Origin of the sequence: Peribacillus sp. B-H-3 (assembly GCF_048572925.1) — a bacterium.
GTDB lineage: Bacteria > Bacillota > Bacilli > Bacillales > DSM-1321 > Peribacillus.
Genome location: NZ_CP183879.1, coordinates 827,844 through 885,514 on the forward strand (window position 1 = coordinate 827,844; position 57,671 = coordinate 885,514).

Annotated in this window: 54 protein-coding genes and 6 pseudogenes (1 of these 60 only partly in view); 47 read left to right on the forward strand and 13 right to left on the reverse strand. The window is 41.3% G+C overall.

What is annotated here, in order from left to right; genetic code table 11:
- The first annotated feature begins 6 nt into the window (after positions 1-6).
- The 5 genes from purM (at position 7) to ACN6MY_RS04095 (ending at position 5,267) form a co-directional block, all read left to right on the forward strand.
- Entirely contained in the window at positions 7-1,032 is a 1,026-nt protein-coding gene (gene purM / locus ACN6MY_RS04075) for a phosphoribosylformylglycinamidine cyclo-ligase (RefSeq protein WP_419882850.1), read from the forward strand.
- Positions 1,033-1,136: 104 nt separating this feature from the next.
- Positions 1,137-1,703 (forward strand): phosphoribosylglycinamide formyltransferase, encoded by a 567-nt coding sequence (gene purN, locus ACN6MY_RS04080; protein ID WP_419882851.1) that lies wholly within the window; start codon positions 1,137-1,139, stop codon positions 1,701-1,703.
- Positions 1,704-1,722: 19 nt separating this feature from the next.
- On the forward strand, positions 1,723-3,261 hold the full coding sequence (gene purH, locus ACN6MY_RS04085; RefSeq protein WP_419882852.1) for a bifunctional phosphoribosylaminoimidazolecarboxamide formyltransferase/IMP cyclohydrolase: 1,539 nt from the start codon (positions 1,723-1,725) through the stop codon (positions 3,259-3,261).
- Between the two features lie 206 nt (positions 3,262-3,467).
- Positions 3,468-4,742, forward strand: a complete 1,275-nt coding sequence (gene purD / locus ACN6MY_RS04090) for a phosphoribosylamine--glycine ligase (protein WP_419882853.1) — start codon at positions 3,468-3,470, stop codon at positions 4,740-4,742.
- 255 nt (positions 4,743-4,997) lie between these two features.
- Complete coding sequence (locus ACN6MY_RS04095) at positions 4,998-5,267, forward strand: excalibur calcium-binding domain-containing protein (protein WP_419882854.1); 270 nt, start codon at positions 4,998-5,000, stop codon at positions 5,265-5,267.
- Between the two features lie 34 nt (positions 5,268-5,301).
- On the opposite strand, the gene ACN6MY_RS04100 is transcribed toward ACN6MY_RS04095, so the two are convergent.
- On the reverse strand, positions 5,302-5,922 hold the full coding sequence (locus ACN6MY_RS04100) for an NAD(P)-dependent oxidoreductase (protein ID WP_419882855.1): 621 nt from the start codon (positions 5,920-5,922) through the stop codon (positions 5,302-5,304).
- A gap of 280 nt (positions 5,923-6,202) precedes the next feature.
- Here ACN6MY_RS04100 and ACN6MY_RS04105 point away from each other — a divergent pair, with 280 nt between their 5' ends.
- Positions 6,203-7,045, forward strand: a complete 843-nt coding sequence (locus tag ACN6MY_RS04105) for an aldo/keto reductase (RefSeq protein WP_419882856.1) — start codon at positions 6,203-6,205, stop codon at positions 7,043-7,045.
- A gap of 129 nt (positions 7,046-7,174) precedes the next feature.
- Here ACN6MY_RS04105 and ACN6MY_RS04110 read toward each other — a convergent pair whose 3' ends face one another.
- On the reverse strand, positions 7,175-7,432 hold the full coding sequence (locus ACN6MY_RS04110; RefSeq protein WP_419882857.1) for a YgaP family membrane protein: 258 nt from the start codon (positions 7,430-7,432) through the stop codon (positions 7,175-7,177).
- Between the two features lie 179 nt (positions 7,433-7,611).
- Here ACN6MY_RS04110 and ACN6MY_RS04115 point away from each other — a divergent pair, with 179 nt between their 5' ends.
- From ACN6MY_RS04115 to ACN6MY_RS04205, 19 genes and pseudogenes are all read left to right on the forward strand, one after another.
- A complete protein-coding gene (locus ACN6MY_RS04115) occupies positions 7,612-9,354 on the forward strand; it encodes an adenine deaminase (RefSeq protein ID WP_419882858.1) in 1,743 nt (580 codons plus the stop codon).
- 72 nt (positions 9,355-9,426) lie between these two features.
- Positions 9,427-10,065 (forward strand): DUF3048 domain-containing protein, encoded by a 639-nt coding sequence (locus ACN6MY_RS04120; RefSeq protein ID WP_419882859.1) that lies wholly within the window; start codon positions 9,427-9,429, stop codon positions 10,063-10,065.
- Between the two features lie 81 nt (positions 10,066-10,146).
- Positions 10,147-10,464, forward strand: a pseudogene (locus tag ACN6MY_RS04125) (DUF3048 C-terminal domain-containing protein); the annotation flags it as partial.
- 31 nt (positions 10,465-10,495) lie between these two features.
- On the forward strand, positions 10,496-10,789 hold the full coding sequence (locus ACN6MY_RS04130; RefSeq protein WP_419882860.1) for a YerC/YecD family TrpR-related protein: 294 nt from the start codon (positions 10,496-10,498) through the stop codon (positions 10,787-10,789).
- A 302-nt stretch (positions 10,790-11,091) separates the two neighbouring features.
- A complete protein-coding gene (locus ACN6MY_RS04135) occupies positions 11,092-11,775 on the forward strand; it encodes a heptaprenylglyceryl phosphate synthase (RefSeq protein ID WP_419882861.1) in 684 nt (227 codons plus the stop codon).
- A 174-nt stretch (positions 11,776-11,949) separates the two neighbouring features.
- A complete protein-coding gene (gene pcrA / locus ACN6MY_RS04140; RefSeq protein WP_071352906.1) occupies positions 11,950-14,190 on the forward strand; it encodes a DNA helicase PcrA in 2,241 nt (746 codons plus the stop codon).
- A 103-nt stretch (positions 14,191-14,293) separates the two neighbouring features.
- On the forward strand, positions 14,294-16,300 hold the full coding sequence (ligA, locus tag ACN6MY_RS04145; protein WP_419882862.1) for an NAD-dependent DNA ligase LigA: 2,007 nt from the start codon (positions 14,294-14,296) through the stop codon (positions 16,298-16,300).
- A 13-nt stretch (positions 16,301-16,313) separates the two neighbouring features.
- Positions 16,314-17,483: a CamS family sex pheromone protein gene (locus ACN6MY_RS04150; protein WP_419882863.1), complete on the forward strand. Its 1,170-nt coding sequence runs from the start codon at positions 16,314-16,316 to the stop codon at positions 17,481-17,483.
- Positions 17,484-17,762: 279 nt separating this feature from the next.
- Positions 17,763-19,310, forward strand: a complete 1,548-nt coding sequence (gene pruA / locus ACN6MY_RS04155; protein ID WP_419882864.1) for an L-glutamate gamma-semialdehyde dehydrogenase — start codon at positions 17,763-17,765, stop codon at positions 19,308-19,310.
- Between the two features lie 905 nt (positions 19,311-20,215).
- Positions 20,216-20,506 (forward strand): Asp-tRNA(Asn)/Glu-tRNA(Gln) amidotransferase subunit GatC, encoded by a 291-nt coding sequence (gatC, locus tag ACN6MY_RS04160; protein WP_071352931.1) that lies wholly within the window; start codon positions 20,216-20,218, stop codon positions 20,504-20,506.
- A 14-nt stretch (positions 20,507-20,520) separates the two neighbouring features.
- Positions 20,521-21,978: an Asp-tRNA(Asn)/Glu-tRNA(Gln) amidotransferase subunit GatA gene (gene gatA / locus ACN6MY_RS04165; RefSeq protein WP_419882865.1), complete on the forward strand. Its 1,458-nt coding sequence runs from the start codon at positions 20,521-20,523 to the stop codon at positions 21,976-21,978.
- Between the two features lie 12 nt (positions 21,979-21,990).
- Entirely contained in the window at positions 21,991-23,421 is a 1,431-nt protein-coding gene (gene gatB, locus ACN6MY_RS04170; protein ID WP_419882866.1) for an Asp-tRNA(Asn)/Glu-tRNA(Gln) amidotransferase subunit GatB, read from the forward strand.
- Between the two features lie 544 nt (positions 23,422-23,965).
- Positions 23,966-24,880, forward strand: a complete 915-nt coding sequence (locus ACN6MY_RS04175; protein WP_071352899.1) for a diacylglycerol kinase — start codon at positions 23,966-23,968, stop codon at positions 24,878-24,880.
- 208 nt (positions 24,881-25,088) lie between these two features.
- The gene (locus tag ACN6MY_RS04180) at positions 25,089-25,412 is read left to right on the forward strand and encodes a PadR family transcriptional regulator (protein ID WP_419882867.1); all 324 of its coding nucleotides are present in this window, start codon (positions 25,089-25,091) and stop codon (positions 25,410-25,412) included.
- Positions 25,405-25,965 (forward strand): HAAS signaling domain-containing protein, encoded by a 561-nt coding sequence (locus tag ACN6MY_RS04185; protein WP_419882868.1) that lies wholly within the window; start codon positions 25,405-25,407, stop codon positions 25,963-25,965. Before ACN6MY_RS04180 ends, ACN6MY_RS04185 begins: the two co-directional genes overlap by 8 nt.
- Positions 25,958-26,758, forward strand: coding sequence for a DUF4097 family beta strand repeat-containing protein (locus ACN6MY_RS04190; protein ID WP_419882869.1), 801 nt, complete (start codon positions 25,958-25,960; stop codon positions 26,756-26,758). The genes ACN6MY_RS04185 and ACN6MY_RS04190 overlap by 8 nt, the downstream gene beginning before the upstream one ends.
- Positions 26,759-26,842: 84 nt before the next feature.
- Positions 26,843-27,400, forward strand: a complete 558-nt coding sequence (locus tag ACN6MY_RS04195) for a TVP38/TMEM64 family protein (RefSeq protein ID WP_419882870.1) — start codon at positions 26,843-26,845, stop codon at positions 27,398-27,400.
- Between the two features lie 170 nt (positions 27,401-27,570).
- Positions 27,571-28,128: a GNAT family N-acetyltransferase gene (locus ACN6MY_RS04200; RefSeq protein ID WP_419882871.1), complete on the forward strand. Its 558-nt coding sequence runs from the start codon at positions 27,571-27,573 to the stop codon at positions 28,126-28,128.
- 12 nt (positions 28,129-28,140) lie between these two features.
- Positions 28,141-28,854 (forward strand): alpha/beta fold hydrolase, encoded by a 714-nt coding sequence (locus tag ACN6MY_RS04205; RefSeq protein ID WP_419882872.1) that lies wholly within the window; start codon positions 28,141-28,143, stop codon positions 28,852-28,854.
- Between the two features lie 54 nt (positions 28,855-28,908).
- Here the strand turns inward: ACN6MY_RS04205 and ACN6MY_RS04210 are convergent, their stop codons facing one another.
- Positions 28,909-29,124, reverse strand: coding sequence for a hypothetical protein (locus ACN6MY_RS04210; protein WP_090990934.1), 216 nt, complete (start codon positions 29,122-29,124; stop codon positions 28,909-28,911).
- Between the two features lie 246 nt (positions 29,125-29,370).
- Between ACN6MY_RS04210 and rlmD the strand changes: the two genes are divergently transcribed.
- The 4 genes from rlmD to ACN6MY_RS04230 all read left to right on the forward strand — a co-directional run bounded on the left by rlmD (position 29,371) and on the right by ACN6MY_RS04230 (position 34,966).
- Positions 29,371-30,744, forward strand: a complete 1,374-nt coding sequence (rlmD, locus tag ACN6MY_RS04215; protein WP_419882873.1) for a 23S rRNA (uracil(1939)-C(5))-methyltransferase RlmD — start codon at positions 29,371-29,373, stop codon at positions 30,742-30,744.
- A gap of 1,070 nt (positions 30,745-31,814) precedes the next feature.
- Entirely contained in the window at positions 31,815-32,132 is a 318-nt protein-coding gene (locus ACN6MY_RS04220; protein WP_419882874.1) for a hypothetical protein, read from the forward strand.
- 666 nt (positions 32,133-32,798) lie between these two features.
- Positions 32,799-34,772, forward strand: coding sequence for an EAL domain-containing protein (locus tag ACN6MY_RS04225; RefSeq protein WP_419882875.1), 1,974 nt, complete (start codon positions 32,799-32,801; stop codon positions 34,770-34,772).
- Between the two features lie 5 nt (positions 34,773-34,777).
- A complete protein-coding gene (locus ACN6MY_RS04230) occupies positions 34,778-34,966 on the forward strand; it encodes a histidine kinase dimerization/phospho-acceptor domain-containing protein (RefSeq protein WP_419882876.1) in 189 nt (62 codons plus the stop codon).
- 71 nt (positions 34,967-35,037) lie between these two features.
- On the opposite strand, the pseudogene ACN6MY_RS04235 reads toward ACN6MY_RS04230, so the two are convergent.
- Together ACN6MY_RS04235 and ACN6MY_RS04240 are read right to left on the reverse strand one after the other, a co-directional pair.
- Positions 35,038-35,343 (reverse strand): annotated as a pseudogene (locus tag ACN6MY_RS04235) (hypothetical protein); the annotation flags it as partial.
- Positions 35,297-35,692: pseudogene (locus ACN6MY_RS04240) on the reverse strand (transposase). The pseudogenes ACN6MY_RS04235 and ACN6MY_RS04240, both read right to left, overlap by 47 nt.
- Before the next feature lie 284 nt (positions 35,693-35,976).
- On the opposite strand from ACN6MY_RS04240, the gene ACN6MY_RS04245 reads away from it, so the two are divergent.
- The 6 genes from ACN6MY_RS04245 (at position 35,977) to ACN6MY_RS04270 (ending at position 40,715) form a co-directional block, all read left to right on the forward strand.
- The gene (locus tag ACN6MY_RS04245) at positions 35,977-36,216 is read left to right on the forward strand and encodes a hypothetical protein (protein ID WP_419882877.1); all 240 of its coding nucleotides are present in this window, start codon (positions 35,977-35,979) and stop codon (positions 36,214-36,216) included.
- A 280-nt stretch (positions 36,217-36,496) separates the two neighbouring features.
- Positions 36,497-36,646: a hypothetical protein gene (locus ACN6MY_RS04250; RefSeq protein ID WP_419882878.1), complete on the forward strand. Its 150-nt coding sequence runs from the start codon at positions 36,497-36,499 to the stop codon at positions 36,644-36,646.
- A gap of 27 nt (positions 36,647-36,673) precedes the next feature.
- Entirely contained in the window at positions 36,674-37,657 is a 984-nt protein-coding gene (locus tag ACN6MY_RS04255; RefSeq protein ID WP_419882879.1) for an aliphatic sulfonate ABC transporter substrate-binding protein, read from the forward strand.
- A gap of 120 nt (positions 37,658-37,777) precedes the next feature.
- Positions 37,778-38,575: an ABC transporter permease gene (locus ACN6MY_RS04260; RefSeq protein ID WP_419882880.1), complete on the forward strand. Its 798-nt coding sequence runs from the start codon at positions 37,778-37,780 to the stop codon at positions 38,573-38,575.
- Between the two features lies 1 nt (position 38,576).
- On the forward strand, positions 38,577-39,398 hold the full coding sequence (locus ACN6MY_RS04265; RefSeq protein WP_419884068.1) for an ABC transporter ATP-binding protein: 822 nt from the start codon (positions 38,577-38,579) through the stop codon (positions 39,396-39,398).
- Positions 39,399-39,521: 123 nt separating this feature from the next.
- Positions 39,522-40,715: a PLP-dependent aminotransferase family protein gene (locus ACN6MY_RS04270; protein WP_419882881.1), complete on the forward strand. Its 1,194-nt coding sequence runs from the start codon at positions 39,522-39,524 to the stop codon at positions 40,713-40,715.
- A gap of 372 nt (positions 40,716-41,087) precedes the next feature.
- Here ACN6MY_RS04270 and ACN6MY_RS04275 read toward each other — a convergent pair.
- A pseudogene (locus tag ACN6MY_RS04275) lies at positions 41,088-41,251 on the reverse strand (3-hydroxyacyl-CoA dehydrogenase); the annotation flags it as partial.
- 275 nt (positions 41,252-41,526) lie between these two features.
- Here ACN6MY_RS04275 and ACN6MY_RS04280 point away from each other — a divergent pair.
- Positions 41,527-42,621 carry an L-dopachrome tautomerase-related protein gene (locus ACN6MY_RS04280; RefSeq protein ID WP_419882882.1) on the forward strand — a complete coding sequence of 365 codons (1,095 nt, stop codon included), beginning with the start codon at positions 41,527-41,529 and terminating at the stop codon, positions 42,619-42,621.
- A 238-nt stretch (positions 42,622-42,859) separates the two neighbouring features.
- Here ACN6MY_RS04280 and ACN6MY_RS04285 read toward each other — a convergent pair.
- The 3 genes and pseudogenes from ACN6MY_RS04285 to ACN6MY_RS04295 form a co-directional block, all read right to left on the reverse strand.
- A pseudogene (locus tag ACN6MY_RS04285) lies at positions 42,860-43,297 on the reverse strand (zinc-binding dehydrogenase); the annotation flags it as partial.
- An 85-nt stretch (positions 43,298-43,382) separates the two neighbouring features.
- Positions 43,383-43,820 carry a VOC family protein gene (locus ACN6MY_RS04290; RefSeq protein ID WP_419882883.1) on the reverse strand — a complete coding sequence of 146 codons (438 nt, stop codon included), beginning with the start codon at positions 43,818-43,820 and terminating at the stop codon, positions 43,383-43,385.
- Positions 43,821-44,213: 393 nt separating this feature from the next.
- Positions 44,214-45,176 carry a helix-turn-helix transcriptional regulator gene (locus ACN6MY_RS04295; protein WP_419882884.1) on the reverse strand — a complete coding sequence of 321 codons (963 nt, stop codon included), beginning with the start codon at positions 45,174-45,176 and terminating at the stop codon, positions 44,214-44,216.
- A gap of 102 nt (positions 45,177-45,278) precedes the next feature.
- Between ACN6MY_RS04295 and ACN6MY_RS04300 the strand changes: the two genes are divergently transcribed.
- The 3 genes and pseudogenes from ACN6MY_RS04300 to ACN6MY_RS04310 all read left to right on the forward strand — a co-directional run bounded on the left by ACN6MY_RS04300 (position 45,279) and on the right by ACN6MY_RS04310 (position 47,581).
- Positions 45,279-45,761: a GyrI-like domain-containing protein gene (locus ACN6MY_RS04300; protein WP_419882885.1), complete on the forward strand. Its 483-nt coding sequence runs from the start codon at positions 45,279-45,281 to the stop codon at positions 45,759-45,761.
- Between the two features lie 15 nt (positions 45,762-45,776).
- Positions 45,777-46,241 carry a phage tail protein gene (locus ACN6MY_RS04305; protein WP_071351839.1) on the forward strand — a complete coding sequence of 155 codons (465 nt, stop codon included), beginning with the start codon at positions 45,777-45,779 and terminating at the stop codon, positions 46,239-46,241.
- 489 nt (positions 46,242-46,730) lie between these two features.
- Positions 46,731-47,581, forward strand: a pseudogene (locus ACN6MY_RS04310) (Cof-type HAD-IIB family hydrolase).
- Positions 47,582-47,930: 349 nt separating this feature from the next.
- Here ACN6MY_RS04310 and ACN6MY_RS04315 read toward each other — a convergent pair.
- Positions 47,931-48,764 (reverse strand): DUF4037 domain-containing protein, encoded by an 834-nt coding sequence (locus ACN6MY_RS04315; protein ID WP_419882886.1) that lies wholly within the window; start codon positions 48,762-48,764, stop codon positions 47,931-47,933.
- Between the two features lie 428 nt (positions 48,765-49,192).
- On the opposite strand from ACN6MY_RS04315, the gene ACN6MY_RS04320 reads away from it, so the two are divergent.
- Positions 49,193-49,609 carry a GGDEF domain-containing protein gene (locus tag ACN6MY_RS04320; protein WP_419882887.1) on the forward strand — a complete coding sequence of 139 codons (417 nt, stop codon included), beginning with the start codon at positions 49,193-49,195 and terminating at the stop codon, positions 49,607-49,609.
- Positions 49,610-49,877: 268 nt separating this feature from the next.
- Here ACN6MY_RS04320 and ACN6MY_RS04325 read toward each other — a convergent pair whose 3' ends face one another.
- Positions 49,878-50,534, reverse strand: a complete 657-nt coding sequence (locus ACN6MY_RS04325; RefSeq protein WP_419882888.1) for an alpha/beta fold hydrolase — start codon at positions 50,532-50,534, stop codon at positions 49,878-49,880.
- 443 nt (positions 50,535-50,977) lie between these two features.
- On the opposite strand from ACN6MY_RS04325, the gene ACN6MY_RS04330 reads away from it, so the two are divergent.
- From ACN6MY_RS04330 to ACN6MY_RS04345, 4 genes are all read left to right on the forward strand, one after another.
- Positions 50,978-52,219: a DUF1643 domain-containing protein gene (locus tag ACN6MY_RS04330; RefSeq protein WP_419882889.1), complete on the forward strand. Its 1,242-nt coding sequence runs from the start codon at positions 50,978-50,980 to the stop codon at positions 52,217-52,219.
- A gap of 278 nt (positions 52,220-52,497) precedes the next feature.
- A complete protein-coding gene (locus tag ACN6MY_RS04335) occupies positions 52,498-53,037 on the forward strand; it encodes a sigma-70 family RNA polymerase sigma factor (protein WP_419882890.1) in 540 nt (179 codons plus the stop codon).
- A complete protein-coding gene (locus ACN6MY_RS04340) occupies positions 53,030-53,998 on the forward strand; it encodes a DUF4179 domain-containing protein (protein WP_419882891.1) in 969 nt (322 codons plus the stop codon). Before ACN6MY_RS04335 ends, ACN6MY_RS04340 begins: the two co-directional genes overlap by 8 nt.
- A gap of 8 nt (positions 53,999-54,006) precedes the next feature.
- Positions 54,007-54,429 carry a hypothetical protein gene (locus ACN6MY_RS04345; protein ID WP_419882892.1) on the forward strand — a complete coding sequence of 141 codons (423 nt, stop codon included), beginning with the start codon at positions 54,007-54,009 and terminating at the stop codon, positions 54,427-54,429.
- Between the two features lie 296 nt (positions 54,430-54,725).
- On the opposite strand, the gene ACN6MY_RS04350 is transcribed toward ACN6MY_RS04345, so the two are convergent.
- Both ACN6MY_RS04350 and ACN6MY_RS04355 read right to left on the reverse strand, forming a co-directional pair.
- A complete protein-coding gene (locus ACN6MY_RS04350) occupies positions 54,726-54,932 on the reverse strand; it encodes a hypothetical protein (protein ID WP_419882893.1) in 207 nt (68 codons plus the stop codon).
- 8 nt (positions 54,933-54,940) lie between these two features.
- Entirely contained in the window at positions 54,941-55,303 is a 363-nt protein-coding gene (locus ACN6MY_RS04355; protein WP_419882894.1) for a hypothetical protein, read from the reverse strand.
- Positions 55,304-55,496: 193 nt separating this feature from the next.
- Here ACN6MY_RS04355 and ACN6MY_RS04360 point away from each other — a divergent pair, with 193 nt between their 5' ends.
- From ACN6MY_RS04360 to ACN6MY_RS04370, 3 genes are all read left to right on the forward strand, one after another.
- Positions 55,497-55,949 (forward strand): MarR family winged helix-turn-helix transcriptional regulator, encoded by a 453-nt coding sequence (locus ACN6MY_RS04360; RefSeq protein ID WP_419884069.1) that lies wholly within the window; start codon positions 55,497-55,499, stop codon positions 55,947-55,949.
- Between the two features lie 26 nt (positions 55,950-55,975).
- On the forward strand, positions 55,976-56,494 hold the full coding sequence (locus ACN6MY_RS04365; protein WP_419882895.1) for a GNAT family N-acetyltransferase: 519 nt from the start codon (positions 55,976-55,978) through the stop codon (positions 56,492-56,494).
- Between the two features lie 168 nt (positions 56,495-56,662).
- A protein-coding gene (locus ACN6MY_RS04370; RefSeq protein WP_419882896.1) for an MFS transporter crosses the window boundary here: on the forward strand, positions 56,663-57,671 show its 5' portion. It continues 254 nt past the right edge of the window; only the first 1,009 of its 1,263 coding nucleotides appear in the window; its start codon is at positions 56,663-56,665; its stop codon lies beyond the right edge, outside the window.

The following is a 57,671-nucleotide window of genomic DNA, read 5'->3' on the forward strand; positions in this document are numbered from 1 at the left end:
ATATAAATGGCCAATGCGTACAAAGATGCAGGAGTGGATATTGAAGCGGGCTACGAGGCTGTGGACCGCATGAAAAAGCACGTTCAGCGAACGCTGCGCCCTGAGGTTCTGAACGGCTTGGGCGGTTTTGGCGGAATGTTTGACCTATCGGCTCTAGGCTTAAAGGAGCCGGTTCTTGTTTCAGGAACGGACGGTGTCGGTACGAAGCTTAAGCTGGCATTTATGCTTGATAAGCATGATTCAATTGGTATCGACTGTGTGGCAATGTGTGTGAATGACATTGTTGTACAGGGTGCAGAACCCCTTTATTTCATGGATTATATTGCGTGCGGAAAAGCGAAGCCAGAAGTAATTGAAAGCATTGTTGAAGGCGTGGCAGAGGGCTGCCGGGATGCTGGCTGTGCATTAATCGGCGGAGAAACGGCTGAGATGCCCGGAATGTATCATGATGACGAATATGATTTGGCAGGCTTTACGGTAGGCGCCTGCGAGAAGTCCGGACTTATAAACGGGAACAGCATGAAAGCGGGAGATGTGCTGATCGGCCTTGCTTCAAGCGGCATCCACAGCAACGGCTATTCGCTTGTCCGCAAGATTCTGCTTGAAGATGAAAAGCTTGATTTATACAGCTACTTCGAAGAACTCGGCGCAACCCTTGGAGAGGAATTGCTGACTCCAACGAAAATTTACGTTAAACCTCTATTATCCGCTATGAAAAAATTTATGATCAAAGGGATGGCTCATATCACTGGCGGCGGATTTATTGAAAACATTCCCCGGATGATGCCTGAAAACCTTGGAGCGGAAATACAAAAGGATTCATGGGCTATTCCTCCTATTTTCAGCTTTCTTGAAAAAAGGGGAAATCTGAACCAAGCTGAAATGTTTAATATATTTAACATGGGTATCGGAATGGTACTCGCTGTGAGTGAAAACGATGCAGCAGATTTTATCAGCCATTTTGAGGAATGCGGAGAAAAAGCATATGTGATCGGAAAAGTGACAGGCGATAAGGGAGTTTCGTTTAAATAGTAAGTGCTGATAGATGGATATTACCGTCACCCTGGCGTGCTTTAAATGATGCTTTAGGATGTGGCGGTTTTCCGTTTTGGACATGTTTTTTTAAGGGGGAGACTATGAAAAAAATTGCTGTTTTCGCTTCTGGAAGCGGAAGCAACTTTCAGGCTATTGCGGACGAAATTAAAGCAGGGGGTTTAAAGGCTGAAATCTCTTTGCTTGTCTGTGACCGTCCAGGCGCACTAGTCCTTGAAAGAGCTTCAGGCGAAGGAGTTAACGTTTTTTGTTTTTCGCCAAAAGAATATGAAAGCAAGGAAATGTTTGAACTGGAAATCTTATCGGCGCTTTCGGAGCACGAAGCGGAATATATTGTTCTTGCCGGATATATGCGCCTGATCGGCCACACTCTGCTGCAAAAATTCCCGCAGAAAATCATAAATATCCATCCATCCTATCTGCCGGCTTTCCCCGGGAAGGATGCCATTGGACAAGCATTTGATGCTGGTGTGAAGGAAACCGGGGTGACCATTCATTATGTGGATGAAGGCATGGATACCGGACCGGCCATAGCCCAAAGGAAGGTTCCTGTTTTACCGGGCGATACAAAGGAAGCTCTGCAAAAAAGGATCCAAGCTGTGGAGCACGAACTGTACCCGCAAGTGTTAAACAAGATATTGCATACATAAGACATTAAACGGAGGGATCATGATGACTAAACGCGCATTGCTAAGTGTTTCTGATAAAACGGGAATCATTGAATTTGCTAAAGGATTAAAGGAAGCAGGCTTTGAACTTATATCAACTGGAGGAACGAAAAAGGCCCTTCAGGAAAATGGAATCGAAGTAACTGGGATTAGCGAGGTGACGGGCTTTCCTGAAATTCTGGACGGAAGAGTAAAGACCCTTCATCCGAATGTTCACGGCGGTTTACTGGCAAGACCAAATGATGCCTCACACAAAGCACAGCTCGAGGAGAATCAGATCCAGCCAATATCATTGGTTTGCGTAAATCTTTATCCTTTCCAGCAGACTATTGCAAAAGAGAATGTAACGGCAGAGGATGCCATTGAAAATATTGATATCGGCGGACCAACCATGCTTCGCTCGGCTGCAAAAAACCATGAGTTTGTTACAGTGGTCGTCGATCATGCTGATTACGATACGGTGCTCACGCAGTTTAAAGATGAAGGAGATGTTTCGTTCAGCTTCAAAAGAAAGCTTGCCGCGAAGGTGTTCCGCCATACAGCTGCATATGATGCCGTAATATCCGAGTATATGACAGAGCTTGCTGAAGAAGAAAATCCCGAGAGCCTTACGGTTACTTATAACCTGAAGCAATCTTTAAGATATGGAGAAAATCCGCACCAAAAAGCTGCTTTTTACAGCAAGCCATCAGGAGCATCCTTCTCCGTTGCCCATGCTCAGCAGCTTCACGGAAAAGAGCTTTCCTATAATAACATCAATGATGCGGATGCAGCCCTGCAGATCGTGAAGGAATTCAGTGAGCCCGCAGCTGTGGCTGTCAAGCACATGAATCCATGCGGTGTGGGAACAGGTTCCAGCATTTCAGAGGCTTTTGCTAAAGCATACGAAGCAGATCCTACCTCGATCTTTGGCGGAATCATTGCGTTAAACCGGGAAGTGGATAAAGAAACTGCAGAAAAGCTGCGTGAAATCTTCCTTGAAATTATTATTGCACCATCCTTCTCTGAAGAAGCATTCGGGGTGCTGACTGGTAAGAAGAACATCCGTCTACTGACAGTTTCCTTTGAAGGTGATAACAATCTGGAGAAAAAGATTTCCTCTGTACAAGGCGGATTGCTGGTGCAGGATAGCGATGCTTATGGCTTTGAAGAAGCGGAAATCACAGTGCCTACTAAACGGGAGCCAACAGAAAAGGAATGGGAAGCCCTGAAGCTTGGCTGGAAAATCGTGAAGCATGTTAAATCGAACGCCATTGTGGTTTGTGATGACAAAATGACGCTTGGTGTCGGTGCCGGGCAAATGAACCGGGTCGGATCGGCTAAAATTGCCCTGGAGCAGGCGGGAGAAAAAGCCAAAGGAAGCGCAATGGCTTCTGATGCTTTCTTCCCAATGGATGATACTGTAGAAGCAGCCCATAAAGCAGGTGTTACAGCAATTATTCAGCCGGGCGGCTCTGTCCGCGATGAGGATTCTATCAAAAAAGCGGATGACTATGGTATTGCCATGGTATTCACGGGAGTGCGCCATTTTAAACATTAAGCAGCCATTTCTAGGTCTTCTATAAATGATTCGCTCTAATTAACGCCTATTTAGCTCTAATGGAGCAGAATCTGGCTCTAATCATCAGGTGTTTGGCTCGAATGAAGAGTGATTCGGCGTTATTATCCAATTAAATGGAAATTGTAAGGCTGTATATAAAGTTCCAGGATGCATTTACAAAAAACCCGATAAAGAGGTGAGCAGGCATGAATGTATTAGTTATTGGCCGCGGCGGCAGGGAGCATGCAATCGCGAGAAAGCTTTATGAAAGTGAAAGGGTGGATACGGTGTATGCTGCTCCTGGCAATCCGGGAATGACAGATGTTGCGGTCTTGGCTGACATTGATGAAACCGACCATGAGGGGCTGATTGCTTTTGCAAAATCACGCCATGCCGATCTCACTTTTATTGGAGCGGAAACTCCTTTATTGAATGGCCTTGCAGATGATTTTAAGGCGGCCGGCCTTAAGGTATTCGGACCTGTAAAAGCTGCTGCGGAAATAGAAGGCAGCAAATCCTTTGCCAAGGATCTGATGAAGAAATACGGCATTCCGACCGCAGAATATGGCACTTTTTCAGACCTTTCGTCAGCACAAGCATACCTGGAGAAAAAGGGTGCCCCGATTGTCATAAAAGCGGATGGCCTTGCTGCCGGAAAGGGTGTTGTGGTGGCAAATTCCATTAAGGAAGCAAATGACGCCCTTAAGGACATGCTGATTGATTCAAAATTTGGCGCTGCTTCATCAAGAGTGGTTATCGAAGAGTTTTTGGATGGAGAGGAATTTTCTCTGATGGCCTTTGTGAACGGAGAAAAGGTGTATCCGATGGCGATTGCACAAGACCATAAGCGGGCCTATGACGGAGACGAAGGACCGAATACAGGCGGCATGGGTGCATATTCTCCAGTACCTCAGATTTCTGCAAAAACCGTTGAGCAAGCAGTGGAAACTGTGCTGAAACCCGCCGCAGCCGCACTTGTGAAAGAGGGGCGCTCCTTTACCGGGGTGCTGTATGCCGGCTTGATTTCTACAAAAAAAGGAACAAAAGTGATTGAATTCAACGCCCGCTTCGGAGATCCGGAAACACAGGTTGTCCTGCCGCGCCTCCAAAACGACTTTGCGGAAACACTTGAGGCGGTCCTTGAAGGCCGTGATTATGAACTGAATTGGGATTCAGACGCAGTCATCGGAGTGGTAGCAGCTGCAAAGGGTTATCCGGGGAATTATGAAAAAGGCGCTGTGATTGAGGGAATTGACAATCTTTCATCAGACCTTCATATATATCATGCTGGAACTGGAATAAACAGCTCTGGACAGGTGATCACAGCAGGAGGTCGAGTTCTTTTGATTGCTGCCAAAGGTGCAAATCTATCGGCAGCGCAGGATAAGGTATATAAAGAAATGGACCGCGTAAAAAGCGAAGGGCTTTATTGGAGAAAGGACATTGGACATAAAGCGCTGAAGGCCGAAGCGATAAAATAGCAAAAGCCGCCTCTTTAAAGGGGCGGCTTTTTACTGTAATAAACTGAAGAATCTGCAGCGGTCAATGAATTAATGGATGAAAGAGATCACCTGCTGAATTATGAGAATAGAAATCCATTTTCATAGAAAAGGATTTCTAGGGCGGTTAATGATCTATCTTGCAAAAAAAAGGAATTATATACCAATAGAAAACTAGCATCAAATGTTTTATGATATGTAAGGTTTAAAGTAATTAATTGGAAAGGATGGATGGTTATGAAGAAATTTTCCGTTATTTTACTGTCATTTGGTTTGGTGCTTGGTTTTTCATTCAGCGCAGGCGACAATGCTAAAGCCAGTACAAAAATCATCAGCTACAAAAATTGCACAGCGTTAAACAAGGTATATAAAGGCGGAGTGGCAAAATCGTCGAAGGTTAAAAACAAAGGCGGAAAAACACACTACAAGCCGTACGTATCAAGCGCACTTTACAGTAAAAACAGCCATAGCGACAGAGACAAAGATGGAATTGCGTGTGAAAGATAAGAGCTGAAAGGCTCTTTTTTTTATGCTCTGTGGCTTAATAACAAATCCCTGCACGCCGCTTCATGAATTCCGTGCTTTTTAGCTGAGACAGGGCAAACTCGGCTGTATCCTGGACCGATATTTCTGTTCCTCCCTCAGGCAGCATATCTGGTTCCGTACGATAGCTTCCTGTCCTTATCCCATCAGGCAGATAGGTAGGGCATACTATCGTCCACTCAAGTCCGCTATCCTTAAGGAAGGTGTAAACCTTATGGTGTTCAATTGCTGCTGTGGCAGACTTTCGCCTTGTTTCACTGGATTGGTAGCGAAGGCTATCAGGCTGAAGCCTGCTTTGGAGAATCCCTGCAGTGCCGATTGTAATCAGTCTTTTAATACCCTCTTTTTTCATCGCTTCGCATATAAGCGGTATACTATCTGAAAGTGTTGTGGTTTTATCTGTGTTCAACGAGCTGATCACGGCATCACAGCCGTTTATTGCAGCTTGTATATCCTTAATTTTCAGCACATTTCCTTCTAGAACGGCCAATTTTTCATCTGAAATCCCGACTTTTTCAGGAGAGCGGACCAATGCTGTTACACGATGTCCTTCCTGAATGGCATATGTAACTAAATGGCTGCCGACACGCCCTGTTGCCCCTAAAATCAGCAGATTCATAGATTATCACCTCATGAGACAATTTTCGGTTTTTAATAAGAAAATTTTTGCAGATAATAATGAAAATGTATCATATTGCCTTTGTGTATTCTACTTTTAGTGCGAGCTATTTAATTACAGGAACTAAAAAGTGCCTGAAGAACTTTTTAGTTCCTATATTACAAAAAAGTGCGTACTTTTCTTCTGGCAGCATATCCTCCATACTAGTTTTTGCAGGATATGCATGAATACTAGTGTGCAGCAGGAAGGCACTTATTAATATAATGGGAGGTTTTAATAAATGGCGAGTTCTTTACAAGATCGTGTTACGCTGAATAATGGAACAAAAATGCCTTGGTTTGGTCTTGGTGTTTTTAAGGTGGAGGAAGGGCCAGAGCTTGTTGAAGCGGTTAAAACAGCAATCAAGCATGGCTATCGCAGCATCGATACAGCGGCTATTTATGGAAATGAAGAGGGAGTAGGACAGGGAATAAGGGAAGGAATGAAGGAAGCCGGCATTACCCGTGAGGAGCTGTTCGTGACATCTAAGGTTTGGAATTCAGATTTAGGATACGAAACAGCCATAGCGGCATATGAGTTGAGCTTGAAAAAGCTGGGTCTTGAATACTTGGATTTATATCTGATACATTGGCCTGTTGAAGGAAAATATAAAGACGCTTGGAAAGGCCTGGAGAAGCTTTATCAGGATGGAAAAGTGAAGGCTATTGGAGTGAGCAACTTCCAGGTGCATCACCTGAAAGATCTAATGGAGGACGCGCAAGTCAAGCCCGTGGTCAATCAAGTCGAGCTTCACCCGCATTTAACTCAAGAAGAGGTACGGGCATATTGCAAAGAACAAGGCATTCAAGTGGAAGCGTGGTCTCCGTTAATGCAAGGGCAGCTGCTTGATCATCCTGTGCTTGATGAAATCGCTAAAAAGCATAACAAAACAATTGCTCAAGTTATTCTGCGCTGGGATTTGCAGCATGAAGTCATCACAATCCCTAAGTCTGTGAAAGAGCAGAGGATTATCGGAAATGCACAGGTATTTGACTTCGAGCTGATTGAAGAAGAAATGGTAAAAATAGATGAATTGAATCAAAATAAGCGTGTCGGTCCTGACCCGGACCATATTGATTTCTAAATCCTAAATAGAGGCTGTGCCATTGGTCAGATTCATGACTAGCGGCACAGCCTCTTTTTCTTGTAAGGCATTCGGGCTGATTAAGCGAGGGTTATCTGGTATCTCCGCTGCTCTGAAGTTTGGCCGAATTCACTTATGCATTTCCTGCTTGATTGCATCTGGCATTACAGCATCCGCAAGGTCCCGGTTTCTTTCCATGGCATCTGTTATCGGGCAATAACGTGTGGCACCGCTGGCTACTTTCATGGAGGCAAGCATGGCAGTCAGCACATAAGATTGCTTCCAAGGTTTCCTGACGAGTTTGGCTGTTGACCATGTGAGCAGGGTTAGTCCGAATGTCATTCTTACAAAGCCATTCATTATACTGATATTTTGTTTATCGTTCATATTTTATTGTCCGCCCTTCATAAAGTTTTAACATTAAATTGCTAAACTTTAATGTGTTAATATGCTGAATATGGTACTATTAAGGAAAATTGGATTGCATTTTCCTTTTGTCCGGGTCATAAAAAACCCCTTTGTTAATACAATGAAATGTATATCCCGATTCAAACGGAGGGATGGATTTGCTGGAACAGCGCTACAGATGGAAAAATACGCAGCTGCGCGAGCATATTGACGTGCTGGATGGCATGAAGGCTCCGCATATCTTATTGAAAAACACTACTTATTTAAATCAGTATCTGCGTAAATGGATGAAAGCGAATATCTGGATTTATGAAGACCGGATTATTTACGTGGGCGAAAAGCTCCCTGACGATATCACGGGCTGTGAGGTGCTGGATTGCAAGGGCCAGGTTCTGGTTCCGGGGTACATAGAGCCTCATTCCCATCCATTTCAGTTATATAATCCCCAGACATATGCACGCTATTCGTCATACTACGGGACAACCACATTGATCAATGATAACCTTTTGCTTTTTTTGCAATTAGATAAAAAGAAAGCGTTTACTTTATTGAAGGAGCTCCGTAATTTACCGTCTTCCATGTACTGGTGGTGCCGGTTTGATTCACAGACTGAGCTCAGGAATGATGAGAGGATTTTTACTCATGAAGATATTAAGTCCTGGCTTGAGCATGATGCGGTCTTGCAGGGCGGTGAGCTGACTGGGTGGCCATCCCTGCTTGCAGGGGATGACATGATGCTGCACTGGATTCAGGAAGCTAAGAGAATGAGAAAACAGATTGAAGGGCATTTTCCCGGCGCTTCCGAGAAAACGCTTGCAAAAATGATGCTGTTCGGAGTCGGATGCGATCATGAAGCGATGACCGGGAAAGAAGTGATGACGAGATTGTTGCAGGGATATACCGTTTCACTCAGATATTCATCCATCCGTCCGGATCTTCCTGTGCTGCTCGATGAAATTCTGGAAATGGGCATATCCCATTTCGACAGGTTCTTTTTTACAACAGACGGATCTCCGCCTTCCTTCTATGAAAATGGCCTGATTGATGTGATGATTAAAATGGCGATTGACCGGGGAATACCGGTAATTGATGCCTATAATATGGCCACTATTAACATAGCGAAGTATTATAACATTGAATACCTGCATGGAAGCATTGCGACCGGCCGGGTGGCAAACATCAATTTTTTATCTGACGAGAAAAATCCAGTTCCTGTTTCGGTGCTCGCCAAGGGCCAATGGGTGAAAAAAGACGGCGTAAACCTGGATTCCGATCATGATATAGGTTGGACAGATTATGATTTCGAGCCGCTCGAGCTTAACTGGAAAATGGATTTCGATGATCTCGAATTTTCAATGCCTTTTGGGATCGAGATGGTGAATGATGTGATTACGAAGCCGTACTCCATCTCCTCAGATGTATCATATGGAGAGCTATCCTTCAATAACGATGAATGTTTTTTTGTCATGCTCGACAGGGACGGCACGTGGCGCATCAATACAATCGTAAAGGGCTTTGCAGACAGGCTGTGCGGAATTGTAAGCTCTTATTCCAACACGGGTGATATTGTGGCGATTGGCAAACGGAAGGAAGACATCATCCTTGCCTTTAACAGAATGAAAGAAATGGGCGGGGGCATAGTACTTGCCGAAAATGGGAAAATCATCTTCGAACTTCCTCTGAAACTAAAGGGATTGATGTCAGACAAACCGGTAGAGAAGCTTATAAAGGAAGAAAAGGAATTAAAGCAGCTATTGAAGGAGAGGGGATATCCTTTTTCTGACCCGATTTATACGATGCAGTTCTTCTCATCCACCCATCTGCCTTATATCCGGGTGACTCAAAATGGAGTATACGATGTTATGAAGAAAACTATACTCTTTCCTTCTATAATGCGTTAAAATATAAAAGAAGAAGTTTTTCAATCTCGAGGGAAATAGCCTGAAAATTTAGTCAGGGAGTGTGCGGTCTTCATGCGTAAAACTTTTTCAATCCTGCTGTCTTCGTTTCTTCTGATGGCTGGCTGCAGCCATAAACAAGATGACAAACCCAAACAGGAACCTCGGTCAACAGATAGCACTAAAACTAAAGATACAGATATAAAGCAACATCTATATAAGTCCCCTTTAACGGGATTAGGCACGAAAGATCCTGCGGACAGCAGGGCAGTTGCCATCATGATTAACAATCATCCGAAGGCAAGGCCGCAAACGGGGCTTTCGAAAGCAGATATTGTGTACGAAATGCTTGCTGAAGCAGGTATAACCAGGTTCTTGGCTGTATATCAAAGTGAAATGCCAGAGCAGGCAGGTCCGGTACGCAGTGCGCGGGATTATTTTGTAAAATTGGCCAAAGGCTTCAATAGTGTTTATATAGCACATGGTTATAGCCCGGATGCCAAAAAGCTTCTCAAAAGCGGTTATATTGATAATCTGAACGGGATCCAGTATGATGGCACACTGTTCAAACGATCTTCAGACCGGAAAGCTCCACATAATTCCTATATTACCTTCAGCAGCATTGAAAAGGGAGCAAAGATGAAATCTTTTGATTTAACCGGCGCGCCCAGGGCATTTTCATTTCTGAATGCTAAGCAGCTGAAGGAATTGTAGGGAGACCCGGCAGAAACGGTTTCCGTTTCATATGGTTCCGCATCTTTCGATGATACTTATACGTATGATAAAGGCTCAGGGAAATATAAACGGTATACAAACAACCAGCAAACGGTGGAATATAAAACTGGTGCATCCATTCTGCTTGACAATATTTTAGTGATTGAAGCGCATCACAAGATCATTGACAGCTACGGGCGCCGTGATATTAACTTTACTTCAGGTGGCAAAGGATATCTCTTTCAAAAAGGGAAAGTGAACAAAGTAGAGTGGAAGAATGTACACGGGGAAATCGTTCCTTTCAGGAATGGCAAAGAGGCAGGCTTCGTCCCCGGAAAAACCTGGGTGAATATCATCCCGGATCATCCCGGGCTTGCTGGCAGCCTATCCTATAAGTAATAGGGAATCAGACATTTAAAGGAGATACACTATGCAAATAGAGAAATTAAGAGGAAAAGAACTCGACCAGCTTTTTAAAGCGGTTTTGTCTTTAAAAGATTTGGATGAATGCTATCGGTTTTTTGATGATTTGTGCACGGTGAATGAAATTCAGTCACTTGCACAGCGCCTTGAGGTAGCACGCATGCTTCAAGAAGGAAAAACTTATCATAAAATCGAAACGGAGACTGGCGCAAGCACAGCTACGATTTCACGGGTTAAGCGCTGCTTGAACTACGGAAACGATGCCTATACAATGGCACTTGACCGAATTGTGGAAGACTGAGTTACCGAACGCTTATAAAATCAGCACAGACAGCCGGATTATCTATTCCGGCTTTTTGTTTTTTAGGGGATACTGGGCAGGTGCATGATAGCTCAGAGCCTGGCCGGCAGAGGCTGCAGGATGCAGAGAACTTGGTCTGTGATGCTAGTGTCAGGGCCTTCCGTTCTTGCTGGCATATACTTGCCTGGGCAGGACAGGAGCTTTTCGTATTTGTTTCAGAAATTTTTTGCAAATACATCTCTTTTTTATTGAAAAATCTTAATGCTATAATGGTTTAATGGGAATTAGAATGGAGGATAACGATGTACGATTTTCGCGAGTGGAAGCATGTGTTCAAACTCGATCCAGATAAGGAAATAAGTGATGAGGCGCTTGAGGCGATCTGCGAATCCGGAACAGACGCCATCATGGTGGGGGGATCTGACGGCATCACCCTTGAAAAAGTATTGGATTTAATGGCAAGGGTGCGAAGATATACCGTTCCATGTGTCCTGGAGATTTCTGACGCAGAGACGGTAACTCCCGGATTTGATCTGTACTTTATTCCCTCTGTCTTAAACAGCACAGATCCGGATTGGATCATGAATCTGCATCATAAAGCTGTGAAGGAATACGGGGAAATCATGAACTGGGACGAAATATTTGTAGAAGGATACTGCATTCTTAATCCTGACAGCAAGGCAGCGCTTTTAACAAAGGCTGATGCAAACAAGGATGCCGAGGATGTTGGAGCCTATGCGATGATGGCCGAAAAAATGTTTCATCTTCCTATTTTTTATCTGGAGTACAGCGGAATGTACGGAGATCCTCTTGTCGCAGAAAATGCAAAAAGCAATTTGGAGGAAGCTGTCTTTTTTTATGGGGGCGGTATTGCTTCAGCAGAACAGGCTAAGGAAATGGCAGCTCATGCAGATGTCATTGTAGTTGGAAATATTATTTATGATAACCTGTCAGCGGCACTGGAAACAGTAAAAGCTGTTAAATAGAGTGAAAAGATTCTGATTCATCCCGAAGTGCTATAGCACTGTGAGGTCATTATCAAGCAGGGAGTTAAGGCAAAAAGGCCTTTCTGCTTTTGTGCGCCATTTTGCCGGGAGTGGACAAGGAGCTTGGGTTTTTAATATACTAGGAACAAACGTTCGAAAAAAGGCGGTGTTTTCATGCAGTTTTTATCTGAGAAATTAGTAAATGGTTTAAATGAACAGCAGCAAAAGGCAGTGAAAGCAACGGATGGTCCCCTTTTGATCATGGCCGGCGCAGGGAGCGGAAAAACCAGGGTGCTGACACACCGGATTGCTTATTTAATGGTGGAAAAGGAAGTGGCGCCATGGAATATTCTTGCGATCACTTTTACAAATAAAGCAGCAAGGGAAATGAAGGAAAGAATCCGGGCAATATTAGGAGGAGCGGCAGATGAAATCTGGGTATCCACCTTCCACTCGATGTGTGTGCGAATCTTAAGGCGCGACATTGACCGAATCGGCTTTAACCGTAATTTTTCAATCCTCGATACAACTGATCAGCAATCGGTGATTAAACAGATACTTAAAGATAAGAATATGGATACGAAAAAATATGATTATCGGGCAATCCTCGGCAGCATCAGTTCAGCAAAAAATGAACTTGTCAGTCCTGAGGAATTTGCAAAAACAGCAGGCGATTACTATAGCCAGGTGACTGCTGATGTTTATACAGAGTATCAAAAAAGGCTCCGCAAGAACCAGGCACTCGACTTTGATGATTTGATCATGATGACGATCCTGCTGTTTCAGCGTGTCCCTGAGGTGCTTGAGTATTATCAGCGCAAATTCCAGTATATTCATGTGGATGAGTACCAGGATACAAACCGGGCACAATATATGCTTGTAAAGCAGATGGCATCCCGCTTCAGGAACATCTGTGTTGTCGGTGATTCTGATCAGTCCATTTACCGCTGGAGGGGTGCTGATATAGCTAACATCCTGTCTTTTGAAAAGGATTATCCGAACGCAACAGTCATTTTCCTTGAACAGAACTACCGGTCGACGAAAAGAATTCTATCCGCAGCCAACGGTGTCATTGGAAACAATAGCAACCGGAAGCCGAAGAATCTTTGGACTGAAAACTCTGAAGGAAATAAGATTTTTTATCTCCGTGCGGACAGCGAGCAGGGTGAAGCACAGTTTGTAGCCGGAAAGATCAATGAAATATCCAGGGATTCTGGCAGAAAGCTCTCTGACTTCGCCATATTGTACCGCACAAATGCACAGTCGCGTGTCATGGAGGAAGTGCTGCTGAAATCCAATATCCAGTACAGCATCGTGGGCGGCATCAAGTTCTATGACCGCAAAGAAATCAAGGATATCTTAGCTTATTTGCGCCTGATTGCGAATCCGGATGATGATATCAGCCTGCGCAGGGTGATTAATGTGCCGAAACGGGGAGTAGGATCTACATCCCTGGATAAAATTGCCGACTATGCTGCAAGCCAGGACCTTTCCATGTTTGGGGCACTGGAGGAGATTGAGCATATCGGTCTGAGCCCGAAAATCATGAAGGCGGCAAGGGAGTTCCGGGATCTGGTCAAAGGCTACAGCAACATGCAGGAATACCTTTCTGTTACAGAGCTGGTGGAAGAGGTCATCGGCAAGTCAGGATACCGTGAAATGCTTGAGGCTGAAAAAACAATCGAATCTCAAAGCAGGCTGGAAAACATTGATGAATTTCTTTCTGTAACAAAGAACTTTGAGGAAAAAAATGATGATAAATCACTCGTTGGATTCCTGACTGATCTTGCTCTTGTGGCAGATATTGATTCTCTGGATGATACAGATGAAGCACAGGAGACGGTCACATTAATGACACTGCACTCTGCGAAGGGGCTTGAGTTTCCGGTAGTGTTCCTATTGGGGCTTGAAGAAGGCGTGTTTCCTCACAGCCGTTCACTCATGGATGAAGAAGAAATGGAAGAAGAGCGGCGGCTTGCTTACGTGGGCATTACGCGTGCAGAAACCGAGCTTTACATCACGAATGCTCAAATGAGGACACTTTACGGACGGACAAACATGAATCCTGTTTCCCGCTTCATTAGTGAAATTCCGGAAGACCTGCTTGAAGACCTGATGCCGAAGCCTAAGGCCAAAAGGTTCAGCAGCCAAAGCAGCTATTCTTCAAAACCTGTTCAATCAGGCGGCACCCAGCGTACCCCATCCTTTGGGCGGGCGGTATCGGCGCCTTCTAAAACAGGCGGAGATGAAATCGGCTGGAAGGTCGGCGACAAGGCTTCGCATAAAAAATGGGGAACCGGAACGGTCGTCAGTGTGAAAGGTGAAGGCGAAGGGAAGGAACTTGATATTGCATTCCCGAGCCCTACCGGCATCAAACGCTTATTGGCCAAGTTTGCACCAATTGAAAAAGCATAAATGCGGGCATTCTCCCGCAGTCTAAAATAAAATAGAAGCTGTGCAGACTGACTGAAGGGTCTGTCAGTCTGAATTTATCTGTAAAAAAGAAAGGGCTGGATTTATGGACATAAAGGCTGCGCAAAAAATTGTCACAGACCTGCAGAATCTGCTGAATCAGTACAGTTATGAATATTATGTAATGGATAAGCCCTCTGTGCCGGATTCAGAGTATGACAAGCTTTTAAGAGAGCTCATTGAATATGAAGAGCAATTTCCAGAGCTGCGCACTCCTGATTCTCCGACACATCGTGTAGGCGGAGCGATTTTGGATATGTTTGAAAAGGTCGAGCACAGCAGTCCGATGCTCAGCCTTGCCAATGCCTTCAATGAAGATGATTTAAGGGACTTTGACAGAAAGGTCCGCCAGGCAGTGGGAGAAGACTATTCCTATGTCTGTGAATTGAAAATTGACGGTTTGGCCGTGACCCTGCAGTATGAAAATGGCTACTTTACCCGCGGGGCGACCCGAGGGGACGGCACAGTCGGCGAGGATATCACGGAAAACCTGAAGACCATTAAAACCATTCCTCTTAAACTTAAAGAAGCAGTTACACTCGAGGTGCGCGGCGAAGCGTTCATGCCGAAGAAATCGTTTGAAGCCCTTAACAAGGGAAAAGAAGAGCGCGGCGAGGAGCCATTCGCAAATCCGCGCAATGCGGCTGCCGGGTCCCTCAGGCAGCTTGATCCCAAACTTGCGGCGAAAAGAAAGCTTGATATTTTTCTATATGCAATTGCAGATCTTGGCGAAACAGGCGTGAAGTCTCACAGCGAAGGCTTGGATCTTCTGGACAGGCTTGGCTTTAAAACTAACCATGAACGGAAAAAATGTGCCGGCATTGAGGAAGTACTTGAGTATATCTCAGGATGGGGAGAAAAGCGCCCGAATCTGGCTTATGACATCGATGGAATCGTTGTAAAGGTGGATTCCCTTGATCAGCAAGAAGAGCTGGGCAGAACGGCAAAAAGCCCGCGCTGGTCCATAGCTTATAAATTCCCGGCAGAGGAAGTCATAACCACACTCAGGGATATTGAGCTTAATGTCGGCAGGACAGGTGTCGTTACGCCAACTGCCATACTTGATCCTGTGCGTGTTGCAGGCACGACCGTACAGCGGGCCACTCTTCATAATGAAGACTTAATCCGCGAAAAGAATATTAAAATCGGCGATAAAGTAGTTGTCAAAAAGGCCGGCGATATTATACCCGAGGTCGTGAATGTCCTTGCTGAGCAGCGGACAGGCGATGAGAAGGATTTCTTTATGCCCACACATTGCCCTGAGTGCGATAGCGAGCTTGTGAGGCTGGAGGGGGAAGTGGCCCTTCGCTGCATTAATCCTAAATGCCCGGCACAAATCCGTGAAGGGCTCATCCACTTTGTTTCCCGGAATGCGATGAATATTGACGGACTTGGGGAAAAGGTAATCAGCCAATTGTTCGGTGAGCATCTAATAAAGGATGTTGCCGATATTTATAAATTGACAGAAGAACAGCTTCTTGGACTGGAACGGATGGGAGAAAAATCCGCTTCAAATCTGCTTCATGCCATACAGGCATCTAAAGGCAATTCGCTTGAGCGTCTGCTGTTTGGTCTTGGAATCCGCCATGTCGGCTCGAAAGCGGCGAAAACGCTGGCCCAGGAGCTTGGCAGCATGGAAGCCTTAAGCAAGGCAACAGCAGAGGAACTGACTTCCATCAATGAAATCGGAGGGAAAATGGCTGATTCAGTTGTTTCCTATTTCGAGATGGAAGAGGTGCAAGAGCTGCTGAAGGAGCTGGAAGCAGCAGGAGTTAATTTTGAATATAAAGGACCGAGACCGGTTTCTCCAGAAGAATTTGACTCTATTTTTGCTGGCAAAACCATCGTGCTCACTGGTAAACTGAGTATATTGACAAGAGGCGAGGCCCAAGAGAAGCTTGAGGCACTGGGAGCCAAGGTGTCAGGAAGCGTCAGCAAAAAGACGGATCTCTTGATTGCAGGGGAAGATGCAGGCTCCAAGCTTGCCAAGGCTGAAAGTTTAGGAATTGATGTTTGGGACGAGGAACAGCTGATTGAAGAATTAAATAAGTAAGAGGGTGTAAGCCATGAAGAAAGTTCCCTTTCTCGTGCTGATTTTAATGCTGTTTCTCGCGGGGTGTGCCCCGAAATTCGACAAGCAGCAGGAAGTGGTGAAGGATTCATCAAAATCAAAGGAAAAAGCGATTATTCCAAAATACAAAATTTCTGATGAATACTACCGCACAATTCTTCCATTTGAACCGGCGAAAGCGAGAGGACTTGTAGTTTCCAATTTGAATACCCGCTATGACATTAAAGAGTTCGAAACAGGGCTCATGAGAATAGCGCAGAATAATTTTGATCCGAATAAGTATCTTTTCCAGGAAGGTCAATCCCTGGATTCACATACCGTAAATCTTTGGCTGAACCGCAAGTTCACAAAGGCGCAGGCCAAGGAAAATGGCATAAAGGCCAGCGATAATATTGGCTTGAATCCATTAGATCCGGGTAAAGGCAATATTGATACTCGAAATAAGAAATATCCGATATACCTGGCCCATATTCTTGAGCAGGATTACCTGCTTAAGGATTCAAAGAATAAGGTGAGCCTTGGCGGAGTTGTGATTGGCCTTGCCCTCAATTCTGTACACTATTATCAAAAAGAAGAGTACGGCGCTACCTATAATACAAAAGTTCCTCAGGCGGAGGTTGTTTCACATGGTAAACAAATCGCCCAGCAGGTATTACAGCGCCTAAGAAAGATGGACAAGCTGAAAAACATTCCAATTACGATTGCTTTATTTGAGCAAAAGCAGAAATCTTCTGTGATTCCGGGGAATTTTATTTATTACACAAATGTAGATGCTGGCGCTGGCCAGGTGGATAAATGGGAAAAGGTGAATGAAAAGTATTATCTCCTTCCCTCTGATACTGCAAACACAGATCACAGAGATGACAATGTGGCATTCCTGAACTTTAAACAGGATGTAGAAAAGTATTTCCCAAACTTCAATGGAGTAATGGGAAGGGCTTTTTATGAAGAAGATCAAATGAAGTCTTTAAATATTGATATTCCGATTCAATTTTATGGAAGCTCAGAAGCAGTGGGCTTCACCCAATATGTAACAGGGCTCGTTATGGAGCGCTTTCCTGCGTATGTTTCCGTCCAGGTTTCCATTACATCGGTAAATGGACCGGAAGCACTTATTGTGCGCAAAGCGAATCAAGACCAGCCAACCGTCCATATTTATGATTAATAGACTTTAGGAAATCCCGGTACTGCTGTGCCGGGATTTTTTACGGGAATTTGCCTCATGCCGGCTGGAGCGGAAGGAACAGGGTACAACTGTCTGCGGAAAGCAGGCGGCTGAAGCGAAAGTCACCTGGCAATATGAACAGACATGATGTAAAAAGAAGAGATTAAAAGATTTTCAGAGAATTCTTTCAGAAATACTATATGAAGATGTTTGAAGAGTTTGAACTTATCAGTTAAAATGATAGATGGTGTTAAAGAATTATACATAGGAGGGATTATCTTGGTACAGGCATACAAGCATGAACCATTTACTGACTTTTCTCAAGACTCCAATAAAAATGGGTTCCTTGAAGGATTAAAAACCGTTAAGGAATACCTTGGCAAAGACTATGACCTATTAATCGGAGGAGAAAGAATCTCCACTGAAGATAAAATCGTTTCTTACAATCCTGCTAATAAAGACGAAGTAATTGGAAGCGTTTCAAAAGCAAGCCGCGACTTGGCTGAAAAGGCAATGGAGGCTGCTGATGAAGCATTTAAATCATGGCGCAAAGTGAAGCCAGAGGTAAGAGCTGATGTTCTTTTTAAAGCAGCTGCCATTATCCGCCGCCGTAAGCACGAGTTCTCGGCTCTTATGACGAAGGAAGCAGGAAAGCCTTGGCATGAAGCGGATGCAGATACAGCTGAAGCAATTGATTTCCTGGAATTTTATGCGCGCCAGATGCTGAAATTGAAGAATGGCCTTCCTGTTCAAAGCCGTCCGGATGAGTTTAACCGTTTTGATTATATACCGCTTGGTGTCGGCATTATCATTTCACCATGGAACTTCCCATTTGCAATCATGGCTGGAACGACTGTTGCTGCCATCGTTGCCGGAAACACGGTACTATTAAAGCCGGCTTCAACAACGCCGATTGTTGCAGCGAAGTTTGTAGAAGTAATGGAAGAAGCAGGCCTTCCTAAGGGCGTCCTGAACTTCGTGCCGGGAAGCGGTGCAGAAGTTGGAGACTATCTGGTTGACCATCCGCGCACACGTTTTGTGTCCTTCACAGGATCACGGGAAGTCGGCATCCGCATTTTTGAGCGTGCTTCTAAGGTAAACGAAGGCCAAATCTGGCTTAAGCGTGTAATCGCTGAAATGGGCGGCAAAGATACAATTGTCGTCGACAAAGAAGCAGACCTTGAATTGGCAGCGCAATCTATCGTGAAATCGGCATTCGGCTTCTCTGGACAAAAATGTTCAGCATGTTCCCGTGCTGTCATTGTAGAAGATGTGTATGATCAAGTCTTAAACCGTTCTGTAGAATTAACGAAGGAATTGACTGTCGGAAATCCGGAAGACCAGTCACACTTCATGGGGCCGGTAATTGACCAGGCTGCTTATAATAAAATTCTTGAGTACATTGAAATCGGAAAAGGAGAAGGCAGGCTATTAGCCGGCGGAGAAGGTGACGACTCTAAAGGATACTTCGTCCAGCCGACAATCATTGCAGACCTTGATCCGAAAGCGCGCTTGATGCAGGAAGAAATCTTTGGTCCTGTAGTGGCATTCGCCAAGGCAAAGGATTTCGACCATGCCATCGAAATTGCCAACAATACAGATTACGGTTTAACAGGTGCAGTTATCACAAGCAACCGTGAAAACATGGAAAAGGCGCGCGAGGATTTCCATGTTGGAAACCTATACTTTAACCGCGGCTGTACAGGAGCTATTGTAGGGTACCAGCCATTCGGCGGATTCAACATGTCAGGTACAGATTCCAAAGCAGGCGGACCGGATTACATTGCCCTTCACATGCAAGGAAAAACAACGTCAGAAGCCTATTAATCAATCTGGAGCCCTTCCGTTCACGGAAGGGCTTTTTCTGCTTTGCATCAGAATTTTAATATATTTTTCAGCATGAAGATTTAAAAGAATACTAGGAATGCTGATATATCTATGTTCCGTGATGGGAATAGGACGACGACAAAATCAATAATACTTTCGCTGCAAGACTGCCTAGAAAGGTATTTTCAGTGATAGAAAAGATCGTTTATTGTTGAATGTAAGAAAAGGAGAAAAGGTTTTAGTGCCTGGTGAAGGGTAAAATGCCATATTTCCCGGCTGCACTCCAAAAAGAGACTATTTCCCGGACAATATTCGCGCTTTCCTTCTATCATTTTGACTCCTTTCTTAAAGACTGTTGTTTTTTAATGAACTGTGGAAGGCGATTCCATTGATAAATCGGGTTGATTGGAGCGTAAGGTGCGAGACTCCTGCGGGGTTAGCGGGAAGGTGAGACCCCGCAGGCGCAGCAGAGGAGGCTCACCGCCAGCCCCGCGGAAAGCGAGCATCCCGAAGCGGAAATCAACCAACTAGTTCCATAGCAGCAAAGTTTACGGATACAGACATTGTTTTTTTCATATAGGAAGGCTGGGCAGATTGATGCCGAACAGGCGGGAATTATACATGCCCATACTATGAAACCGTTCATTACTGAAAATGAAAGCGGAAGCATGGTGAAGATCTGTTTTCCTATGCTAACTATTGTTGCTTTAATGCAATATAGTCTGATATGATTTAAAAGAATGTTCAAACAGATAAAAACCAGGCTTTTGCAGAATCATTATGAATGACCATCGGCCCTTTTCATTAAGAGCCGATTTTTTCAATCAGGGGATGCGAAGCCTCCCCTTTATTGGGGCATCAGCACGGTTGAGGTGCTGTTTTTATTAATTTCCGGAGGTGGAAAGATGTCACGGATTACAATGGATCAGGTCAAGCATGTGGCACATCTGGCAAGGCTCGCTATTTCTGAGGAAGAAGCTGTTCAATTTCAGAAGCAGCTTGATACTATGATTTCTTTTGCAGAGCAGCTGAATGAGCTCGATACAGAAAATGTCGAACCAACTTCACATGTGCTGAAAATGTCCAATGTCATGAGAGAGGATATTGCGAAAGAAGGCTTGCCGATTGATAAGGTGCTGAAAAATGCACCAGACAGCAAGGATGGGCACATAAGGGTTCCGTCCATTATGGATTAAGGAGGGGAAAAAGGATGTCATTGTTTCAGCATGGTGTACCAGAGCTTCACAAGCTTTTACATAGGAAAGAAATTAAAGCCTCTGAACTTGTGAATGAATCTTTTGAAAGAATCGGGCAGGTGGATGGTCAAATTAAGGCCTTTTTAACACTTGATGAAGAAAATGCCCGCAGCAAGGCGAAGGAAATAGATGAAAGAATAGCATCAGGAAAAGATCATGGAAACCTTTTCGGCTTGCCGATCGGGATCAAAGATAATATCGTGACAGAAAACCTGCGCACTACGAGCGGAAGCAGAATTCTTGAAAACTTTAATCCGATATATGATTCCACAGTCGTTCAAAAGCTGAAAAAAGCGGAAACGATCACGATTGGGAAGCTGAATATGGACGAGTTTGCGATGGGCTCCTCCAATGAAAATTCCGCCTTCCAGGTTACCCGCAATCCATGGAATACGGATTATGTCCCGGGTGGCTCTTCAGGCGGATCTGCAGCATCGGTTGCAGCAGGAGAAGTCCTATTTTCCTTAGGATCTGATACGGGCGGATCAATTCGCCAGCCTGCAGCCTACTGCGGAGTTGTTGGCCTAAAGCCTACATACGGAAGAGTGTCGCGTTTCGGCCTTGTAGCCTTTGCTTCCTCACTAGACCAAATTGGTCCTGTTACAAGGACGGTTGAGGATAATGCATATTTGCTTGAAGCCATTTCAGGCATCGACCACATGGATTCAACCTCTGCAAATGTGGATGTGCCAAGCTTCTCCTCTTCTTTGACTGGAGATATCAGGGGCCTGAAAATCGCCGTTCCTAAGGAATATCTGGGCGAGGGTGTTGGAGAAGAAGCGAGAAATTCCATTTTAGCAGCTCTTAAGGTATTAGAGGGCCTTGGCGCCAAGTGGGAGGAAGTGTCGCTGCCGCATTCTAAATATGCGCTGTCCGCTTATTATCTGCTTTCCTCATCTGAGGCATCAGCCAACCTATCCCGTTTTGACGGCGTCAGATACGGCTACCGGACAGATGGAGCACAGAACCTGCTTGAAATGTACAAGCAGACACGTTCTGAAGGCTTTGGAGATGAGGTGAAGCGCCGGATCATGCTTGGAACCTTCTCCCTAAGCTCGGGGTACTATGATGCGTATTATAAAAAGGCTCAAAAAGTGCGCACACTGATTAAAAAGGATTTTGAAAATGTATTTGAAAAATATGATGTGATTGTCGGGCCGACCACTCCGACTCCGGCCTTTAAGATTGGCGAAAAGACGGATGATCCATTAACCATGTATGCTAATGATATTTTGACCATCCCTGTGAACCTGGCGGGAGTTCCTGCCATTTCCGTACCGTGCGGCTTTGCCGGCGGACTGCCTCTTGGGCTTCAGATTATCGGAAAGCACTTTGATGAAAGCACGGTGTACCGAGTGGCGCATGCCTTTGAACAGGCAGGAGACTTTTATAAAAAATTACCGCAATTGTAAGGGGTGAACGTGATGAAATTTGAAACAGTGATTGGCCTTGAAGTACATGTAGAGCTTAAAACAAATTCAAAAATTTTCTCGGACAGCCCAAACCACTTTGGCGCTGCACCGAACACTAATACAAGCGTGATTGATTTAGGCTATCCGGGCGTGCTTCCAGTAATCAATAAAAAAGCTGTGGACTTTTCAATGAAGGCTGCAATGGCTTTGAACTGTGAAATTGCCGAAGAAACGAAATTCGACCGTAAAAACTACTTTTATCCGGACAATCCGAAAGCATATCAGATTTCCCAATTTGATAAGCCGATCGGCGAGCATGGCTGGATCGAAATTGAAGCTGGCGGAAAGAAAAAGAAAATCGGCATCACAAGGATCCATATGGAAGAAGATGCAGGTAAACTGACACATACTGGTGACGGTTATTCGCTTTGTGATTATAATCGCCAGGGGACGCCGCTGGTTGAAATTGTCTCTGAGCCTGACATTTCGACTCCGGAAGAAGCGTATGCCTATCTGGAAAAACTAAAATCCATCATTCAGTATACTGGAGTGTCTGACTGTAAAATGGAGGAAGGCTCTCTGCGCTGTGATGCCAATATCTCTCTTCGTCCAGTTGGCCAGCTTGAGCTAGGCACCAAAACAGAGCTTAAAAACCTGAACTCGTTCAGCTTTGTCCGTAAAGGGCTGGAGTATGAGGAGAAGCGCCAGGAAGAGATCTTATCATCCGGAGGCGCCATTGAACAGGAAACACGCCGGTTTGATGAAAGTACGGGTAAAACCCTGTTAATGCGTGTGAAGGAAGGGTCAGATGATTACCGGTACTTCCCGGAGCCTGATCTATTGTCCATCTTTATTGATGAAGATTGGAAAAATAGGATCCGCTCTGAAATTCCGGAGCTTCCAGATCAGCGGAAAAAACGCTATTCAGAGGAATTCGGATTGCCTGCATATGATGCGGCAGTTTTGACCGTAACAAAGGAAACAGCAGACTTTTTTGAAGACACTGTAGCGCTCGGCACTGATCCGAAGCTTGCTTCCAACTGGATCATGGGCGAACTATCCGCATACTTGAACGCAGAAGGAAAAGAACTGCATGAAGCTGCACTGACTTCTGAATCGCTTGCAGGCTTGATCAAGCTGATTGAAAATGGCACAATTTCCACAAAGATTGCCAAGCAGGTCTTCAAGGAATTGGTCGAAAAAGGCGGAAACGCAGAAGAAATCGTAAAGGAAAAGGAACTTGTCCAGATTTCTGATGAAGGGGCCCTACGCAAGATCGTCGGTGAGGCGCTCGACAGCAATCCGCAATCGATTGAGGACTTCAAGAATGGTAAAAATAAAGCAATCGGCTTCCTTGTCGGCCAAATCATGAAAGCGACTAAAGGACAGGCGAATCCGCCGCTGGTGAATAAGATTCTAGTTGAGGAAATTAATAAACGATAAGAGCAGCAAAAAAGCTGTCATGAAAGGTGTGAAAACCTTCATGACAGCTTTTTTTGAAAGGCTCTGCAAATCCATGTTAGATGGGCCTCCGTCCACATTCAGGTTCATCATATAAGCCTGCTGAAAAATTGGAAGGCGGCAGCATTCGACATGAGCAAAACCCATTCCATTCTTTACGAAGTATTTCCTCATTTTTAATATATTTCAAGACATTATTCCAAGATTTTTTCACCACAAATCATGCAAATTAAACCTCGCCTATTCATCCAGCTGCTTCTTAAAGAGATCCGGTGATGCCTCCACATCCTTAAATCATTGCTTGAACTGGAGTTATGGAGTAAAATACAGTATAATTTTTAGCGGGAATGCTGATTTTAAAAAAGCGTAAATGAGCGGATGAAAATCTTTAAACAGGATATTTTTTCAGATGGACAAAGAGACACGGGGTCAGCATAGGCTGGTTAACAGCGGACATTGCATTTTTAGATGTAAATCGTTACCATAAAAAAGACTAAGTCTTGATTTTGAAAATAGGATGATGGAAATGAAAAGAGCAAGATTGATTTACAACCCGACTTCAGGCCGGGAAGCAATCAAGAAGCATTTGCCGCAAGTATTGGCAAAGCTTGAAATGGCAGGCTATGAGGCCTCCTGCCACGCCACGACGTGTGAGGGTGATGCCACGAATGCTGCACGGATTGCCATTGAGCGGGGCTATGATACGGTAATTGCAGCAGGCGGCGACGGCACGATTTATGAGGTTGTTAATGGGCTTGCCGATGCTGAGGTGCGTCCTAATCTTGGAATCATTCCGGTTGGGACAACCAATGACTTTGCACGCGCCATCCATGTGCCAAGGTCTATCGAAAATGCTGTGGATATTATTGCAGCTGGCCATACCATGCCCATAGATATCGGGAAAATGAACGAAAAATACTTTATAAATATTGCCGGCGGAGGACGCCTGACTGAACTCACATATGAAGTGCCAAGCAAGCTGAAGACAATGATCGGACAGCTTGCATACTACTTAAAAGGTATTGAGATGCTGCCGTCCATCAAGCCGACGGAAGTTAGCATTGAATATGACGGAAAAATCTTCGAAGGCGAAATTATGCTGTTTTTAGTGGCAAATACAAATTCAGTCGGCGGTTTTGAAAGGCTTGCCCCGGATGCCTCGCTGAATGACGGAATGTTCACCATGCTGATTCTTAAGAAAACCAACCTGGCTGATTTCATCAGAATCGCTTCATTGGCCATCCGCGGCGAGCATGTGAATGACCGGAATGTCATCTATGCCAAAGCCAACAGAATAAAAGTCATTACAAAGGATAAGATGCAGCTGAATCTGGATGGTGAATTCGGCGGGCTTGCACCTGCAGAATTTGTGAACCAGTACCGCCATTTCAATGTGTTTGTGCCAAAAGGCAAGCTTGCTGATGATCCGGCTAATCAATAATGCTGAAACTAAACCCCCTAGGACAGATGTCTTAGGGGGTTTTATATGTAGACTGTTTCCGTAACCTATTTCGGATAAATATGTAAAAAATATAATTTAGTACCTTGCAATAAACAATAGTGGGTGGTATATTGTGAATCAGAGGTACATATCATGGAACAGTACCATACAATGTATAGTAGTAAAAAGGCGATAAGGGGTGTGGAGGGTGAACGTACAATTTAAAAAAGGCGTCTTGGAGTTATGTGTGCTCGTGCTTTTAGATAAAAAAGACCGCTATGGCTATGAGCTTGTGCAAAAAATATCTGATCAGATAGAAATTTCAGAGGGCTCTGTGTATCCCCTGCTGAGAAGACTGACAAAGGAAGAGTATTTCACGACATACCTTCAGGAATCTAGCGAGGGTCCCTCACGGAAATACTATAAGCTGACGGATAAAGGGCGTACTTATTTGAAAGAGCTGATAGCAGAGTGGAATGAATTTACAAATGGAGTCAATACATTGATTAAAGAAGGTGTGAGCAATGAATAAAGAACAATATCTTCATCAATTGGATGTGGCCCTGAAGCGTCTCCCTGCTCATGAGAGAAAGGATATCCTTTGGGATTATGAAGAACACTTCGCAAACGGAATCGAGGAAGGCAAAAGTGAGGAGCGGATTTCAGCTTCACTTGGGTCACCCCAGCAAAACGCCAAGGAGCTGCTTGCTTCTTATCATATAGGAAAGGCTGAAAAGAAGGTTACAACCGGAAATATCCTTCGGGCAACCTGGGCTGCGCTCGGGCTTGGATTTTTCAATATCGTGTTTATCCTTGGGCCGGTCATTGGCATAGCAGTTGCAATGGCCGCTGGATGGGTTTCAGGAGCAGCTTTTGTTCTCAGCCCCCTTATGGTTCTAGCGAGTGCAGCGGTGTACCGGGGAACCTTCGAATGGTATGATTTATTCTTTTCCATTGGATTATGCGGTGCCGGGTTATTCATTATGATTGGCATGTACTACGCAACATATGCATTGGTCCGTGGTCTGATCCGTTATTTGAAATTCAATGCTTCTGTTGTGAAAGGCGGTCTGAATCGTGGGTAAAATAAAAAAACTAAGTATACTGGCAGTCCTTCTTTTGGCCATCGGAATTGCAGGGGCACTTTTAACTTATAAATCAGGCAGCGAAGTCCGGATTTCACAGAACAAAACAGCATCAGACTCAAGCTACAAAAACGTGGTCATTGATACAGACAATGCCGGAGTTGAAATTCAGCCTATTCCTTCTGGCCCGGCAAAAGCGGTACTGAGCGGCAAAAGCTCCGATCAGCAGCAGCTTGACTTTACCATGAAAAAAGAAGGCTCCACACTGAAAATCAAAGTAAAAGAAAAGCAGAGGAAGTTTTTCAACTTTGACTTTACCTTTACTTCTTTAAAGCTGAAGGTGTATATCCCGCAAAAGCCATACCGATCCCTTACCGTTCATAATGATAATGGACTTATTAAGGCAAAAGACATGACGGCGGACAGATTGGATTTGGAAGTGAACAATGGATATGTCGACCTGAAGAACATCAACGCGAAAAATTCGGCCATTTCTGCGGATAATGGCAGGCTGTTTCTTGATAAAGTAACTGGCGATGTTAAAGCAACGGCAAATAACGGGGAAATCAAGATGATTGCTAGCGACCTTGAACGCAACATCACACTTGATTGCGATAATGGCAAAATTTCTATCAAAACGGAAAAAGAACCCCGAAATGCATCCTTCCAAGTTAGAGCCGATAACGGCAAAATCAACATCCTGGATAAGTATCAGCATGATGCCGTACTTGGCAGCGGAAAGTATAAAATCAGGCTCACAACGAATAATGGAAGTATTGAAGTGAAAAAGTAATTTTCATAGAATTAAAAGACTGCGGGATATGCCTGCAGTTTCTTTGTATAATGGATCTAATGCCCAGGATAGAAAGGAAGACAAATGGATAAAGATATATTGCTGTTTCTGCAGGAGGGGACGTTATGGTCAGGAGTTCTCAGCTTTTTGCTGATGATGGTCCTTGCCTTCATTCCTGCTATGCCGATACCGGCTGCGGCTGGTGCAATTGGGGCCGTTTTCGGATTCTGGCCCGCCTTTCTGATCAGCTGGGGCGGAGCGGTTTTTGGCGCACTTTTGATGTTTATACTGTCACGCTTCCTATTCCGCAATAAAGCATATGGGATGATTAAAAAATATAAGAAAGCAGATGCCTTGCTTCATGTTATCGAGAATAATGCCTTTCTTTCTCTTTTGATTGCCAGGCTTTTGCCCATATTTCCTTCAGCTGTGATTAATCTCGGAGCGGCACTTTCCGGAATAAAAACGAGTACCTTTCTTCTTGCTGCTTTGCTTGGTAAGCTGCCGGCCATGCTGACATTTACCCTTGCAGGAAATCAGCTCGAAAAAGGAAATTGGCCGATACTGATTCTTGTTGGCCTTTACATACTTGCCATACTTTTGGCCGCGGCTAGAATTCGGAAAGTGATCGGCCAGCGCTAAACATATTATTATGTGATAAAGAACCGAAGAAAGGCAGCTCTGCAGAAGATGCAGAGCTGTTTCTTTATATAAAAGGATTACAGCACATTTAATCAAACGTTTGATTAAATTTTTTTCTCCCATTTTAACTATGTTAAAGTAGAGAAAACGAATAAAAAGGAGAGAAGGGCATGCTAGTCAGACAAGCAAGAATGGAAGATGCAGCACAGGCTGCAGAACTGATTCACCTGGCCATCAAGGACATTGCGGAGGCACTGACAGGGGAAACGGAGGAAGAGAAAATAAGAAGTGTGCTGCGTCATTATTTCTCTCAGGAAGTAAATAGGCTAAGTTACCGCAATACGCTTGTGGCAGAAATTGAGGGAGGGGCCGCCGGCATTATTATCTCCTATCATGGAAGTGATGCAAGTGAGCTAGATGCACCGATTATCGCTCATTTACATTCAGCAGGAAGCACAAATGGTGCTGTTGAAAAGGAAGCGGAAGAGGAAGATTATTATATTGATACATTGAGTGTAAACCCTGCGTATTGGGGGAAAAGGATAGGAACATGCCTTGTGGCAGAATCGGAAAGGCTGGCTAAGGAAAAAGGCTTTAAAACCATATCCCTTAATGTGGAAGAGGAAAATATAAAAGCTCGCCGGCTTTATAGCAGGCTCGGCTACACTACTTCAAAGGTTATAACAATCAATCATCACAGTTATGAATATATGGTAAAAACTCTTTAAGGAGGCAAAAGCATGCTTGAGGGCTGGGTGAGAAACGGAGACGTACGGATACATTATTTGGATAACACAGGTTCATCCAATGAAAACATCCCGCTAGTGATGGTTCCCGGCTTGGCTGAAACAGGAGAGGATTACAGTGATATTCTTGAGGCGCTGCTACCGAGACGGGTCATTGTGATCACCATGAGAGGCAGGGGCCAAAGCGATACGCCTCATCATGGTTATACGCTTCGTGACCATGCAGAGGATATCAGCAGTGTGATCAATCATGTGGATATCGGCAAATTTGTGCTGTTTGGCTATGCAACCGGAGTCATCTACAGCCTTCGCTATGCCGCAGATCATATGAGCCAGATCAGCGGCATTATTATCGGAGATTATCCTGCAGTATCTTTGGATTTTCAGGAGGGGTGGAGTGAGTTTTTTGCTAAAATCCCAGGCCGTCACGGAAATGTGCTTGACCGGATGACGATGGAAACATTAAAGGAAATTGAAAAGGATTCCGAGGAGGTCAGCTTTCTTGAGGATCTGAAAAATATGGACTTCCCCGTATTGATTCTGCGCAGCAGCAGCGGCAAAGCAGGACTTACTGAGGAAGGGGCAAAAGAATACCTGGCAGCGGTGCCGGATGGTAGGATCCGTATTCTGGATGAAGATGGGGAAGAACCTGTTGCAGAGGAGTTTGTACATGCATTGGATGATTTTTTTCAGGAAATAGAAAACTGACTGCAACAAAAAAATACGGTTTCCGGCCGTATTTTTTCATGGCATGATCGCGTTTTAGCTTAACCCGTTCGTTTCAGACCAGCTGGCATAACTGCCGGTTCCGTCACAGCCTGGACAGTCTAATACACTGTTATAGTAATACTCATTCGGTGCATAGGCGCTAAAGCCTTTTCCACGGCAATCCGGGCACCAGCCTTTGGATTCCATCTCAGAGATAAATTTCGCCTGACGGGCAGCATTCCATGAAGCAATCGCACTGAATAATCCCATTCTGTTCACCTCAACTGTTTTTTTCTTATTTTGTTTCAAAAATAAGCAATTTATACAAGCTGGGACTAAGGAATGGCTGAAAAAATGGCTTATTATTATCCTATGAAAAAATAAGGCCGCATGTGAGGAAAATAAAGCGGATTTTGTTTTAAAACGGGTAATTATGATAAACTATTTGAAGCTGGACAAACACTTGCCTAAGCATAGAAGATGTGCTTTGCATTTCAATAGAAAAGGACGTATAACATGAAAAAAACAGCACCAGTTGCTAAAAATGAAACAATAGATGCAGTATTCGAGGATCTGACGCATGACGGAGCAGGCGTAGCCAAGATCGATGGCTATCCGGTATTTGTTCCAAACACACTTCCTGGAGAAAAAGCAAAAATCAAGATAATCAAGGTGAACAGCGGCTATGCGTTCGGCAGGCTTCTTGAGCTGTATGAAGAAAGTCCATTCCGTGTCCATATTCCGGTTGAGGAAAACCATAAATACGGCGGCAGCCAGCTTCAGCATATCAGCTATGAAGGCCAGCTGAAGTTTAAGGAAAACCAGGTGAAGCAGGTTCTCGCCAGGATCGGCAAGCTTGATGATGTTGCCATTCACCCCATCTTAGGCATGGAGCATCCCTGGCATTACCGAAACAAAGCCCAGGTGCCGGTCGGCGAAAAAGACGGAGAGCTGATAGCAGGCTTCTACAAACCCCGCACTCATGAAATCGTGGATACGAATGAAAGCCTGATCCAGGATTCTGTCATTAACGAGGCTGTCCAGACTGTGAAGGAAATCTGCAGCGAACTCGGAATTCCGGCCTATGACGAACAAACCCACAGAGGAGTTCTCAGACATATTATGGCCCGGTACGGCAAAGAAACAGGCGAGCTTATGGTCGTGATCATCACGAGAACATCAGAGCTTCTGCAAAGAAATAAAATCGTCGAAGAAATCATCAAACGTCTGCCAAAGGTAAAATCCATCGTCCATAACATCAACTCCAAAAAAACAAACGTCATATTAGGCGAGAAAACAAAAGTGCTGTGGGGCAGTGAGGTTATTTACGATTATATTGGAGACGTGAAATTCGCTATATCTGCACGTTCTTTTTACCAGGTGAACCCGGATCAGACAAAGGTTCTTTACAGTAAGGCCCTGGAATATGCAGGGCTCACAGGGGAAGAATCCGTTATTGACGCTTACTGCGGCATAGGTACCATTTCACTTTTCCTTGCCCAAAAAGCGAAGAAAGTCTTCGGTGTGGAAATCGTGCCGGAAGCCATCTCTGATGCAAAAAGAAACGCAGAGCTAAATGGCATCACAAACGCTGAATTCGCAGTCGGCGAAGCAGAAAAGGTCATTCCAGCATGGTATGAAGAAGGCAACACAGCAGATGTCCTTGTCGTAGACCCGCCGCGCAAGGGCTGTGACGAGGCACTCCTAAACACAATCATACAAATGAAGCCCAAAAAAGTCGTCTACGTCTCCTGCAACCCGGCCACACTAGCCCGCGATCTGCGTATCCTAGAAGACGGAGGATATAAAACAATCGAAGTGCAGCCTGTAGATATGTTTCCGCAGACTACGCACGTCGAGTGTATCTCGCAACTCATTTTAAAGATGTAAAGCCATAATAAACTCCTGACATTCATAACAAAGCCATAGCAAAATCAAAACAAAGTTCTGATATTCCTGTGGGAAAAGTGTGGATAAAGGTTTGAAAAGAATGCAGGAAAAAGAGGATGGGAACAGGATTCCTATCCTTTTTTGCTTGGTTGAAAATAAGAAGAAAAAGCCTGAAAAAGCCTGAAAAAGCCTGAAAAACCCTGTCCTATCAACATTTGAATAAAAGTGTGAGGGGTTCTTACGAACCCCAAAAGCCTGAAAAAAGAGCGAGAAAAAGCAGGAGAAAAAGGCAGGAAGAAAAGCGGGAATAGCACGACTTTATTATCATAAATAATAATGTTGAGGGATAAAAAAGTGAGAAGAAAATCGGGAAAATGAGTGATTTGTGCTGAACTTTATTTTAAATGGTAGAAATTAGGTGGCGTAAAAATGCGAGGTGGGGAGGGGTGGAGTAGCAGGACATTATTTTTATTGAACATAGTTAGAACAGGAAAGAGAAACAAATAATTGTTAACTATTTTTTTAGAAATAGAATCTCTACAGTTTCTCTTTTTTAGAATTAAGGGAAAAAGATAGGGGAAGGATAGTGGATTAAATATCCAGAAAGGCGTTATAATTAAAACATTGATTAAGTAGGAGGGAAGCCATTTGTTTAGCATATGTAATAAGTTCAAATTGATGGAGAAAAAATCAAAACTTAATGATTTAAGTCAAGGTGTTGAAATATAGCAATGACTATACTCAGCACCTTTTTATTTTGCTTATAATCAACGGTATTTAAAAAATTGATTATTCGCAATATTTGCAAGTTATGAGCTGGAAGCAGAGATAAATCAAATGAGTAGTATTGCGTAGCCTTAATTGATTTTAAAATGGTTATAAACACAAACCGGAGCAAGAAGATAAAACAATTGAGTTATTATTCTTTTTTGAAAAAGTTGTTTTACTGGAAAAGACATTCTATTATTTCTATACAAATTGAATGTCTATCGGAAACCGTTTGTCGAACCGAAGAGAGAATTATCGAAAATATTAATTACAATCATATAAATATTAAGAAGGTGAATCAAGTGGCTATACCAGCAGAAGAGTTCCAGATAAAGTCCAAAGAGTTATTTGAAGCAGAAGTAAATAAATATAAGGCTATGGGGACTACGGTGTTTGGTGATTACAACTACGTGGAAGAAAATTACTTCCTAAATATCTATATTGGTTTTGGAATTGGCACGATTATTTTCGTTAATTACCATTTTAAACAAAATGATGTGAATTCTTTTAGAAGAGAGGAACAAGTTTCTTCTCCAGATTCCTTTGATACTTTAAAAAACATGATAGAAAATATGGAATGGTATATAAGAAAAAGACATGATGCAAACTTGAATCTATAAGAAGACCTCACATCGAATCAGCATAATAAAGATGAGAAGGTATTAACATGGATTACAATAAATTTTAAAATGAATTAAGAAAGGAATTGGATTATCTCCAAAATGGAGAACCAGTTACAGAATTCAAACTGCTGAACTATCTTTACGAATCGCTCTTCAACTGAAAGAAATCAAACTTTACCTAAATAGAGAAGCTACGAAACAACAGGTTATGGAACCATTCCCTTAATTGGATATGGGGCAAGTGGCTGACGTAGCGAAAATGCTGAATATGATAGCAAAAGAAATAAATTCAACCATTTCAAAAGATGTAAATGACTATATTCAGAATAAAAGAGTAGAACGGAAACAAACTACATTGTCATTTAAAAAGAAATGAAAGACCGTCTAAAGGGGCGGTTCTTTTTTTATCCCAGAAAGCCTCAACTGATAATAAATATTATGTATATTTTATGTGGGATATTGCCGAAAAATGTAAAATAATATAATATATTCTAAATAATACACTAAATATTTGCAATTACACAAGTCGTTTGAAAAGTTATTCTAATTGAATAATAGATTTAGAAAAAATATAAGACCGAAAACGATAAGCCCTTAAAAATTCTTAAAGAAAAGGGTTGGAAATGAACTATCAAACAGGTTTCGGTATTTTGGGGTGTAATTATGTTAGAAGAACACAATTCATATAAAATAAAACAAATGGAGCATGAACTCAGTCATGCACTTGAAAATAAAGAGTTTAGACTCTATTATCAACCAAAACTCGATTTGAATTCAGGGACAATTACAGGGGTAGAGGCATTGATTCGTTGGGAACACCCGGAGAAAGGGATTGTCCCCCCATTAGAATTTATTCCTGTCGCAGAGGAAACTGGGCTGATTCTACCCATTGGTGAATGGGTTATAAGAACTGCTTGTGAGCAAAACATGGCATGGAAGGAAATGGGTTTGCCTCCTGTTGTTATGTCAGTCAACCTGTCTGCACGTCAGTTTTTTCAACCGAATTTAGTCGAAACGGTTCAACTTATTTTAAAAGAAACGAAACTATCTCCTGAATACCTGGAAATTGAAATTACCGAGAGTATGATGATGGATGTTGATTCCGTTCTTCCTATCTTACGTGATTTAAAACGTATTGGTATCAAAATTAGTTTGGATGACTTTGGTACAGGTTATAGCTCTTTGTATTATTTAAAAGAATTTCCTATTGATACAATCAAGATAGACCAATGTTTTGTTCGTGATTGTACGTTAGACTCCAAAGATGCCACGATTGCTAAAGCCATCATTGCCATTTCTAACGAATTAAAATTGGAAGTAGTTGCAGAAGGGGTCGAAACCAGAGACCATTTGATTTTTCTACAACAAAATTTTTGTAATAAAGGGCAAGGATACTTTTTTAGTAGACCTTTGCCACCAGATGAATTCGTTCATAACTATGATAAGATAGAACAAATTATTCAGCGTGAAGGGATTCCGCAAGAAGTAAGTAAACAAAATTGGTTGGAAAAGGAGTTAGAAAATACACGTCAAGAATTCAGGGATACCGTCCGACAGCAACAAGGGATGATTCTTAAGTTTATTAAGAAAAAAGGAAAGTATATTCATACCTTATGTGATGGTGAATTGGTGTATCGAATGGGTTTTACCCCTGAACAAATTATAGGAAGAGAACTCCAGGATTTTATCCCATACCATGATGTTGGAAGTAAATTGCCATATTATAGCAGAGTGTGGGAAGGCGAGGAACACGTTACATATGAAGGACATCTCAATGGGATTTGGTATTTTGCCTCTTTACGTCCTATCCGAAGAGGGGGAGAAGTAGTTGAAGTCATCGGTTCTTGTGTAGATATTACAGAGAGAAAAAAGATTGAAGAACAGTATAGAAGGTTGGTGGAATTTTCTCCTGAACCGATTATAGTGTACCATCGTGGATTTATCCAATATGCGAATCCTGCTTGTATCGAAATATTAGGTGCATCTTCATTAGAAGATTTGATAGGCAAATCTATTATGAATTACTTTGACCCAAAATCTGTTCGAATCATTGAAAAAAGAATAAAAGAACTGAATCAAATAGGAATGTCTGTACCTCCTACTGAAAAACAAATCTTACGGTTTGACGGTACGTTAATTGATGTCGAAGTAACAGGAATCACGATTGACCATGATGATAAACCTTCGTTCTTGATGATGTATCATGATATTACAAAAAGAAAGCAGACAGAGGAAGCTCTCCGAAAAAGCGAATCGGAGTACCGACTCATTGCAGAAAATATGCAAGATTTAATTAGAGTGATAGATACAAACGGTGTTATTCAATATGCCTCTCCTTCGCATGAATCTGTATTAGGATTTTCACCAAGCATTTATAAAGGTAGTTTATTTTATGAATTAATGCATCCTGACGATATATCAAAAACACAAGAACAATTTTCTCAAGTGATTTCTACGAAAACACCTCGTCAAGTTGAATACCGATATAAACATTCCAATGGTGGATGGGTGTATGTGGAATCTTGCGGTACTCCTGTACTAAATGAGCAGGAAGAAATAACATCTATTGTAATTGTAGGTCGAGATATTTCAGAACGAAAGAAAGCGGAAGATTATCAGAAAAACTATCCGTTGTAGGTCAATTGGCCGCAGGAGTCGCACACGAAATAAGAAATCCACTTACTTCGATAAAAGGCTTTGTTCAACTATTACAAAAGGAATTGGATAAGCCTTTCTTTACAGACGTGATACTATCAGAAATTAAAAGAATAGAAAGTATTGTGGGAGAATTTTTAACCCTTGCAAAGCCCCAAATTGGTCTTTCGAAATGATGATCCCTTGCTGCTAAATCCCTCTCTCTAAAACGGGAATCAACTTCAATTTCTTTATGTATATGTTTTGATAAACCTTCTACTGTTTGTTTAGCCCTTACATAAGAACTAGAAATAATATGTTCAATATTCTCTTTTATCAATATTTTTTTCCGGCCAGCGCTTTCTCTTTTCTCCTGCAGTTCTTTTTCAAGCCTTTTTGCCTCCTCCTCAAGAGTATTTAAATACTCTTGAGGAGTCTTCTCAACCTTTTTCACACGATCCTTAGAAGCACTAGCTTTTATAGGGGTAGAATCTGTCACAATGGTTTCACCTGTGACCAAGCCTTTTTCAATGCTGTGAAACAATATGATCGAAGATCTCTTGAAACACGGCACTGTCTTTGAAACGTCTTCGCCGATTTTGACTAAAGGTAGAGTGGTCCGGAATTCTGTCCGATAGATCCATCCCTAAAAACCATCTATAAGCAAGATTTAAACGAACCTCTTATTCAAGTTCGCGTTCTGAATCAATATTAAAAAGATAGCCGATAAGCAACATCTTGAAAAGGAGGACGGGATCCAAAGATTTTCTACCCATTTTTGAATAGAAGCTTTCCATTTTATCGTATATAAAAGAGAAGTCAATATTCTCCATTCTCAAACGGAGAATATGATTAGCAGGAACAAAATCGTTCAAATCAATAAACTCCATTTTGCTCTGGTACTCATCGTTGCGTCCCATCATAGAAATTCCCTCCAATAAAAAATCTGTATAGAAAAGATCCTATACAGATTCAGGAAATTCCTTTTAGATTGTCAACAGCCCCATTAACGGAGTCCTTTTCTATAGTTGAAAGACAATTCTTGTTAGAGGTAAAGTGCCGGACATTGTAGTAAAAAGGATTAGGAAAAATGTCATGAGAATGAGATATCGGAATATTTTGAATTATATTGACATAAAAAAGACAAACATTTATATTAATAAAATAGAATTAATATTTATGTATAAACAAGAAGGGGAAATTGTGTTTGAAGGTTGCAATTGGCCCAGCTCAATTTGTTAGGAAGCGGGATTATTATCCAATTTGGGGTTTATTCATAAAAAAATTCGGAAAGACTGCAGTGATTATCGGAGGACACACAAGTCGGGACATTGTAGAAGGGACTTTAAGGAAGAGTTTATCAGAGCAAGGAATTACTTTGATGCAATCTTTTTGGTACGGTGGTGAATCCTCTACAACTAATATTGATAGTAAAATCAAAGATTAACTAGAGAATTTGAGGATATCGTCGATGCGGTTACTTTAGTAAGCGGAAGTGTAAGTGGCTACGGCGGCGATGATTGCCGGGCCGCGGCTGTACATGCCATTTACTCGGGTTTGACAATCTTTCCTGAAGTTCACCAAGCCTATCATGGCGAAATTGTGGCCTTTGGGATACTGGCCCAGCTTTGTATGGAAGGTGCGGGCGATGAAGAAGTGAAAACGGTAGTTCGTTATTACTAGGAAGTCGGACTCCCCTTACATTAAAGCAGCTGGGGATCAAGGGCTTGACGGATGATCAATGGAAGCAGCTGGGGGATATTACCGTTACTATTGAAGATATGGCGAATATGACATTTGAGGTAACACCCGAAATGGTGATATCGGCAGTGAGCCACGCTGATAAAATTGAAAATGAAATGTTGTTAGTTTATTAATGCTTACATAACTAGGGGGAAATATCCGTGAAAAAGTGGTTGGTTATGTTATGTTCCTTATTGTTGGTATTTGCACTGGCTGCTTGTGGAAAAGAACAATCTTCTGGCAGCACAAAAAAGCCGTCTGAGCCATTGAGAGTGACCTTGCCTACCTGGACAGGGTATGGACCGTTATTTTTAGCAAAAGAAAAAGGATTTTTCGAAAAAAATGGCATCGATGTGGACCTTTCCATTGTAGAAGGACTGGCAGAACGTAAACAAGCGTTAGCCAGCGGGAAAATTGATGGAATGGCCACGGCTCTGGATGTTCAAGTAACATTGGCAGACGCTAAAATTCCAGTCAATGTTGTCTGGGTATTGGATGATTCTCATGGCGGCGATGGAATTCTTGTGAAAAATGGAATTAAAGATATAAAAGACTTAAAGGGGAAAAAAATGGCCTTTGAAGTCGGTTCAACAAGCCATATGCTTGCGTTAACCGCGTTAAAGCAAGGTGGCTTGACGGAAAAAGACGTGGAAGTTGTCCAAATGTCTGCGGGTGATGCTGGTGCAGCATTTGCTGCCGGCAAAGTGGATGCAGCCGTGACGTGGGAGCCTTGGTTATCAAAAGGGTCACAAGCAAAAGGGAAAATTCTACTGACGACGAAAGATTTACCTGGAATTATTGTCGATACCATTAGCTTTAAAGAAAACATTATAAAAAAACGCCCAGATGATGTGAAAGCATTTGTAAAGGCGATGGGTGAAGCGATGGATTATTGGAAAGAGCATAAAGAAGAAGCGGATGAGATCATGGCAAAAGGTCTTAAAATAGATACAAAAGAATTCGTGGCTACTGAAGAGGGCTTGAAGTTTTATACAAAAGAGGATAACCAACAATTATTTGGATCAGAAAGCAACAAAGGCCCCATCTATCAATCAACAGATAATGCGATTAAATTTTACAAAGAGCACAGTATCATTAAAACAGAACCGAAAGTGGAAGACATTATAAACCCAAGCTTCCAATAATGGATAACCGTTTCTGGTTTTGTACGTTTTAACCTTGGTGATTAATTTTAGAGCCTGACAATATGACATGGTCTTATTGTCAGGCTTCTTTTAAAAGATTGATAGAATTGGGTGATTTTAATGCTAGCAAAATTGTTTACGCCAAATAAAGAAATACCAAAAAGGCTTTATACCTCAGCAGGATTGGTTACGTTTATTTTATTTTTGGCCATTTGGTCATTCCTAAGCTATGGCGGAATCGTGAATCCATTATTTTTACCAACGCCGACGGCAGTATTAGCAACGGCCGTTGAATTACTGTTCCATGGAGATCTTCTTTCCAATATCGGCATTAGTTTTACAAGGGTGTTGGCCGGATTTCTGGTTGCCGCCATTATTGGGATCCCTTTAGGAATTTTGATGGGCTCCTTAAAATTCATGGAAGGTGCATTTGAACCTATTATCGGATTTATTCGCTATATGCCGGCTTCAGCCTTTATTCCATTATTAATTTTATGGATAGGTCTTGGTGAACCAGAGAAAATGAGCGTTATTTTCCTGGGAACCTTCTTCCAATTGACCCTCATGATCATGGATGTAACGAAAAATGTCCAAAATGAATTAGTTGAGGTTTCCTATACATTAGGAGCGAAAAGGGTTCAAGTATTTACGAAAGTGATTCTGCCTGCGTCATTACCTGGAATCGTCGATACGCTTCGCATTACATTCGGCTGGGCCTGGACGTATTTAGTGGTTGCCGAAATTGTCGGAGCATCAAGTGGTTTAGGTTATATGATTATGCAGGCCTCCCGTTTCTTGCAGCCAGATAAAATTATTGTCGGCATAATAACCATCGGTTTATTGGGACTCTTGACAGATATGGTCTTTAAAGCCATTTATCGAGCTTCGTTTTCATGGATGAGAAAGGATGGTTTATAAGATGGTCACACTTGCAGCGGAAAATATGGAAATAAATACACCTCAAAGGGGTACTCCAAAGTTAGAAATTAAAGATGTCGGGAAAATTTTCAAAACAAAAAGCGGTGAGACGACAGCATTGGAAAAAACCACCTTTACGATAAACGAAGGGGAGTTTGTAACCATCTTAGGACCTTCTGGTTGCGGGAAATCGACCGTTCTCCGTATTGTTGCGGGGTTGGAAGAAGCCACTTCTGGACAAGTGCTGTTGGATGGCCAGGTAATCAATGGTCCCGGGCCTGACCGGGGCATGGTGTTTCAATCGTATACATTATTTCCATGGTTAACCGTGAAGGAAAATATTATTTTCGGTTTGAAATTGAAAGGTGTATCCCAAAAAGAACGAGACGATGTGGCAAGGCATTACCTGCAATTGATTGGATTGGATGACTTTGGAAAACATTATCCGATACAATTATCAGGCGGCATGAAACAACGTGTGGCCATCGCTCGTGCCTTAGCCAACGATCCCAAGATTCTATTAATGGATGAACCTTTTGGCGCATTGGATGCTCAAACAAGGAACATCATGCAGGAAGTGTTGTTAAAGGCATGGGATGAGTCTAAAAAAACGATTCTTTTTATCACTCATGACGTAGATGAATCCATCTTTCTGGCAGATTCCGTTTATTTGATGACCGCAAGGCCTGGGCGCTTAAAGAAAAAAGTTCCTATTACATTGGAGCGGCCAAGGGAGTTCAGTGTAAAAGGGACTCCGGAATTTGCAAAATATAAAGAGGAATTGTTGTCTCTCATCAGAGAAGAAAGTTTAAAATCAATTTAAGGGTGTTCTACAAAAGATTGATCATTATCTGTGCAAATGATTTGTCTCATAAAATAAGAAGTTACCTGTAAAAGTTTGAAAGAATCAATCAAGGTTCGATGGACGGAAAGGTGTATGGTCAAAGTGAATGTTGAATCTTTTTTTTCTAAAAACATTAAAGCGGCACTTAAGAATGATCCGCCTGGTGCATGGATGCCAGATATGCCAGATGATTGCATTCGCTTGAGTTCAGGCTATCCGGACCCTGCTCTCGTTCCCGCTGTGGAGATAAAGGGAGCAGTAGCCAGACTTCTGGATGAGGAGCAGGATTTGCCGCTCCATTATCTCGGAAGCCCACGAATTGAAAGACTAAAGCAGCAAATCCATAAAAGATTGGCAGAGCGTGGAATTTGCGTTCTGGAAGAAGGACTTTTGATTACATCAGGCGCTTGCCAGGCGATTGATCTTATTGCCCGCATTCTCCTTGATGATAAAGCGGTCGTGGCGGTAGAATCTCCCACCTATATGGAGGCTTTGGAGATTTTTCAAAACTATACGAATCAGATTATTAGTATACCAATAGATGAGCAGGGACTCCAAACATCCCGATTAGAAGAAATGCTGGATGAAAGGAAACGTACAGGCCTCACCCTCCCGCGTATCCTATATACCATCCCAACCTTTCAAAATCCAACCGGGACGACCATGACAACTGAACGACGGAGGCATTTATTGGAGCTTTCCATCAAGTTTGATTTCCTCATTCTAGAGGATGATGCATATGGAGAATTATCCTTCGGTAAAAGTCCGCAACCAATCAAGTCTTTTGATAAAAGCGGACGGGTCCTCCACGTTGGTTCATTATCCAAGGTAGTGGCGCCAGGAATGCGGATCGGATGGGTAGCAGGAGAAAGTGAATTCATTAATGCTTTAGAATGGTTTAAAAAGGATTTAGACCATCCATTTGCTCAAAGTACAATGGCTGTATACTTGGAAAACACCGATCTTGAGAAACGGCTCGGTCTTTTAAAAGATGTGTATCGAGCTAAATGTGCTGCGTTAATCCGCTCGCTGGAACAATTTCTCCCAGAATCCGTTTCCTGGTATGTGCCAGATGGGGGTTATTTTGTATGGGTGAGAATTCCGGGTGCCGATACTTCGCAATTATTATCACAGGCTCTAGCAGAGGGTATTTCGTATGTTCCGGGGAAGTACTTTTTCCTGGATCAAACGGATGGAACCGAGTTTCTCCGTCTCTCGTTCAGTTATGCCGATGAGAAAGAAATAATCGAGGGAATTCGAAGACTGGGACAGCTTATCACAGCTTTTTCTTCATAAATTGTCCTGAAGGAATATAGTTAGTTGGGTTAATCATGGCAGTGATTGAAGCTGAAATCATTCCTAAAATGAATATCCCTTTGTTACAACATACTTTTTCGATCCAGACCTGGTTTTAGTGAAAACATCCTTTTCCGATTCCCGAGTTTTTTTCGTATCGACCATTGTCATAATATATGGGTGATTGGAACTCGCAACAAAATGGATTTTTTCACAAAGAGTCAGGGAAGCAAGCAAAAGGATGCGCGTAATCGCTTTAAACGAGCGCGTATAAAAAAAGCAGGAGATGTCGCCATAAGTGTTTTCACTTCACTTGTGGGACACCTCCTGCTCTTTATGTTAATTAATATCCGAACAAGTTTATGAGCCTTTTTAAAACTCTGGTTTTTCGAAACTTGGATTAGGATAAGTATAGAATCCTTCTCTACTTGAACTCCGAGTTTTCCTTTATCGATATACTCTGTTTTCAGTAAGTTAGCCAATTTTTCAAACTCTTGATTGCCTGCTTGCGCTTTTGCATGGGCAATATTATAAGCGGGCTAACAGGGCAGTAATAATGTGCTTTGGGTAAAAAAATTTAGCTTAAGCAAAACTTTTAAATATCCTCCAGAAGTGCCGATCAAATAAGAAAATAAAATGGAAAAGTTTCCTGAGAAAAATGTGATTGAATATGTTCCTTCGATTCACTTTCATCAGTTTGTTTTATTCCGTTTTTCGCGTTTAATAGAAATACACCGTAAGAACCAGGCACGAGAAAAAATTTTAATCATATATAGGTGATATCCGGTTCGAATTTGGTGAGGAGGATATCATGGAACCAATGTTACCTATGGAAAAATACTTCGGTAAGTTAGAACTAGTTTATGCATTTTATGGGGCTATGCCTACGGGTGTTAGTGTGTCAGAAACCGGTCGTATTTTCATTTGCTTTCCGAAATGGGGAGACGTCGTTAAATTTACGGTGGCCGAAATTGTTGGGGATCAATTGCAGCCTTATCCTAGTTACGAGACCAATTTGGTTAACCCCGAGAATATCACAATGACTTTCATCAGTGTCCAAAGTGTAGTCGCGGATGGAAGGGGAACGCTTTGGGTATTAGATACAGCGGCACCCAATTTTTCTGAACCTATTAAAGGTGGGGCAAAATTAGTCGCTGTTGATTTAAAAACCAATACAATTAGAAGAGTATATACCTTTACAGAAGATGTTGTCCTGCCAACAACTTACCTGAATGATGTCCGATTTGATTTTCGTGTTGGAAACGCAGGTTATGCCTATATAACGGATTCTTCTTCCAAAGGACCAGGAGCTATTATCGTCGTAGATTTAGAAAATGGAAACGCGTTTAGACGGTTAAATGGAGCAAATTCAACTTCACCCGATCCCTATTTTATACCGAAAGTAGAAGGAAAAGTGTTGATGAATCGAAATAAAGATGGCCAGACTTCTCCATTTAGATTGGCGTCTGACGGTATTGCGATTTCTCCTGATGGAAAGGTATTATTTTTTTGTCCACTAACCAGTCGTCATCTGTTCTCGATCTCAACAGAAGCCCTGAGAGACAGAAATATACCGGACATGGATTTACATTATCATGTGGAGTATTGGGGAGAAAAAGGTGCGTCTGATGGAATGATCACAAATGCAAAAGGGGCCATTTATGCTGGAGATTATGAGAACAATAGTATTCGAAAGATATTGCCGAATGGCACAATGGAAACCATCGCACATGATCCGAGAATTTTATGGCCGGATACTTTTTCGATTGGTCCGGATGAATACTTATATGTAATTGTGAACCAATTACATCGGCAGGCAAGATTTCATTATGGAAAAGACCTGCGACAAAAACCTTATAGTTTACTTCGTATGAAAATTGATGAATTTCCTGCTCCTACCATTTGATAATGAAAAATAGCTGGTTCATTTTTTTGTGAAATTTGAACGGGTAAGCATGGATCGTAATTAGCTTAATATAGCTCTATTCATAAAAGAATAGGAACAGTTTAGGTTTGTTAAACTGCTCCTATTTTATTTTATAAAGTGGGTAAGTTCAATGCTGTATTGATATTATTTAAATCTAAAACCTATATGGCATATAGTGAATCACAGGTGCTTGTCCAGAACGGATATTTACGTTTCAGTTCATAATATCTCCCATTGGGAATCCATTATATCTGACACCGTAAACGCCTGTAACTTGGATTGTCCCGCCTTTACGCACTGCTTGTGAAGGCATGATAAACGCACGGAATGCTCCGCCTTGGAGTTTCATTCCGCTCGCCAGGAACTCTATATCAGTCATTTTACCGTCCATACCAACTGCATTAATGACAACATCAGCTCCGCCCTTCGTCATTTCTTTCAAATGCATTCTCGCATTTTCAAAGTGTTCGAAGTTTACAATTTCAACTTTGTTGGTACGTTTGGCGTGTTGCAAACGATTGTCTACATAATCTACGGCAATGACACGCCTTGCTCCTTTTAGCTAACAGAATTTTTGAGCAAGAAGGCCAACCGGACCACAGCCAAGAACAATAACTGTATCTCCATCCTTTACGCCTGCATTGTCAGCACTCCAAACCAGGGGAAACCTGGAACATCGGTACTGATGTGCCGTCCAAATGAAAAAGCACTTCAACCGCAGTGCTTTTTTGAAATCAATTTTATTTAATCTTTTCCGCCAGCTCTAGAATAATCCCTTCTGGGCCGCGAACGCAGCATAATTTATAAGTGTTTTCGAAGTTTTGTATCTCGCTAATAAGTTCTGTGCCTTTCTTTTTCAACTTGGCGACAACAGCTTCAATATCTTCTACAGCAAATGCAATATGCCGGATTCCCAAGGTGTTTATAAAAGAGGGCTGAGTGCCATTTTCATCAGACGGAGTATGGAATTTAACCAGCTCCAGCGTTGCCTCGCCGTCCGGCATCCCCAGCATGACAACTGTTTCTCTAACTCCAGGAAGACCGATGATTCGTTCCACCAATTCGCCTTCCATATCTGCTTCCCCCAGCACGTTAAGTCCAAGGTCAAGAAAAAACGCTTTAGCTGCTGAGAGATCATTTACCGTTATGCCTACATGATCAATTCTATGAATCTTCATATTCTATTCCTCCAATGTTTTCACAGGTTTCTTAAAGGTTTATTCTCGATGCTATATTGGTTTTCCTCTTAATTCAGCCGAAGCGAATTGTCCTTTTATGTTCAAGAATGTGTCCAGCACATACTCCTTGAAATTCTGCGTACCAGGAGAGAAATATCTTCCATCTACCTAGGCAATGGTTGGGAGGGTTGGATGGGGATTTAGGTGATTTTACTATAATCCGTCATTTTAAATTGGGGAGAATGGAAATGCTGAGGTCTGCCGCAATAAATGCTTTAAGATCGCTTCCCGGTACAATTGCTCAGCGGTGATCCGGAGAGAAATGGTGTTGGCTGGACTATGGATTCTTCGGCAGACAGAAAATCGGCAAGAAACACCTGGATGCCGTCCTTTTCATGACCTGTATAAGTCTAATCTCTCTTCAATGCCTTTCAAAACTTCTTCCGGCATTTCCCTCACTTTGACATCCCTGCCCAGGAAAAGCAGCCAGCTGGTGATTTCGGCCACTTCTTCGGAATTTTTCACATTAACAAAAGTCCTTAATAGAGCTGAGGTCTGGTAAGGGTCCGTATAAGATATTGAAATTTTAAAAGGATGGTATTTTTTAAACTGGGCAATCGCTTTTGGTCCAAGTTCAAGTACAAGGTTAATTGCTTCTGCCTGCTTGCTTAGTTTCTCCAGTATTTTTTTCTTGCTTCCTCTTTTTTTCACCGGGTAGAGTTTGACATCGGTGATGAGATCGACTGGAATGATTTTCTTTTTTTCTTCCTTTAAGTCAAAGCATTCAATCAGCCAAGTACTTTTTTCTCGGTAAAGGTGCAGGAGATAAACCGGATAGGACTTTATTTCCTTCTCTTCCTGGACGGTAATCAATAAATAACTGTCCTTAAGAAGGGTTTGGATAAGTGTTTCAAGCATGGGATGGGGAAGGTCTGACAGATCAAGCAGGTCGGGATTATGGGGATTGGTCCCTTCAAAAAGCAGGATCTGGTTCAAAAGAACAAGGTCATCCTGCTGGTTTTCTGAGATAAGTCCCAGTAATTTTTCAGCTAAGGACTGACGGCTTTTTAAATAGGGAAGCTGCTGGTTTCTGGTTGCCATAAAGGCAATAAAAAGAGCTTTCACCTCATGATTGGTAAAGCGGACATCGGGCAGGACGGAGTTATGCATGACAAAATAACCCCCATCCCTTCCAGCTTCAGCAACAAGCGGCATGCCCATGGCCTCGATTTCTCTGATATCTCTAATCGCTGTCGAACGGGAGATGTTAAATTCCCGCATGATTTCAGAAATGGTAAAGTGGGCGCGGTTGTTAATATACCGCATAATGATATTGATGCGCTCAACTTTTTTCATTGGCTCTCCTAAATGGTATCATTTTTTGACATGATTTAAGGATATGATATATCTATCAAGCGAAGAATACAAATAAAAAAATGTAGAAAAGAGGTCATAAAAATGGCAAATTATACGCTGGAAGAAAAAGAAGGCTTTACCGTAATCGGTCTTGGAACAGAGCTGAAGAGCAATTACACAGACTATGCAGGCATAAACAAGGAAAAGGCAGACTTTTGGCAGGCCGTCAGCCAGGATGGAAGGCTTGATACGCTAAAATCCATGGCCGCAAATGACTTAGTTTTTGCTGTAAACGAAGCGGTCAATAACAAAATGATGCATTACGCCGGCGTCATGACAGAAGGAACAGCACCCGACGAAGCGAGAGTGATTCAATTTCCTAAAGGAGAATACGTAGTGGTGAAAGGGGAAGGAAAGACGGCAGATGATCTGAATAACAAGCTGGCTGCGGTTGCCTTTGGGCAGGTCCTTCCAGAAGCAGCCAATGTGGCCTATGTCGGCGGGCCGAATACTACAGTTGAGATGGAGAAGCGCAACGGCATAATTGTTGGTGAAATGTGGATTCCTGTTGTCAGAAAATCATAAAAAGGAGGGGTGGAAATGTCCTGTATCGTTGATTTTAAAAATGTGTCTTTGGCTGGACTTGAATCCTCACCTGCAGCAGAAGCCCTTGCCGGTTTGCGCGCGAATGAAGCCCGTTACTTCATGAACAAATACAAACACGAATTTACCGTTGTACCAGCGAGCGAAAGCCAGGAGACACTTGATTATGTGAACATGATTTTAAAGGAAGAACGTGCCATAGAGTTTGCGGCCAAACCGTTGGAAACATCAAGGTTTCAAGTGGAAAATATCCGATTTGCCTACGTTTTTTATGAAGATGGTCTCTCAGTCAACGTTATGTATACGGTTGATAATCCTAAGAAGCGGGCAGTGGGCTTTAAGCTTTCTGAGGGGATGGAGATACCAAAGGAACTGGAAGGCAGGTTTAAGTTTGCCAGGCAAAAGTCCAAGCTAGCCGGAACTATCCGGGGCTCGTTTTTTGTAATTAAAGGAGAGTATTAAGGGATCGTTTGGTATACTTCTATTCTATAATCTATAAACTTGTTTATAAAGATAAAGAAATTCATTGCAGCCTGCACTCCGCGCTGAAGAAGCGGAGGGAACTGTTTATTCTAAAACGATAATGAACTTTAACAGTAAGATTCGTGTATAACAGAGTGAACTATACCCCGGATAGAGGCCACTGATAAAAAAGTGGTCCTAACCGGGGGTTTTGTGTTTCAATAGATTTAATAAATATGGGCAGAGGATTATCCTGAGTAAGAATATTTATAATGAATACCAAATTATGGAGATTAAATAAAATACCCCCGGTACAATACCGGAGCCGCTTATTAGCCGCATAGGCGCTTTTTAAACTGTCCGTAAACGGGGGGCACAATTTTTAGAATGCTAAGCACTTCCATTTTATTAACCAATTGAAAGAGTTATAATTGGAAGGTCGTAATTGCGGTGGGAGGAGAAACATCAATGAAATTATTTGCACTTGATATGGATGGGACTACTTTATCTTCTAAAAATGAAATTAGTCCTGAAAATATAGAAGCTATAAAAAAGGCACAAGGCCTCGGACATAAAGTGATGGTCTTGTCCGGCAGGGCGCCTGAGTCAATCAGCAGCCTTTTAGAAAAATATGAGTTAGATTTCCGATTGGCGGCAGTAATGGAACGGCTGTTTTTGCGGATGGTAAATTGTTAGAGTTAACTTCTTTAACGGATATCCATGATGAAAAAATTACCGAAGAAGTGGAGAGGGAATCTGTTCCTTTTAAAATTTATACGAATAAAGGAATTTATTTTCATAGTGAATGGACAGCCCGGTTAGATCAAGTTCTATCCTCGGGAGCTGTGCCGCCTGAGCATTTTGAAGATGAGAACTTTGGAAAAATGACTAGAATTCCAGTGGAATCTGAAGGAATGTTTAGTGACATTCAGTCCTTATTACAGGATGGGGAATTAAGCATTCAGAAGTTTTTTATTTTAGTATTGGATCCGGTTCAAAAAGAACGGTTATTAACTGCGATAAAATCTATTGAAGGCGTCTATGTCACCACTTCTTCTCCTTTTAATATCGAAGTTATGAATATCAACGGCAACAAGGGGAATGGCTTAAAAGTGATGGCAAAGTATTTCAATATACCATTAGAAGAAACGGTTGCTATCGGAGATCAGTACAATGACATTCCGATGTTAAAAGCTGCCGGATTTTCGATTGCGATGGGTAATGCACAGGAAGACATCAAAAGAGTGAGCGACTATATCACGTTAACCAATGATGAAAACGGGGTTGCCCATGCGATTGAGCTTGTATTAAATTCAATCACAGCAGCGGTCAGCAGCTAAACGGTTAATAAAAAAACACTAAAAGGTATCAGGGCAGCCCCTTGGTACCTTTTCTTTTTGGAAATCTGCAAGGAGGAGAAGCGCTCTTTTATATTGAAAGCTCTGTTAAACGACGCTGTTGATTTTCAGTAAAAGAAAAAGGAACCTATAAGTTCCCTCTAATATTCACTTATTCAACTAAAGCGCCCGTTTGTTTAAGTGTATTCGTTCACAAACTTAGTTTACATATGCATAATTAATTGGTTCATTCATTACAGGAATGCTGCCCCTTTACTTCCATAGAAACTCAACATAAAAAGGCATTAATCCTTCTTGAATCAACACCCATAGTTGAATAAAGACAATATGTTTAATTATTTTTCGGTCTTAAAGAAAGTGATTTATCAATAACTGCAGACAAGTCTAATGATGGATACTCAGTTTTTATTAATTCATAAACCTCTTGTATAATTTCCTCTAATTCACTCACACTTTCTTTAGGATGGGTTAACAATATAGATTTAAAACGATTAAAGGCATTGTTGGGAGCGATTATCATAGCTTCTAAAGAATGTTTCTGCCATTTAAAAGCTGGATGATGTACATATATTCGGTTTAGACCAAAAAGTATTCCCATCAAGTTTGTTTGTACAGAGACTATTACCTTATAAAGCATCAACCAATCTTCCCTTTTAAGTAAAGCTTCTCGGTTATTCCATCGATTACCTAAATAGATGTTATTATTTATCATTGCTACACTTAAGTCTTTGGGATAAACCTCAACTTTTTTCTTGAGATTACTTAATATTTCTTCTCCGTAAAGTGGAATACCATCATAAACTGTTGATATAAGGCATTGTTTATCTAAATCTGTATCAAATCCTAAGATTACATCATTAATTATATTTTGAATTGTTGAAGTCAAAAAATTACTTATTTCTAATTTAACACCGTCAGTAACATATGTTTCAGACCATTCCTCTTCCTCATAAGGATGAAAATCAATAATTTCCCCATTAACAGAGTTAATGGGGAAATTCCTATCTACATCCGTTGGGCCTTCTTTCCAAAATACAAACAACTCAATATCAGAATATTCATCATTCCAGTTGCGGGAAACAGAACCTCCGAGCAATACAGCTTCAACTTTTGGATTCTGCATATAAACTTTAGATAGATTTGACGCTAAAAGCTTCAAATTCAAAATCTCACTCCTATTAACTAATCTTGGCTTATATAATTCGATATTAAGGTTTGTTTCTCCTTTTATATAGAAAACCAATAGTGGCTTATTGAGCTAAACTGCCCTATTAGTGCAGTAACAAAAAATGGCTACCGTAACTGCACTCCTTGAATAAATAACGCGCATGTTAGTTGATTAATAAAAAACAACAATGTTCTTGGTTCTTACGCAAAATTGGTGGAAGCATTTATAACTGTTTTTCGGGTATAGAATAGTCATACTCTAAAGGTGGTGCGTAGTATGAATCTTTCGGGAATTGAAGAGCTATTTACATTTGATGAAAATGATCATTTCAAGTCTTTTATGGGGAATCATATTTTTCTCTTACTATAAGAATAAACCATGATGCCTTAACAAATTTATTTAATCGGGGCTTTTTCGAAACTCAAATGAGGAAATATGATGAGGAAATCAATTCTCCTGTAGGTCTTATAATATGTGATTTGTATGAATTAAAAATTGTTAATGATTTATATGGACATAAAGAAGGGGATCTTTTAATAAGGACATCAGCAGATATCTTAAAAGAATTTTCCAGGAGTGAGCAGATCATTGCTGCAAGGATAGGCGGAGATGAATTTGCCTTGCTAATAGCAGACAAATCCCTGGAAAATGTCGAAAGCTTGGCAAAGTCGCTACATAAGAGATTTAATAACTGCTTCATCGAATCGATAGCCAGAAATATTAAGATGGCTATTGGTTATGCCTACAGTAATGTTTCAATTAATAAAATGGATTCTCTTTTTATTGAGGCTGACAAGTTTATGTATCAAAATAAAAAACAGACAAAGATTCTAGGTGGCTGAAGGATAGGTAAACAAAATCGACTTTGCTTATCTTTCCTTTCGTACCTCAGATACCTCATTTACTGCACTGGCTATTAACAATTTAATGTTAATTCCTTGAACTCGGAAACCAATTCATCAAATTTGTCTTTCTCCTCTAGAAAGGGAAAGTGATTACTATTTTCGAAAATGTATAATGTTGAATTCTTTAAGTTTTCATTGATTTCTTCAGAAAAAACTAATGGACATTGGACATCATACTTTCCGCAAAAGACAATCGTTGGTGTTGTCACGTACGAGAGTTCACTTCGAATATCATAATTGGGAATATTTTGAATGAATAATAATCTAATCTTTTTTGCACAACTTTCCCGCTACTCGGTTTTGAGAAGTATTCATCCCATCTTTCAGGGCTATATAAGGACATACTTGTCCATTCTCTATTAGCTTTTCTTCTCTCTTCAATAGTTGAAGTTGGGGTTTTTAAAATTGAGAAAATCTCCTTTAACCTTTTATTTAATGGAGACCTAGGACAATAAATACTTTCTTCGTGTTCCATATATCGCATTGAAGATGATGCACCTCCAATTAATAACTTTGATAGAGACCTAGGACACATTAAAGCATAAACTAAACCTAACATTCCTCCAGTTGAATGTCCTGCAAAACTCCACTCTACATAATGTAGTGCATCTTTAATCGCTTCTAAATCTTTGACACTTTCACTCATACTTAGTTCGTGATTATTTGTAATTCTGTCAGAAAAGCCAGCTTCTTTTAAGTTTATTAGATACACTTTGAAATGCTTGACGAAAGTATCTGCAAAGTTGTTTCCTAATTGATTAAACTCACTATATAAATGGGTAATGCAAAGAGGTTCCCCGGTTCCTTGAGTGAAGAACTCAAATCTTCCCCTGGATGTTTTGACAAATTCCTGTTTCCACATTAATTAGCCACCATATTTCTTAAAGTATTTTTTGTATTTTGGACATTGCTGCTGCCTAAAACACTGCTGCTTCTCTTTCGTTTGACGATTCGTACATACACCAATATTTGACTCAGCCTTAAATATGCTTCCCGGTCAAATGTTAGCTGTTGATATGATTGCTATTGCTGATGCAACTTGCCAATAAAAAACCGCATTAAAAATCCATTGATCTGACTAACTCTTTTCTCTTTGGATTATGAAAATTCTACATTCTTTTCCATAATCCTTCCTTCAGTTAAACTTCTCCTTTAGTGAAATTGGCAAATAGAGTTGCCTCAGCAGACAATTTACATACGAGAGCAATTGTCTTTGAGAAAATAAAATTTTTAGTTGAGTTTTTTATTTAGAAGTAGTGATGTATACTTAAATTAGGAAATTGGATATATTTGGGAGGTAAGAGCGTGGCAGAAATATCAAAGAGTGGAGTTTTACTAAATACAAATTATAAAGACTCATTGATTATTGACAAATATAGTTCTGATTTTAAACGCTGGAGAGAGATGAAACTTGAGCAGCTAAAAAGTGAAAATAGTGAAGACGCTATTACATGGAACGTTTTTCGAAGTTTTGAGCAGATTGATCCAAAAAGCTGGTTAGCGCTATTATTTGAAAAATCCTTTCAAAAAGAAATCAAGTATAAACTTGAATTTATAGATATACATTTATGGAAAAGATTAAATCCTGCCATTAATCTTCCTTTACCAGAAGGTCAATCGGAAATTGATATTATTATAGAATCTGACGAATTTGTTTGGTTTATAGAAGCAAAATACAAGAGTGATATTAGCATGAAAACTACTCATGATTCTAAAAGAAATCAAGTAATTCGTAATATTGATGTTGGTTTAGATTATGCTAAGGGGAAAGACCTTTATTTTACATTACTAATATTAAATGATAAATATTCTCCTAATGGACTTTCAATTGCAAATGAATATATGAACTCCAATAATAAAATAATGATTGACCTTCCGCATCGTATACATGAACTATCCAAACTGAGAGGAATTAGTATTTTAACGTGGCTAGATATTCTTAACATATTTTCTAGTTTGGATAGCTCTACAATTGATGAATTTGAAAGAGTGGTAGCTAAACAAGCCAGAATATGGCTGGCAAACAAAATTAATTATTATCGAAAGTCTATTCCTAAAAATGGAGCAGTATTCGATGAAACAAGAACGTATCGGTTCTCTCTTACAAGAGTTTGGGAACCAGATAAAGAAAAGGTTGTTTTTATTTGCTTAAACCCAAGTACAGCTGATGAAAACATAGACGATCCTACATTAATAAGGTGTATAGATTTTGCTAAAAGATGGTCTAATGGAAAATATGGATGGCTAGAAATTGTTAATTTATTTGGATATAGAACTAAGGATTTTAATAATCTTAAAAATGCTATTGATCCAATTGGTTCAGATAACGACAATTTTATACTTAACGCAGTAAAGGATGCTGATTTAGTGGTTGCAGCTTGGGGAGAAAATGGTGCTTATCAAAAAAGAGCAGAGGAAGTTCTAAAATTACTTTCTAATAATAATATCCCTATTTATTGTCTGGATATTTTAAATGGAGGGCAACCAAAGCACCCATTATATGTGAAGGCTACTAATGAACCAAGCCTATATTTTTTAGATAGGTAAAGCTATTAAGAATCCCTTTATATTTTTATCAGAGTAAATGGGGTCACGTCTAGTAATTTATTAGGTGTTCTTTTAATTGAACCCATCAGCACTTTTATGTTGTTGCCTCATACACACTGTATACTGGGAAGCGGTAGCGAAAATTGTTTTAAAATCAGCAGAAGCCATTCGGTTTCTGCTTGTTTTTTGAAGAGTTTATCTCCTCTAGAAAAATGATTTAACTTTTTGAAACCTTTTTGAGTATAGATTCCACTAATTAGTAAAGGGGGTCAAAAAAGATGGAAAATGAAAGCCATCGGCTAGTTAAGAGAGCAATCAAAGGTAATAAGCGTGCCTTTGAAAAGTTATTTCAGCAACATTATGAAAGAATCTATCGTACTGCCTACCTTTATGTACATAACGAAGAAGATGCGTTGGATGTTGTCCAGGAGGCAGCTTATCAGGCCTTTACATCGATACATTTGTTAAAACAACCGGAGTATTTTACGACCTGGCTTACTAGGATTGTGATTCGATGTTCGGGAAAATTGCTAAAAGGAAAAAGTAAAGTTGTTCCGCTGAACGATGAAATATTATCCAACCTGCCCGAGCGAGCAAATTTTAACATTGAACAATCATTACAACTTCTAAATGCAATTCAACAGTTAAAAGAGAATTACCGTACGGTTATTATTCTATTTTACTACTACGATTACTCAATCAAAACGATTAGCAGTGTCCTGGAAATTCCGGAGAATACCATAAAAACTTACTTAAGCAGGGGGAAAGCGGAATTAAAAAAGTTCTATAAAAATGAGGAGGACATATACCATGGATAATAAGGAAATGAAAATTGCAATTGATCAAATACCAGTACCGAAAGATAAAGTATTTGATGCGATAAATAAAGGACTAAATAAAACCGATTATCGGGGAAAGGCGAGAAAGAAAGTTCTTGCTGTAACGATGGTGGCAGCTGCCCTTTTAGGGATCACCTTCACATCAGGATTTTTTAATCCTACATTGAATAGAGTATTGGCTAATACCCCCTTAATAGGAGGGATATTTCAGCAATTTAATGATGAAACCGGGGTAGAGTTAGCGAATCAGAATGCAGTCACACAATTAAATCAAGCAATTACAAGTAGTGGAGTAACTGTAAAACTGACAAGCGCCTACTTTGATGGAAATGTGGTATCAATTACTGGATTTGTAGATAAGGATGTTGAAAAGGGACATAACGAAAAAGGAGAAGTAAGCTTTGATGTGAACTTTGGACACAATGAAGGGGATAATGACCCTTGGCTAAATGGAAAGACCACTTCCATTAAGAAAGCGGATAATGGTTATAACTTTCAATGGAAATTGGAATATCCTTATAAAACACTTAAGGAGAATTCTACTCTACCTATAACGATTCATAATATTAATGGGATAAAAGGTGAATGGAATTTTGAAATCCCAATTCAACAAGAAAAAAATCATACCTTTGTTATAAATCAGGAGCAAGAGTACCCGGAAGATGAGGTCAAAGTCCGTATAAAAGAGATTCTTAGCGCAAAGGCATCTTCTACACTAATTTATGAGACAGTGCAGAAGTACAAGAGGGATGATATTCGTATTACTAAAGCAATTGATGAAAAAGGAAAGGTCTATAGGTTTGGGAACGGAACATCAATTAAGGAATCGAAAGAAGAAGATGGATACCATAGCACTACTCGGACAGAAATGAACAAGCTAAAGTCAGATATTAATTCGCTTACTTTTTATCTGCAAATAAATGTTGAAATTCCAAGGTAGAACACCTTTTGGACAAAAAAGATTTTATATTAAAAAGCAAGCGGCTCAATTTAGGACTTCAGGTTAATAATGTTACTCAAAGTGGAGAAAAGTTGGTAATAGATTATCAACTTAATGGGCTTCCTAAGAATTTGAGTAAAGGTGAGTTTGAAATAATAAAAAGTAATGCGGAATATGGTTTCTGGCTTATTGATAAAAAATATTTAGCGAAAATCGACCCAGAAAATCCATGGCCACCTAAAAATCACGGTATTCCTGTTAATAAAGTAAAATTAATTGATAATGAAACAGCACACTTCCAATCAACTTTTGAATTAAACGGTGAATATAAAATGAAAAATTTTAAAATGGAAAATACAATCTTGCAATTTGATTTTTCAAATTTCGTCCCTGCCAAGGAGCTAAACCCACTTACTGTTGAACTTCAGTAAACAATAGATATTTCACCAGCATCGCTTTAGTTTTGCAGAATACACTCACCGCACATGGAGTGTGCCCCGCAGATGAATTTAAAAGAAGAAGCAGGCTCCCGAATAGGGGACTACCTGCTTCTATTCAAATGTTGGAGCTAGAAGTTTAATACCGTTAATAAGCACTTCGATGTGCAAAAGGGTCCTAAAAAGAACTTCATCAAAATGCTAACTGGTGAAAAAATCCAGCATGAGTAAAAAAGAGTGGAATTCCTGATAACCGGAATTCCACTCTTTTAAATGAAGGTTTAAACTAATTAGTCATGGCTGTTAAACTTATATTCAAATTCAGGTGCTGTCTGTGCAAAGTAACCGCTTCTTACTTGTCCAGCCCAGTTTTGGAGGACTTCCTTCCATTGCACGCTATAGAAAAATTGATCAATGGATACCGTAGCAGAGAACCAAACCACTGGGGTGAATGGTGCAAGCTGCCCAATCCAAATTCCGTCTGCTCTTTCCTGCATAGGCCGTTCTATAACAAGAAGCAGGGGAAGTCCGCGCTGATAGGCCATGGATGGTTCAATTTGGAAGAGAGGTGAATAAGGTTCACTTTGTTTGTAGGACCATTTGGAATCAGGAGAGCGGCTGCCAGTCCATAACTTGAATTCACCATCGTACGGATATTTTCTAGTTGAGTATCGGGATACTGTTCAGTATTAGGTAACGTTCTGGGGAAAAGGAGGACCTTTTTGATTTCTTTAAACATCCGAATAATAAATTGTTGCTGCTGAATGGTAAAAGGGGGATCCGGGCCGCCTAGGCTAAAAAGGTTTTGATGGCTGAAAAAGACCGGAATTCTAAAGAAAGCTGTTGCTGCATCATTTAAATCTCGCATATCCCTCTGAGCCTGTTCCGTTTCTATGAATTTTCTTCTTCATCACACCAGCTGCTTCTCACTTTGTTGCTGTCTGCCCTGGTTAACCTTTAGCACGTTCATTTTTTTGTTGTATATGCAACAATTTTAAGGTACATTTAATGTGTGTTATATTTGTTGCATTTACAACATAATGGTCGCTAAGGAGATAATGATGAAAGAGATTCTTCGTGAAATTGGTATGATTGCCAGGGCATTAGATTCTATCAGTAATATAGAATTTAAAGAATTTGACCTCACTAAAGGACAGTATTTGTACCTGGTGAGGATTTGTGAAAACCCGGGAATCATTCAAGAAAAGTTAGCTGAGATGATAAAAGTAGATCGGACAACGGCAGCCCGGGCGATAAAAAAACTTGAGATGAATGGCTTTATTGAAAAGAAAGAAGATCAGCATAACAAGAAAATCAAAAAACTGTTTCCAACAGAAAAAGGGAAAAATGTTTTTCCTATTATTAAAAGAGAAAATAAATATTCCAATACGGCTGCATTGAAGGGGTTAACCCAAGAAGAGACAGAAACCATTGCCAATCTTCTTCAAAAAGTAAGGAAAAACGTAGAAAAAGATTGGGAATTCGTTAAAAAAGGAAACAAGAGAAATTATTGATTATGTAAAGGAGTGCCGATTTTAAGATGTCTATACATTTAAAAAAGTGTACGCTTAAAGATTTACACGAACTTCAAGAAATGAGCTGTGAAACATTTAAAGAGACATTCATGCATCAGAATTCACCTGAAAATATGAATTCCTACTTAGAAAAAGCATTTAATTTAAAACAATTAGAAAAGGAATTAGCCAATCTTTCTTCTCAATTCTTTTTTGTTTATTTTAATATGGAAGCCGCAGGATATCTAAAGGTCAATACCAACGATGCTCAGTCTGAAGAAATGGGCAAGGAATCACTTGAAATTGAAAGAATTTATATAAGAAATAATTTTCAAAAACAAGGGCTTGGTAAATTTCTGCTGAACAAAGCTATGGATATTGCGATGGAATGCGGCAAAAAGAAAATCTGGCTGGGTGTATGGGAAAAGAATATAAATGCGATTGCGTTTTATAAGAAATTAGGATTTGCCGAGAAGGGAACCCACTCTTTTTATATGGGGGATGAAGAACAAACGGACTTAATAATGGCGAAAACACTCAGCTAGCTTACGGCTGTTATGTATACCCGATAATGATTACTTTCGAAATATATAGTGAGTCAGAAGGCGGCACCGCACTTTGTGCCATCTTTGGCTAAAAAGTTTTTTATCGTTGCTTCTTGGAATTAGGGGTATAATTAGTAATACTTATATTACTAACAGGAGATTGGAACATTGAATAAACAAGATAGTAAGTATAGATGGATTGTTTTTGCTTCAGTATTATTGTCATACTTTTTAATCGTAAGCCAAAGGACAGCACCGGGGCTGATTTCTGATCAATTGATGAAGGAATTTAGTGTATCGGCATCAATGATTGGATTGTTTGCAAGCATTCAGTTTTTTGCCTATTCAGGGTTGCAGATTCCAATTGGGATTTTATCTGACCGTTTTGGTCCCAACTTTTTTCTTATAGGAGGGACACTGATGAATGGCCTGGGAACCCTGCTGTACAGTCTGGCTCCGGATGCACATGTGCTCCTGATTGCCAGAATGATGGCAGGAGTGGGTGACGCCGCCATTTGGATTAATTTGGTTCTTATATTAAGCCAATGGTTCAGGGCTCAGGAATTTGTCGGTTTGCTGGGCATGGCCGGCATCACAGGCAGCCTCGGATTTTTATTTGCGACCGTCCCGTTTTCAGTGTGGATTTCATCTGCGGGATGGAGACCGCCTTTTATGACAACAGGCATCATCCTGATTGTTTGTTCGCTTGTCCTTTATGTGGTCCTAGAAAAGAAACCAAAACAAATGAATTTTTTGTCTCCGGATAAAAAAGAGCATAAGCGGGAAAAAACCTTGTCGATTCTTCGCCGTGTCTTTTTCAGCAGGCAAGCCTGGAGCACGTTTTTCTGCCATTTTGGTGTTGTGGGAACTTATGTAGGATTCATCGGCTCCTGGGCTGTGCCGTACGGAATGCATGTTTATGGCATGACAAGATCCCACGCAAGCCAGCTTATTATGATTGGCCTTGTGGGAGCGATTGTCGGGTCAATTTTGACAAGCTGGATCTCTAAACGGATTGATACGGTGAAGCGTCCATATCTTATCATTTATATATTGGTTGTTTTAAGCTGGACGATGTTCTTAGTGATGGATGGGAAGCCTCCGTTTGTGATGCTCGTTATCCTATTCTTCATCATTGGCTACGGAAACGGGGCGAGTATGCTGACCTTTGTGGTCG

Coding starts and splice junctions, on each gene's coding strand:
- ACN6MY_RS04225 (WP_419882875.1), top strand. CDS start 32,799: ATGTTAGAAGAACACAATTCATATAAAATAAAACAAATGGAGCATGAA.
- ACN6MY_RS04185 (WP_419882868.1), top strand. CDS start 25,405: ATGAATAAAGAACAATATCTTCATCAATTGGATGTGGCCCTGAAGCGT.
- ACN6MY_RS04325 (WP_419882888.1), bottom strand. CDS start 50,534: ATGTGGAAACAGGAATTTGTCAAAACATCCAGGGGAAGATTTGAGTTC.
- ACN6MY_RS04350 (WP_419882893.1), bottom strand. CDS start 54,932: ATGCAGGAAAGAGCAGACGGAATTTGGATTGGGCAGCTTGCACCATTC.
- ACN6MY_RS04135 (WP_419882861.1), top strand. CDS start 11,092: ATGTACGATTTTCGCGAGTGGAAGCATGTGTTCAAACTCGATCCAGAT.
- ligA (WP_419882862.1), top strand. CDS start 14,294: ATGGACATAAAGGCTGCGCAAAAAATTGTCACAGACCTGCAGAATCTG.
- ACN6MY_RS04280 (WP_419882882.1), top strand. CDS start 41,527: ATGGAACCAATGTTACCTATGGAAAAATACTTCGGTAAGTTAGAACTA.
- ACN6MY_RS04335 (WP_419882890.1), top strand. CDS start 52,498: ATGGAAAATGAAAGCCATCGGCTAGTTAAGAGAGCAATCAAAGGTAAT.
- ACN6MY_RS04195 (WP_419882870.1), top strand. CDS start 26,843: ATGGATAAAGATATATTGCTGTTTCTGCAGGAGGGGACGTTATGGTCA.
- ACN6MY_RS04105 (WP_419882856.1), top strand. CDS start 6,203: ATGGCGAGTTCTTTACAAGATCGTGTTACGCTGAATAATGGAACAAAA.
- gatA (WP_419882865.1), top strand. CDS start 20,521: ATGTCATTGTTTCAGCATGGTGTACCAGAGCTTCACAAGCTTTTACAT.
- ACN6MY_RS04175 (WP_071352899.1), top strand. CDS start 23,966: ATGAAAAGAGCAAGATTGATTTACAACCCGACTTCAGGCCGGGAAGCA.
- purM (WP_419882850.1), top strand. CDS start 7: ATGGCCAATGCGTACAAAGATGCAGGAGTGGATATTGAAGCGGGCTAC.
- ACN6MY_RS04305 (WP_071351839.1), top strand. CDS start 45,777: ATGTCCTGTATCGTTGATTTTAAAAATGTGTCTTTGGCTGGACTTGAA.
- ACN6MY_RS04130 (WP_419882860.1), top strand. CDS start 10,496: ATGCAAATAGAGAAATTAAGAGGAAAAGAACTCGACCAGCTTTTTAAA.
- ACN6MY_RS04095 (WP_419882854.1), top strand. CDS start 4,998: ATGAAGAAATTTTCCGTTATTTTACTGTCATTTGGTTTGGTGCTTGGT.
- ACN6MY_RS04260 (WP_419882880.1), top strand. CDS start 37,778: ATGCTAGCAAAATTGTTTACGCCAAATAAAGAAATACCAAAAAGGCTT.
- ACN6MY_RS04120 (WP_419882859.1), top strand. CDS start 9,427: ATGCGTAAAACTTTTTCAATCCTGCTGTCTTCGTTTCTTCTGATGGCT.
- gatC (WP_071352931.1), top strand. CDS start 20,216: ATGTCACGGATTACAATGGATCAGGTCAAGCATGTGGCACATCTGGCA.
- ACN6MY_RS04355 (WP_419882894.1), bottom strand. CDS start 55,303: ATGCGAGATTTAAATGATGCAGCAACAGCTTTCTTTAGAATTCCGGTC.
- ACN6MY_RS04150 (WP_419882863.1), top strand. CDS start 16,314: ATGAAGAAAGTTCCCTTTCTCGTGCTGATTTTAATGCTGTTTCTCGCG.
- rlmD (WP_419882873.1), top strand. CDS start 29,371: ATGAAAAAAACAGCACCAGTTGCTAAAAATGAAACAATAGATGCAGTA.
- ACN6MY_RS04340 (WP_419882891.1), top strand. CDS start 53,030: ATGGATAATAAGGAAATGAAAATTGCAATTGATCAAATACCAGTACCG.
- ACN6MY_RS04210 (WP_090990934.1), bottom strand. CDS start 29,124: ATGGGATTATTCAGTGCGATTGCTTCATGGAATGCTGCCCGTCAGGCG.
- ACN6MY_RS04290 (WP_419882883.1), bottom strand. CDS start 43,820: ATGAAGATTCATAGAATTGATCATGTAGGCATAACGGTAAATGATCTC.
- ACN6MY_RS04100 (WP_419882855.1), bottom strand. CDS start 5,922: ATGAATCTGCTGATTTTAGGGGCAACAGGGCGTGTCGGCAGCCATTTA.
- ACN6MY_RS04265 (WP_419884068.1), top strand. CDS start 38,577: ATGGTCACACTTGCAGCGGAAAATATGGAAATAAATACACCTCAAAGG.
- ACN6MY_RS04360 (WP_419884069.1), top strand. CDS start 55,497: ATGAAAGAGATTCTTCGTGAAATTGGTATGATTGCCAGGGCATTAGAT.
- ACN6MY_RS04295 (WP_419882884.1), bottom strand. CDS start 45,176: ATGAAAAAAGTTGAGCGCATCAATATCATTATGCGGTATATTAACAAC.
- ACN6MY_RS04300 (WP_419882885.1), top strand. CDS start 45,279: ATGGCAAATTATACGCTGGAAGAAAAAGAAGGCTTTACCGTAATCGGT.
- purD (WP_419882853.1), top strand. CDS start 3,468: ATGAATGTATTAGTTATTGGCCGCGGCGGCAGGGAGCATGCAATCGCG.
- ACN6MY_RS04205 (WP_419882872.1), top strand. CDS start 28,141: ATGCTTGAGGGCTGGGTGAGAAACGGAGACGTACGGATACATTATTTG.
- ACN6MY_RS04365 (WP_419882895.1), top strand. CDS start 55,976: ATGTCTATACATTTAAAAAAGTGTACGCTTAAAGATTTACACGAACTT.
- gatB (WP_419882866.1), top strand. CDS start 21,991: ATGAAATTTGAAACAGTGATTGGCCTTGAAGTACATGTAGAGCTTAAA.
- pcrA (WP_071352906.1), top strand. CDS start 11,950: ATGCAGTTTTTATCTGAGAAATTAGTAAATGGTTTAAATGAACAGCAG.
- ACN6MY_RS04200 (WP_419882871.1), top strand. CDS start 27,571: ATGCTAGTCAGACAAGCAAGAATGGAAGATGCAGCACAGGCTGCAGAA.
- purH (WP_419882852.1), top strand. CDS start 1,723: ATGATGACTAAACGCGCATTGCTAAGTGTTTCTGATAAAACGGGAATC.
- purN (WP_419882851.1), top strand. CDS start 1,137: ATGAAAAAAATTGCTGTTTTCGCTTCTGGAAGCGGAAGCAACTTTCAG.
- ACN6MY_RS04320 (WP_419882887.1), top strand. CDS start 49,193: ATGAGGAAATATGATGAGGAAATCAATTCTCCTGTAGGTCTTATAATA.
- ACN6MY_RS04110 (WP_419882857.1), bottom strand. CDS start 7,432: ATGAACGATAAACAAAATATCAGTATAATGAATGGCTTTGTAAGAATG.